Source organism: Pontibacter sp. YIM B11418 (assembly GCF_059278805.1).
Genome location: NZ_JCAEMH010000001.1, coordinates 229,271 through 286,941, shown reverse-complemented (window position 1 = coordinate 286,941; position 57,671 = coordinate 229,271). Strand labels below are relative to the sequence as shown.

Here is a 57,671-nt window from a genome sequence, read left to right as displayed (position 1 = left end):
GGAACTTCGAGGAGCCGAACATAAAGTGGTTTAAGGGCGGCCGGCTGAACATCACGGAAAACTGCCTCGACCGTCACCTGAAAACCCGCGGCAACAAGCTGGCCCTGATCTGGGAACCCAACGATCCGAAAGAAAGATTTATCCGCTATACCTACCGCGAACTCCACGAGAAGGTATGTCAGTTTGCCAACGTGCTCAAGAAAAATGGCGCCAAAAAAGGTGATCGCATCTGTATCTACATGCCGATGATTCCGGAGCTGGCTTTCGCTGTTTTGGCCTGCGCCCGTATTGGGGCCGTCCATTCGGTGGTGTTTGCCGGTTTCTCGGCTGTGGCCATGGCCGACCGCATCAACGACGCGCAGTGCAGCATGGTGCTCACTTCTGACGGTCTGAACCGCGGCGCGAAGCAGATTCCGGTGAAGCGTGTGGTAGACGAGGCCCTGGAGCGTTGCGAATCGGTGCAGAAAGTAATTGTAGTAGAGCGTCTGGGCTGGGCCGTGAACATGGTGGAAGGCCGCGATGTGTGGTACCACGACGAAGTGCAGGGTGTGAGCAAAGACTGCCCTGCCGAAGAAATGGACGCCGAAGACATGCTCTTCATTCTCTATACATCCGGCTCCACGGGCAAACCCAAAGGCGTGGTACATACCTGCGGCGGCTACATGGTATATGCCCAGTATAGCTTCAGCAACGTGTTCCAGGTACAGGAAAATGATATTTACTGGTGTACTGCCGACATCGGCTGGATCACCGGCCATACCTATCTACTCTACGGTCCGCTTTTGTCAGGCTCAACTTCGCTGATGTTCGAAGGCGTGCCGACCTTCCCGGATATGGGCCGCTTCTGGCAGGTGGTCGATAAGTTCGGCGTCAATATTTTCTACACCGCGCCAACTGCCATTCGCTCTCTGATGGGCGGCGATATCGACGATGTGCTTTCCTACAGCCTCGACTCCCTCAAAGTGCTGGGCTCGGTGGGCGAGCCAATTAACGAGGAGGCCTGGCACTGGTACCATACCCACGTCGGCAAGGAACGCTGTCCGCTGGTTGATACCTGGTGGCAAACCGAAACCGGCGGCATCATGATTTCTTCTCTGGCCAACGTGACGCCTATTAAACCCGCCCACGCAGCTTACCCACTGCCAGGTATACAGCCGATTCTGGTGGATGCAGAGGGCAAGGAAATCACTGATAACGAAGTAGAAGGCTATCTATGTATGAAGTTCCCGTGGCCAGGCATCATCCGGACTACCTACGGCGACCACGAGCGTGCACGCCTGAGTTACTTCTCCACCTACAAAGGCCTGTACTTTACCGGCGACGGGGCCAAGCGCGACAAAGATGGTCTGTACCGCATCATCGGCCGTGTGGACGATGTGATTAACGTATCTGGTCACCGCTTCGGCACTGCCGAAATTGAAGATGCCATCAACCACAACGACCACGTGGTGGAGTCTGCGGTGGTAGGCTACCCGCACGACGTGAAAGGGCAAGGCATTTATGCGTTCGTTATCTGCAAAGAAATACCGGAGCGCGAAGATTACCTGCGAGCCGAGATCATCGAAACAGTTGTAGAGAAAATCGGCAAAATCGCCAAACCGGACAAAATCCAGATTGTAAGCGGACTACCCAAAACCCGCTCCGGGAAGATCATGCGTCGCATTCTGCGCAAAGTAGCAGAAGGCGATACGTCTAATTTGGGTGATACTTCTACCTTGCTTGATCCGGATGTAGTAGATGAAATTAAAGCGGGTGCTTTATAAGAGTTTTTAGTTGATAAGTTTAGTTGAATGCGTAAAGTCCTGCGGCGTCTGTTGCAGGACTTTTGCATTTCAGGCTATTTTGGTGATGAAAGGTATAGTGGTTGCTTACGGCGCGAGCGTCCTCTCTCGCGATTGCTATCGTGGGGCCTCTGGCCCGATTATAGGCCCCTCTAGGTATAGGGCTTTGCTTTGTAGCAACTGCAATCACAGGCTTAACAATCTAGCTTGTTTCATAGCTTGGCCTGGCCGGCCGGGCCCTACTTTTTTTCTTGACAAAAAAAGTAGGCAAAAAAGTCAAGACTCCCCAAACTCGCTGAACGCTCAAACAGTGGGTAGTCGTAATGGTGCACTTGGCTGAGGAGATTTGTTTCATAGCTTAAGGGGCAAGTTTGTCTTGCTATACCTGTCAGTGGTAGTTTGCTACGGAGCTATTCCTGTGAGATGGCATCAGCTGAGATTCCCCTCATGGGAGGGGCAGGTATACTCATAAGGAGCAGCAAATCGCGGCAACTACAAAGCTATACCTGTAAGATAATAATGGCGGAAAGTCCCCCTTTGAAGGGGACAGGGGGATGTTAATCGTGCACATGAAACCGTAGCTACAAAGCTATACCTGTGTGATGGCAGCGGCGAACTCATTCCTCTGTTTTGGGGGTAGGGGCCCTCGATAAAAGGGGAAGGCTGGGATAATAGGGGTGTGTTTAAATGTTTGCGATAATCCTGCAAATCCTTATTAATCTTGTGAATCCTGATTCAGACTACTCTTGCAATCCTGTCTCCAAAACCGTACCTTCAACAGGTATAACCCTGCGCTATGAAGCCCTCCAACGTCATACAGGAACGCGTTTACGAATTTCTGAATAACTACCCGCCCTTCAACCTGATTGACCCGGAGAAACTGCGGGCTTTGGCCAGGCAGGTGCGGGTGCTATACCTGGAACCGGAACAGGTTTTGTTTGCGCAGGGCGATACGGCACATCATTTCTTTTACATCGTAAGGCAGGGCTCCGTCAGGTTGGAGCAAAGCACCGAAAATGGCAGCCCGAAACTCCTCGATGTCTGTGATGAGGGCGATGTGTTTGGGGTGAGGGCGCTGATTGCCAAAATGAATTATTCCTCCACCGCTACCGCATCAGAAGAGTCGCTGGTCTACGCTATACCTATCGCTGAGTTCGAACCTGTGCTGACAGAAAATCCGCGGGTGGCACTATACTTTGCAGCGGGTTTTGCGGCGGGACAGCCGGTGCGAAACCCAACCTTACGCGATGCGCAGCGGGCTCGGGTGGGGCTAAGCACCATTGCCCCTTCATCTATACCTTTGCATCTGGAGGATGTCCTCAAAATTGATACGACCAAAAACCTGATTGCTTGTCCGCCTGATACTTCTATCCGACTGGCTGCTCAGATGATGAGCGATAAAGATTCCAGTTTTATGATGGTGGTGGATGGTGAGCAGCGACCTTTGGGTATTCTGACCGATACCGATTTGCGCCGTCAGGTAGTGGCCGGGCACGTTACAATTGATGCACCGGTAGAAGTGATCATGTCGGCCCCCGTCATCACCACTGTTCCCAATCCGCCTATGGCCGATGCGCTGATCAACATGATCCGGCATAAAGTCAAGCACCTATGCGTGACCACCGACGGCACTGTGAATTCAAGCGCTATGGGCGTACTCACTGAGCATGATTTGTTGCTGGCGCAGGGCAATAACCCGGCCGTGCTGATCTCCGAGATTCGCCAGACCCGCGACATTGCCTCCCTGCCAGGTATACGCGACCGTGCCGAGGAACTGCTGCTGAAGTACCTGGAGCAGGAGGTGAGCATTTCTTTTATTGCCAACATTATCACCGAGATAAACGATGCCATTATTGTGCGGGCGCTGCAGCATGCCGAAAAGGAATTGGGCGAGCCGCCGGTGCACTACTGTTGGCTGTCGTTAGGCAGCGAGGGGCGCGAAGAGCAGCTTCTCCGCACCGATCAGGACAATGCTTTGGTGTTCGAAGATAAGAATGCCGCATTGGAAAAAGAACATCAGGCCTACTTCCTGAAACTGGGTGCTATCGTACGCGATATTATGGTGCAATGCGGATTTGAGAAGTGCCCTGCCGACATGATGGCTAGTAACCCGAAGTGGTGCCAGCCGCTCCATACCTGGAAACAGTACTTCTACAACTGGATACACGAACCGACAGAGGAGGCGCTCATGCATACCTCCATTTTCTACGATTACCGCCCCGTGTACGGCGACTTCAGTCTAAGTCGGCAGTTGACAGACTACATCTACAACAACATTCAGCAAGAGCGGATTTTTCTTCCTTTCCTGGCCAAACACGCGCTGCAGAGTCCGCCGCCGCTGAGCTTTTTCCGCAATTTTATTGTAGAGCGGGGAGGGGGACATAAAGACAAGTTCGACATCAAGCTGCGCGCCATGACGCCGCTCGTGGATGCCGCCCGGGTACTTACCCTGGACAATCGCATAGCCGGCGAGAACAACACGCTCAAACGCTTCGAGAAACTGGCCGAGCTGGAGCCGCAGAATGCCGGTCTATACCTTGAGGCGGCCATGGCCTACGAAATTATGATGCGCTTCCGGGCGCTCAACGGTCTCCGGAACAAAAATTCAGGACGTTACCTCAATCCCAATCAACTCAACAAACTCGAGCGGCAGACGCTACGCAGCACTTTTAAGCCGATCAGCGACATACAGGAACTTCTGCAGGTGCGCTTCCAACTTAACTACCTCGGCTGATGGAGTGGCTGAGAGCGCTTTTACACCAACTGAAACCTGTTGATAAGAATGCCCCGGCTTTTTGGCTCAGGTATAGCGATGCGCTAAAAGAGCAGCTCCCGGGCAGCACCCCACTATCCGAGGTAGAGTTTGTAGTATTTGATACCGAAACCACTGGACTGGACCAGCGCACCGACAAAGTGCTTTCCATCGGTGCCATAAAAGTGCGTGGCTTGCAGGTGCTCGTGTCGGATACTTTTGAATGTCTGGTACAGCAGGAGGGAGCTCCGTCCACCAAAAGTGCCGAAGTACATGGATTGTTAGCTAAGCAGTTGGAACAAGGTATAGCCGAGCGGGAAGCAGTAGAGGGTTTCGTCGACTTCATCGGAAACGCGATACTGGTCGGGCAGCATGTGGCCTTCGACATCGCGATGGTCAACCAGATGCTGAAGCGGCAAGGTATAAAAGACAAGCTCCGCAACCGCTCCGTCGACACAGCGCAACTGGCCATCCGGCTCGAGCGCCGCAATGCCGATAGCCATACCTTAAAAACGACCGAGTACAGCCTCGATGCCCTCTGCGAAAGGTATAACCTGCCCACCGACGACCGCCACACCGCATCCGGGGATGCCTTTGCTACGGCTCTGCTATTGCTCAAGCTGCTCTCGCTGGCCAAAAAGCGGGGGATTGAGACGGTGGGGGAGTTGATGAGGTAAAAGATCAGAGAAGCATTAAATCCGACTCAATAGGGAGAGCAGTCACATATCTGACTTAGACATATCCACTTACTAAATGAAAAAGCCACTGCTTTACACATGCTTCCTACTCTTACTGTTAAGCTCCTGTTCGGGAAAACAGGAGCCAGCATCGAGTCTGCTTTGGAAAATTACAACGACCGACGGCAGGGAAGCTTTTCTGTTGGGGACCATGCACGAGTACCCTTCAGACCAGATCGAAATAAGTGATGATGCCATCGCTGCGCTTGAAACGTGTAGTGTGCTGGCCACCGAGCTAAACCTGCGGGACAAAGAGGACCAGGCGCTGTTTAGGAAACACAATAAGTTTCGGACGGGAGCAAAGACCCATCAGGTGCTGCTGAACAAATACGGCGCAAGCCTCAAAAGCATGGAAGGTGCGTTAATGCAGGTAGCTGACAGGCACCAGATCCGAATAACCGGGCTCGAAACGGCTATGGAAGTACTGGGAGTTTTGGAGCAGATTCCATTACCAGTGGAGGGCCTCACGGATGAACAGATATTGGCCCAGGCCGAACGACTGATCGAGCTTTACAAGGGTGGGGAGATAGATGTTGTGGCAAATGAAATGTTAGATAAAGAACTGGGGCCTGACATAAGAAACCTGATGGTAGATCAACGCAACTTGAACTGGCTGGATGATATTGAAAAACTGATCCAGCATGATCGGGCCTTTATAGCCGTAGGTATGGGGCATTTAGGTGGTGAGAAAGGACTGATAAACATGCTCAGGCAGAAAGGCTACACGATAGAGCGGTTCAGGAACTAAACAGCAGAACACTTCCTGACGTTGATGCTAGAATGATTGATGTGCCAGTACGTAACCTAATCAGTATGAAAATACTCCTCTTAAGCCTGCTTCTGAGTCTCGCTCTTGTATCCGGAGCCGTCGCCCAGGAAACGATTCCGCTAAAAGACTACTTCCGGGAATTGAAACAGGTGGAAGTGACCATACAGGGGCAGAGGTATAATTTCCTGTTTGACACCGGCGGAGGTGAAACCTTTATTTCGCCCGAGGTGGCCAGGAAACTGGGCCGTGGGGTATATGGCCGTGGCATCGCCTACCGTATGAGAGGAGATCAGTTCAGCTATCAGAAAATAGACTCTGTTGCATTACAGATAGACAACGTCTCTTTTCCTGCTGCGACGGTGGGTGTTTGGGACGTCATGAGCATTTTGCCGAAGGAGCTTCCTAAGGTAGACGGGGTGCTCTCACTCAAAACCTTTCGGGACAAAGTGCTCACGATTGACTTAGCCGCCAATCAGCTGACTCTGCAGACGCCAGCCTCACTCAAAAGGCAGCGCAGCAAATTTACGCCAATAAAAAGCCGCTTTGCCAGTGGGCTGGACGGAAACGAGCTCACCGTTTTTCTGGAAATTCCGCGCCGGAAACGCACTTACTGGTTCCTGTTCGACACAGGCAACATCAGCGAATTGCTGCTGTCGCACCACACGGCCGCCGAATGGGGACTTCAAAACGACACCACTTCCCAACGCATCGCCCTCAACCCCATTGCTTTACAGCTAGGTAATCGTAAATTGGTAAGCCAGGCAGCAGCTGAAAGCATTCTCTATGACGGGGTGCTTAATTATAGTCTGATCAGCCAGGCCAGTTTTACGATCGACTTTACAACCAGAGAGGTATGGGTGCATTAATACTGCTGTTTTCTGCGTGTATTATGTATATTGCCTGATCGCAGCATCGACCTCATCATTTTTACAAACCATTTAATAACCCTGAACTTATGAAAAAACACCTTCTCGTCTTCGCCCTTGGCGCTTTTCTGCTTGCAGGCTGCAACAGCACGCCCGACACCGAAGAAACAACCGTAACCAAACCCGAAGCCGATACGGCACCCGCCGATACAGCCGGTGCGGAAATAGATAATACCAGAGTTGAAATTGAAGAAGCTGCTGCCGAAGTAGACTCCTTGTTGAACGAAATTTAACGAATAGCATCCCATGAAAAAGCAGATCATCAGAACCATCGGACTGGGCATTGCGCTTGGCCTGACAATAGCCGTTACCGAATCGGCTGTGGCGCAACAAGGCAAAGGCAACGCCAACAAGCAAACGGCTGAATCCAACGAAGAGCAGGAGGCCCGTGAGAAAAATCAGAACACCAAAGGCAACAAGGGTAACCAGAAAGACAACAAGCGTGAGGAAAAGCAGGAGAGAGAGCAGCGCGACCGTGCTCAGAAGCAAGGAAAACAAGGTCAGCAACAAGCCGATGATTCGGACAATGGCAACGCTTACGGCCAGGACAAAGGCGACATGAGTGGCCGTGAATTTGGGCAGAACCGGGCGGCTGAAGCCCGCATGACGGGTGAGCAAAAAAAAGCCCAACTTGTTACGACAGTTGATGAAGGAGACAACAAAGTAAAAGAAGCAAGAGACCGAATTGCGAAGGCAAAAGACGAACTGGAAAAAAACAGGAAATCCGGTAAGATGTCAGATGCTGAACTGGATGGAAGAAGAGCTGCCATTGAGCGGGCTGAAAATGCAGTTCGCGTGCTCGAGGAAAGGGTGAATACCGGCAGAGCTAAACTGCAGCAATAATATAAACACTGCTATACCTGTTCGGCCTGCAACAGCTGCGCTTTCAAAGCCTGGCTGTTGCAGGCTTTTATGTAAAGGGGACTGAATGTTTATAAATTAAATTTTCCTATACCTTATCTTTGTTTAAAATCAGCGTTCAAACAAGCCAAGCATATGTCCAGAAAAGCTTTTAACGCCGAGGGGGCGGTAGCCGTAGGCCCGTATTCCCATGCAGTGGAATCAGGAGAACTGGTTTTTCTGTCCGGCCAGACGCCCATTGACTCCGGCACCGGAAAGCTGGTGCAGGGCGACATCGCCGCGCAAACCGAGCAGTGCTTCCAAAACTTGTTTCAGGTGCTGGCTTCAGCGGGTTTAACGCCCGCTGATGTGGTAAAAGTAAACGTCTTCCTGACCGACATGGCTAATTTTGAAGCGATGAACAAGGTATACGCGACTAAATTTGCCTCGCCATACCCAGCCCGCACCACCATCGGAGTGGCTTCGCTCCCGCTGGGCGCGCAGGTAGAGATAGAGATGATCGCCAGAAGGAAATAGCATGATGATTGACGAAAAACACAACCCCTGGACTACCCTGTCCAGCAAAGAGATTTACCAGAACCCCTGGATAAAAGTGCGCGAAGACCAGGTGCTCAACCCCAATGGTGGCGAAGGCATCTACGGTGTGGTGAGCATGAAGAACAAAGCCATCGGTATTATACCTGTTGATGACGAAGGCTATACCTACTTGGTGGGACAGTACCGCTATCCCCTCAACGTGTACAGCTGGGAAATTCCGATGGGCGGCGGCTTGATCGAGAATGACATACTGGAGTCGGCGAAGCGCGAACTGCAGGAGGAAACCGGTTTTACAGCTGAAAAGTGGACCAATATTGCCCGCTTGCATACCTCTAATTCTGTGACCGATGAAGAGGGCTTCGTTTTCCTGGCGCAGGAACTAAAGCCCGGCGAAACCGCTTTTGAAGAAACAGAGGTGATTCACATTCGGCGCGTGGCCTTTGAAGAGGCCGTGCGCATGGTTATGGACAACGAAATTACTGACGCCATCAGCGTGGCAGGTATACTCAAAGCGGCTATTTTGCTACAACAGGAAAAGTAAACGGATAAAGCATGTCTGACGAGCGCCTCTGATTGATAACTGGTGGATTATTCTTACATTTGAAGGCATGAAAGCGCTTAAATACCTGTCCCATCGCATTTATACAACCTGGTGTGTCACCTGGTTTATGATGCCATTTGTGGTCACGTATCCATTTCAGGCAGTGCTTATCCGCAAGCAGCGCTGGTACCCGCACGTGCATGGCATCAACCGCTTCTGGTCCTCATCGGCCCTGCGCATGTTCCTGACGCCGCTTCAGGTGGAGTGGCGCATGCGCTTCGACCGCAACAAGCAGTATATTTTCACGCCGAACCACAGCTCATACCTCGATATTCCGCTGTTGCTGCATGCCGTCCCGGGCTTTATTAACTTTGTAGGCAAGAGCTCGCTCACCAAAATTCCGCTTTGGGGCAAGGTATACGAAAAGCTATACATTGCCGTAGACCGCAAGAGCGCCATTAGCAGTGCCAAGAGCTACATACAGTCCGTGCGGACGCTGGAGCAGGGTCGCAACCTAGTGATCTTTCCGGAGGGCACTATACCGTCTACGGCCGGCGAGGAGTTGCTGGCTTTTAAAGACGGGCCATTCAGACTAGCCATTGAAAAACAGTTGCCGGTGGTGCCGGTCACTATGCCCTATAACCACAAGTTTCTGCCCGATCTGGATGGCAAACTGAAAGTACGCTGGCACCCGCTCAAGATCATTATACACGAGCCGATTGAGACAAAAGGCATGACGCTGCAGGACCTGCCTGCCCTGAAAGAAAAAGTATTCAATATCATTCAAGAAGAACTTAAGAAACATAACCCAATAGATGTCAACCGATATACAAACCATTAGAAAGATCGCGCACCTGGCCCGACTGGAGTTTAATGAGGAGAAAGAGCAGGAGATGCTGCAGGACCTGAACAAGATCCTGAACTGGGTAGACCAACTCCGCGAACTCGACACCGAAAACGTAGAGCCCCTCATCCACATGTCAGAGGAAGTGAACGTGATGCGCGAAGACCTGGCGCAGAATACCGTATCGCACGACGAAGCGCTGAAAAACGCACCAAGAAAAGACTCCGATTATTTCAGAGTGCCGAAAGTGCTCGAATAGTCTGTCGGTTTGTCTATGAACAAAATCAAGTTTTGGAACAGTTGGGATGCGGACACCAGGTATCCCTTTCTGTTTTTGCTGATCGTGGCTGTGCTGGCACTCATGCTGGGGGTATACCATTACTTCACCGGCGAGAGCAATTTCCTGGCCTGGGATAAGCTGCCCGAACTGCAGGTGGTGCAGGTGCCGGTGCACGAGTTTTCGCGGCTGTTGGAGTCCTTCACCCTATATGCCGACGGCTACCTGCTTACAGAGCAGTACGATGTGGCGATGCCCGTCCTCAATAAACTCGCTGCAGTGGCGCTGATGCTGTTACTGGCCCTTTGCCTGGCCTTCTATGCCGCGGCGATCACCACCATGAAGCGCATCCCTTACTTTGCGGGTATGCTGCTGCTCATGATGCTGCTGGCCTCTTTCAACCTGGATCTGCTCGGCGTGATCGGCAACAGCACCGGTCAGACCACACTGCTCGTATCGATCGTGCTTTTTGCCCTGGCCACCTATGCTTTTCAGGCATTTTACCAGCAGGTACCCTTTACAGTGCGGATCATGGCGATGATTGCGCTGATCAGTTTGCTGGGGGCCTTCATTTACTCGGAATCCGACTTTTCGCCGCTAATAACCACCTTGCATCTGGCCAATTACAGCTCGCTGGCGCTCATGGTGGCTTCCCTGCTTTTTATGACCTGGGTCGGCTACGAAAACATCAACGCCCTGCTCTGGATCAACACACAGGCCGCTAAGCCGGAGCGTCGTTTCAGCGTATGGCAGTTTGCGCTGGTGAGCGTGCTGTACCTGGTGAACCTGGTGCTGCTATACCTGCGCCACGTCGGCTATGTGAAAGGGGATTTCTTTTACATCAATGCCTTCGTTATCCTGCTGTTCTCGGCAATTGCCGGTTTTTGGGGCATGCGCCAGCGCGAAACCCTGTACGGCAGGCTTTTCCCTTTCAAGCCAACTGGTGCCATCGTCTACCTGGTGTTTGCCACCATCACTTTCCTGAGCATTGGCTACGCCTATGCCACCGCCAACGATTCCGCTATTTCCGTCTTCCATAACCTGATCGTCTACACCCACCTGGCCTTTGGAGCCTTCTTTTTCCTGTATGTGATGGTGAACTTCGGGGGATTGATCAAGCAGCGGCTGGCTGTGTACAAGGTAGTATACCAACCCAAGCGGCTGCCGGTGTACACCATCTACACGATGGGAGCCATTCTGCTGGCCATCCTGGTGATGCGCACACAGTTCAGGGTCTATTTCAATGCATACGCCGGCTACTACAGTTACATCGGCGACCTGTACAAGGGTTCTGAAAACGATATACTGGCAGAGCGTTTCTACAGAGAGAGCGATCTGTTTGATAACCACAACACGAAAGCGAGCTTTAGCCTGGCGGCTATGTACCGTGCGCAGAACGAGCGCAACAAAGAGATTTTAACGCTGCAGGAGGCACTGGAGCGGAACCCGAACCCGAAGCTCTATATCCGTTTGGCCAACCTGTACGACCGCAAGCAGTACTTCTTCGAAAAGCTGTATGTGCTGCAGCAGGGAGCGGAGGCCTTTCCGAAAAACGGGGAAATCTACAACAACCTGGCCCTGCTATACGCACAGACCAGCGTGCACGACAGCGTAGCCTACTACTTTGACCTGGCACAGCGGCACGCAGAAAACCAGGACCTGGTTCGCAGCAACCGGATGGCCTACTATACCCGCCAGGCCATGCCCGAAGAGGCCAAGGAACTACTCACCGAAATCCGCTCCACCAAATACAAGCCGCTGCGCAGCAACATGGCGGCCCTTAATCAGTTATTGGGGCGTACTTCCGATATCAAGGAAGATGATTTTGTAACAGACTCGCTGGAGCAGGTAGAGGATCTGACCCTGTTCTACAACAAAACCATTTCCAGTGTAAACAAAGGCGATACCTCGCTGTTGAAACCTATCAACCGCTACCTGGCCTCGCAGGAAAACAGGCTCTTTATGGAAGACCTGCTATACCTGAAAGGACTTGTGCACCATTACGACGGCAGGCCGAAAGAGGCGCGCAGCGTGGTGGAGAACCTGGCACTGGCCGCAGGCGAACGCAGCGGCTACTACTACAATGCCCTGGGGCACTGGATGATGGAGGAGGAAAACTACGGTGCCGCCGCCCATTATTTCAAAGAGGCCAAAGACAGGGGCTTTACGCAGGCTTTCCTGTCGCATGGCTACGCGCTGGCTCTCAATCACCAGTCTGATGAGGCGGTGGTAGCGCTCGGCGATGTAGCCTTTACAGAGCTGGAGTCGGCGGTTGCAGTGGCGCAGTCGCTGGAGGGGGTGCTGGAACAGGCGCCGTCCGCCATCATCACAAAAGCCCCGGACCGCGACAAGGTGCAGTATCTGATCGCCTACCTGCCCGACCTGTTGCCCGCCGATGTGGACCGCATCGTGAAGAGTGTGCGGGAAAAAGACCTACGCCGCGAGGCATTGGTGGCTAAAGTAGATTACTATATGGGAAGAAGGCAGTGGAAACTGGCCAACGAAGCCATAAAGGAGGCTGCCGCTGAACTGCAGCCGGAAGGAGAGCTCCGCTCCAGGCTCAACTTGCAGCAAATGCGCCTGTGGCTCAATACCAAAAACCAGGATGTGCTGGTGAAGCGGATGGACAACCTATACCTGACCCCGAAGGACAAACGGCACAAACTGTACTTCCGGGCCAAAATAGCCGAAATAAAAGGCCGTGACCGTGAAGCCGCCGAAAGGTATAGCCAGGCACTGAAAATGTTGCTGTTCGATGAAAATGTGGTGGAGAATGCCGCCGCATTCTTTGCCAAGTATAGCCCCGGCGAAATGCAGGCCTACGACATCCTGCTGGACGGCATCACCTATAATCCGTACTCTGTCAGCCTGCACAAAGCCTATGCGCTGGAGAGCCTGAACAGGGGGCTTGTCAATTATGCAGACGAGGCGCTTGTTTCGTTACGCAGCTTGCTTCCTGCTTCGGAATATAGTACTTTTAAAGAGAAATTTGATAAACAGCGCCGAGCGAAAGAGGCAGAGGCGGACCAATGGCAACTCTAAAACAGGTTCTATGAGCACCATCATCGAGACACACGATATTTCGAAGGTATACCGCATGGGTAGCGAAACCATTCATGCACTCAAGTCTGTGTCCATCAGGATCGAGCGGGGAGAGTATGTGGCATTTATGGGGCCTTCCGGCTCCGGAAAGTCAACGCTCATGAATATCATCGGCTGTCTGGATACCCCCACAGGAGGCCAGTACGTCCTGAACGGCAACGATGTGAGCAACATGACGGACAATGAACTGGCGGAGGTGCGCAACAAGGAGATCGGCTTCGTGTTCCAGACCTTTAACCTGCTGCCGCGCCAGAGCTCTCTCGAAAACGTGGCCCTGCCGCTGATCTATGCCGGGTATAACAAATCGACGCGTGAAGAAAAAGCGCAGAAAGCGCTCGAGAGTGTAGGCCTGGGTAACCGTGGCAAGCACAAGCCAAACGAACTGTCAGGTGGCCAGCGCCAGCGTGTGGCCATTGCCCGCGCGCTGATCAACAACCCAAGCATTATCCTGGCCGACGAACCGACCGGTAACCTTGATACCAAAACCTCTTACGAGATCATGGAGCTGTTCGAGAACCTGCACGCCAAAGGCAATACCATCATCATGGTAACTCACGAAGAGGACATCGCCAAATACGCCCACCGCATCGTGCGCCTCCGCGACGGATTAGTAGAAACAGACGAGATGAACCAGGACGTTACTTCGCATGCGAACATGAACGCAGCGCAAAGCACATGAAAATATACACCAAGACAGGCGACAAAGGCACCACTTCTCTCATAGGAGGCACCCGTGTAGCTAAGTCACACTTACGCATAGAAGCCTACGGCACCGTAGACGAACTTAATTCTTACATCGGGCTGGTACGTGACCAAGGAGTGAACAAAAGCCGGGCTGAGATCCTGAAAGAGATACAGGACCGCCTCTTCACCATCGGCTCCACGCTGGCCACCGACCCCGACAAGAACACCAAAATGGTGACGCCAGACCTCCATCCCGAGGACGTAACCCTGCTGGAGCAGGAAATTGACAAGATGACAGCCGAAGTGCCTCCATTGCGCTCGTTTGTGCTTCCGGGCGGTCATCAGTCGGTTTCATTCGGGCATCTGGCCCGCTGCGTTTGCCGCCGCGCCGAGCGACTGGCCATCCGCCTCCAGGAAGAATCGCCGGTGGACGATCTGGTTATCGTGTACCTCAACCGACTGTCGGATTATCTGTTCGCTCTTTGCCGGAAAATGACGTATGAGTTACAGGCTGAGGAAATCGTCTGGAGGCCGCGCGTCTGATTGCATTGTCCAACTAATAATTCCCTTTATTTATGTCAGTTGATACCCTAACTATACCTACTCAAACGGTTTCGCAGAGCCGTATCGCGGAGGCAGACTTTAACAATATTGAGTTCGGGAAAATATTTGCCGACCACATGCTGGTAGCCGATTACAAAGACGGCGCCTGGCAGAATCCCGAAATCGTGCCTTACGGCAACATGTCGCTTAGCCCGGCCACCTCAGCCCTCCACTACGGGCAGGCCATCTTTGAAGGGATGAAAGCCTACAGGGACGCTGAAGGTGACATCCTGCTTTTCAGGCCACTCGATAATTTCAAGCGTCTGAACATCTCCGGAGACCGCATGTGCATACCTGAGCTGCCTGAGGAGATCTTCATGCAGGGCCTGGAACAGCTGTTGCGTCTGGATGCCGCCTGGGTACCGCCAACACCGGGTTGCGCCCTGTACATTCGCCCCTTCATCTTTGCCACAGACGACTTTATCGGGGTGCGCCCATCCTCAACTTACCGCTTCATGGTGTTCAGCTGCCCGGTAGGAGCCTATTATGGGCAGCCGCTGCGTGTGGCCATTGAGCCAAGCTATGTGCGCTCTGCCGAAGGCGGTGCCGGTTTTGCCAAGGCCGCCGGAAACTACGGCGCTGCGCTATACCCTGCCCGCAAAATGCAGGAGCGCGGCTACCACCAGCTTATCTGGACCGACGCGCGCGAGCACAAGTACATCGAGGAGTCGGGTACGATGAACGTGATGTTTGTGATCGATGGCAAATTGGTGACGCCTGCCGTGAGCACGACTATTTTGTCTGGCATCACGCGCGGCAGCGTACTGCAAATTGCCCGCGACAAGGGTATACCTGTAGAGGAGCGAAAGGTGACCGTGAGCGAGATTGTAGAGGCGCACAAAGCCGGCAAGCTGCAGGAAGCTTTCGGTACGGGAACAGCCGCTACCATCGCCCAGATCGCCACTATCCATTACAATGGCGAAGACATGGATCTGCCGGCAATAGAAGGTCGCCAGCTATCCAGCAGCATCGCAACCGAACTGGATCGTATCAAGACCGGCCAGGCACCCGATGCGCATAACTGGATCTATAAGATCCGCCTATAGCAATAAAGTATGAGTGAATGCTGGATTGAGAGCGTATAGGGCTTGCAATCCAGCATTTTAGCGTTCAATAAATAACAGAAAGCATGACTTCAGAACAAATGAAGGAATTAAAGGCTCGCGTTGCAGCCTTGAGGAGGTATCTTTGACTACGATGCCAAGAAAGAGCAGATAGCGGAGACCGAGAAACAGACCCTGGCGCCTGACTTTTGGGACGACCCGAAGGGAGCCGAGAAAGTGCTCAAAGAAGTGAAATTGCTGAAGGTATGGACAGACCACTACGAAGAGGTAGAAAAGTCGCTGTCTGACCTGGAAGTGCTCTTTGACTTCCACAAGGAAGGCGATGTGTCGGAAGAAGACATAAAAGAGGAGGCGAAAAAAACGGAGCAGGCCATCGAAGGGCTGGAGTTCAAGCGCATGCTCAGTGGCGAGGAAGACCAGTTGAGCGCTATCCTGGAGATCAACCCGGGCGCGGGCGGTACCGAGAGCCAGGACTGGGCCGAGATGCTGATGCGCATGTACATTATGTGGGCCGAGTCACATAATTTTGGCGTGAGAGAGGTATACTACAACCCCGGCGATGGCGCAGGTATAAAATCAGCCACACTGGAGATTACCGGAGACTTTGCTTACGGTTACTTAAAATCAGAGATTGGAGTACACCGACTGGTTCGTATCTCGCCCTTTGACTCAGGTGGCCGCCGCCATACCTCTTTTGCCTCCGTATTCGCCTACCCGGTGGTGGACGATACCATTCATATCGAGGTGAACCCAAGCGATATTGAGTGGGACACCTTCCGATCAGGTGGAGCCGGTGGTCAGAACGTGAACAAAGTAGAGACGGCCGTGCGATTAAAACACAAGCCAACCGGTATCGTGATCGAGTGCCAGATCGAGCGATCGCAGCTCATGAACAAAGAGCACGCCCTGCGCATGCTCCGCTCACGCCTCTACCAAATAGAGATTGACAAGCGCAATGAGGAGCGTGACCGGGTGGAGAGCACTAAGAAACGCATCGACTTTGGCTCACAGATCCGCAACTACGTGCTGCACCCCTACAAACTCGTGAAAGACATCCGTACGGGCGTAGAGCGGTCGGATGTGCAGAATGTGCTGGACGGTGACCTGGATGAATACATCAAAGCGTTCCTGATGCAAGCCTAGTGCCGCTGCATTTAAAGTAAAAGAGGCTTCCTGAAGAGGAAGCCTCTTTTGTGCCATGAGAAATCGAAAAGCCTACCCCGTAACGATAACACGTACCTCCATGGCACGGTGTTCTATTCCCTCTATCGTTACCCGAAAGAACATCCGGATCACGTCATTCACCTGCAGAGGGCCCAGCGGAGGGCCTGGAGCCAGCGTGCCATCCGGCTGTACAATCGTGGTGTTAGACAGTACGTCAGGTATAGCATTGGCTGGTATTGTAAAGGTAACGGTACTTCCGGGTGTTACCGCCTGGTTGACGGCAACGTTCGGCGCCGTGTTTCTGGTGATGACAACCGACGGAGCCCGTTTCACCCGATCCACATTCGCGGTGCCTGTTGGCAGGGTGGGGCTGAGGTTGGGTTGGGTTGCAGCGCCGTTACGGAACCGCTGGGCGGCCACCGAAACGGCGCTAATCTGCTTGCCTTCCGGCACCCTGACATCCACGGATATACCGCCATTGGCAATCGCATTCTGATAAATGATGAAGGCGCCTTCGTCGAGCAGCGGCTGGCCATTGGGCCCGACGGACTGTGGAAAGGTAATGGCAGCTTCAGGCACCGGATCGGTGTTGAGCAGGCCGTCAAAATCGTCTTTTTCGCAACCGATCAGTGTCAAGCACAGGGTGACCAGAGCCGTGTACTTAACTGTTAAGTTCTTGATTTTCATTTTTAAATCGCTTTAAAGTCAAATACACTATTCACCCATCCACCAAACGGGTACCAGTAAGCCCGCAGGATAATCCTGCAGCGGCACGTTCTCCGCGTTACCCTGAATCTCTCCCAGTGCATAAGGCCAGCGGACAGGGATTCTGTTGATGCCTACCTGTGGGTTCTGGGCAAGTTCGAGTCTCGGGTATCCGGTGCGTCTGTAGTCGTTATAGGCCTCATAGGCGTTTCCGACCGAAGAGGCCCATTTATCCCGGATGAGGATGTTCAGCTTGGCCTCCGTGGAGCCGGCCGCCTCAAAAGCGGCCACCCGCCTGTTGATGTAAGCCGTCGCGTCAGCCTCGAAGTTGGCCGGCAAGCTGCCGCCAGCACTCACAAAGGTTCTGATGTCGTCAAACTGAGCCTGGAGCGCCTGCCTGAAGTACTCAGCCGGATCACCGGGAGTGCCGAGCGTAAGAGCTGCCTCGGCAAGCCAGAAGTTCACCATGGTCAGGGTGATGAGGCGCATAGGGGCAGCCCCCCCATTCTCGATGGTGCCGTTCGCAAGCTGTGTGCCGTTACCGACCACATACACCCCCCAGCGTGACCTGTTGGGGCTCGAAAAGGGTACTGAAGTAAATGCACCATTGTCGTAGGTGACATAGTTGCCATTGGTCTGGGTGAAGAACACGGGCAGCCTTGGGTCGTTCAGGGCAGAGAGTGAGTCGTAGAAGCGCTGGCTCAGAATCATGTCGTTGATGCGCGTCTGGTGCTGGTACATGTAGATCGGGTTGAACGAGCCGGATGTTGAAAAATATCTGATATTGAAATTATCATCGTTGGAAGAGATCAGGTTCCCTTCGTTTACCAGCTGTGTAATGGCGCTTGCCGAATTCGGGTTCGTCTTGCGGCTCTGCAGGTACAGTTTCAGCTTGATCGAATTGGCAGCCTTTCGCCATTTGGCCAGGTCGCCACCATAAATCTGATCCCCGACTGAGGCAGCCGTAACAGTGGTCTTGTCCAGGTCGGCCAGCCCCTCGTCCAGCAACTGCACCACCCCGGCGTATACCTGTTCCTGCGGGTCGTAGACCGGTTTGGGGAATTCCTGGATGTTCAATGCCTGCGAAAAAGGTATATCGCCCCACAGGTCTGTAGCCACAAGGTATACATAGGCCTGTTGGATACGGGCCATACCTGCGTAATGGAAGTTCCCCTCCTCACGCCCCTGCTGCACGATCTGCTCCAGGTCATCCAGCAGCGTGGCATAAATGGCGTTCCACTCATTGTTTTCCGGAGAGACATTATACCGGTCGTATGGGTCTGTCTGGGTGCCCGTGCCAGCCATTTGCTGCATCCAGAGCGAAGTAATGATCTGGACGGTGTTCCCCACAAAGAAGCCCGTGCCTATCTGTGTTCCTGGGAGCAGGCTCTGCACTGAGGCGTTCGGCAGGTTGTTCGGGCTCACGTTCACATCCAGGTAATCGTCGCAGGCGCCGGCGATCGCCATCATAAATGCCAACACCACCCCTTTAATTACAGTTATCTTTTTCATATGTTTTGGTGTCTAGATTTAGAATGTGAAACGAAGGTTTACACCGTAATTCCTAACCGTGGGAGGAGAGTTAAACTCAAAGCCCCTGGTGTTGCCGCCGAGCTGGTTTGACTCTGGGTCGGCATGTGGCAGGTTAGGTGCATAGAAGAAGAGGTTACGGCCGGAGACAGAGATGCTGGCAGCTCCAAACGGGGTACGCTCCAGTATCTCGGAAGGCAGTTCGTATCCCAGGCTTACTTCCCGCACCCTGAACACTGATGCGTCAAACACAGCGAATTCGTTCGCCGCGTTCAGCGCCACCCAGTATTCCTGAGCAGAGATCTGCGTGGTGTTTGGTCTGGAAGTACCGTCTGCATTCAGGACAACGCCCTCAAACAGGTAGGGGCGCTCACGGTCTGTTTGTTCTTCGAGTACACCGCGCAGGCGGGAAATCTGCGTTTGGCGGGAGTAGAAGTCGCCACCATGCACATACTGCAGCAGCACATTCAGGTTAAACCCTTTAAAACTGAACGTGTTGCCCAGGCTTCCCCACCAGTCCGCGTTCGGATCAGCAATAATGCGTGGGTTCTGGTCCACCACCGGCACCCCTGTGTTCTCGTTTATGATAAAACGGCCCTGCTCATCACGCAGGAAGGCAGACGACTGAATTATTCCGAAAGGCTGGCCAGGTATAAGTACCGGGCTGAGGCCGGTGAAGGCGCCCGTTCCGGCACCGGTCAGGAGAGTGAATTGGTTAAGTCCGGGTGCCAGTGATACCACTTTAGACTGAATGTCTGTGAAGTTCACGTTGACATCCCAACGGAAGCCGCCCTCGAAAGTAAACGGTGTACCGGTAGCCGTTACCTCCCAGCCTTTGTTCTGTATCTCACCTGCGTTCTGAGTAAAGGTGGTAAAGCCTGTTGAACCCGGCACGTCCACATTAAAGATCTGTTCGGTGGTCTTGTTGAAGAAGTAGTTCACATCAAACGAAGCTCTTCCGTCAAACAGGCCCAATTCAACGCCTGCCTCATAGGAGGTAGTGAATTCAGGCTTCAAGTCCGGATTACCCCGCCTGTTGCCGCGTGATACTGCCGCCACCGTACCATTGAATGGGAAACTGATCCCTGCCACGTTGTTGCCGAAGGCCTGGTTTACAAACACCGTGTTGGTCAGGTAAATGCCGGCATCGTTACCAACGCGGGCGTAGCTGGCCCTTAGCTTACCATAGCTGAGAATGGGGTTGGCAATATCGAAGGCATCTGTGAACACGAAGCCCACACTGGCGGCAGGATAAAAGTAGCTGTTGTTGTCAAGCGCCAGTGTCGATGACCAGTCATTGCGGCCCTGCAACTCCAGGAACAGCCAGTTTCGGTAGGACAGACCGAGCTGTGAGTAGACGCCAACCAATCTTCGCTGCGTCTCGGTGTTCGTGGTGAAGACTTTGGTATTGATGTGGTTCAGCAGGTTATAAAACTCCGGTGTGATCAGGTCCTCCGCTCTGATGTTCCGGTTATCTGTATTAATGGTGTTGATCTGGTTACCCACCAGGAATCGCAGGCTGATATCCTCGTTCAGGTCTTTGGTATAAACACCGAATATATCCTGGTTAAACTGACGGTAGAAGATGTCATCGTAGATCTGGGAGCCCTGACGGTTGAGGGCCGTATTTCCGTTTGAGTTGATCGAACCATAGGCTATTGCCTCGCGGCGTCTGTCTGAGTACTGGTCCAGACCGATGCGGTAAGTAAAAGTCAGGTCCTGAAAGAACTGAGGCTTCCAGTTGACAGTGGCACTGGTGATGGTTCTGTTCACCTCGCTTTCATAGAAGTTCTCGTTCACGCTCCACCGTGGGTTGTCGCGGGCAAGCTGTGTGAACAGGGTGGGGGCCTGCTGGCCGGGACCTATCTTGTACGGCACATTGTTGACGTCAAAACTTCTGGGTGTGAAAGGCAGCGTAAACCAGGGGCTTGTCCCAGAGTTACCCTGCAAAGAGCCCTCCTGCTCCGTATTAGCATAGATGATAGAGGCATCGAGCGAGATACCATACGATAACTCCGCTGTACCGGCAGCACGAAGCGAGAAGCGGTCAAGGCCGCTGTTCGGAATAATACCGGACTGGTTGGTGCTGTTGGCACTGAAGATATACCTGGTGTTAGCACCCGCACCGGCTAGCTGCAGGCCATTGTCAAAGATGGTGCCTGTCTCGAAAAAGTCTTCAACATTGTCCGGGTATGCTCTGTACTCCAGTGTCTCCTGTGGGTTGCCGGCAACGTTAGGTACAGTGGTTATACCTGGCGTGCCAAACCTTGGACCCCAGCTATCGGTCACGTTCGGGCTGTAGCGGAAGTTAGTGCCCTGGCCATAGTCGTTCTGGTACTCTGGCAAGCCATACACGTTCTGCAGGTTGAACGAGGAAGTAACCGTTACCTCAAACTTCTTGTTGGCATCACCAGCCATCCCTTTCTTGGTAGTGATGATGATGGCTCCGTTTGCCGCTCTGGATCCGTAGAGCGCCGCCGCGGCAGGCCCTTTCAGCACGGTCATCGATTCGATGTCGTTCGGGTTGATGTCAAGGCCGCGGTTAGAATAGGCGGCGCCACCCACAGTAGGGGCGGAAGTAAAGTTGGTAGAGTTATCGATCGGGATACCGTCGACCACAAACAGCGGCTGGTTGTTGCCGGTCGCGGAGGAAATACCCCTGATGAACACCTGTGTACCCGCACCGGGCAGACCGCTCGAGGAGATGATCTCCACACCCGCGACCTTGCCCTGCAGGGCGTTGACCACGTTTGGTTCGGAACGCTGGGATAGCTGATCGCCTTCCACGTTCTGCACGGCATATCCCAGTGATCGCTCGGTTCGCTCTATACCTACAGCAGTTACCACCACTTCCTGCAGCTGCCGGGTGTCCACGCTTAAGGTTACATTGATGGTTGATTCGTTGCCGATTTCACGCGTGACGGTGGTGTAGCCAATAAAGCGGAAAGCAAGCGTGTTAGAGCTTGCCGGTACATTGATGGAGTATTCGCCGTTGGCTCCTGTAGCGGTACCGACGCTGGTGCCTTGCACCAGTACGGCAACGCCGGGCAGTCCCTGCCCTGTTTCCTGATCTGTTACGGTACCCGTAACTGCTCTAGTCTGGGCCATACCCGGCTGAAAAAGGGCTAGAATCAGAATAAAACTTACTAGTAGTAGTTTGTTCATGTTTCCAAAATGTTTTTTGGCTTCATAAAGTGTGTTAAATCAGTTTGGAAAAGTGCCATGCGGTAGAGCACTTACTGGTGGGGTAGTTAGAAGAGCATTTTCGGAGCAGATGCTATTCAGTTAGATCAAAACTTCAGCACTAAATATGTTAATGTATCTATTGTTTAATGCTAAAGTTATATTGCTTAGTTATAACATTATACGTGTTAAATTTCATTTAGAGGTTGATTAATAGTATTTTAACTAAAAAAATATGTTGTTATATAAAGTTATTGGTATTTGTATATTTATATTTTTTAATTATAAATGAGTATAGCTGTGATTGTTGCAAATGGGTGGGACTCAATAATAGCGGGACAGCTCTGGAAGGCAGAAGAAATTATAGTGCACATACTTTTCACTTATAGAATAACATGCTGCACCCTTATGAGAAGGTATAGTTGGGTGAGATTTCTGGTCGCGCGCTTTGAAAGGTCAGATGTATAGAATAGGCTTATTGGTGACCTAAAGAAATACAGCCTGGCGCGTCCGATGCATGTAAATTGCACTCTGCTTGTCTGAATCAAAGTCTCCCTGGCAGGAGAGGGTCTCTTTAGTAGAATAACTGGTGTGTGTTATAACATTGGGTTAGAGTAACTTATGAAAACTGAGATTTAAGATGCTTTAATGGTTTTGGTACTATACTGGCGAGTGTTTTAATCACTTTATCTTAAGTATTTTGATTTTCAGATGTTTACGACTTGAAAAAAGTAGTTTGAGGTATGGCTGAATTTGTAATAACACAAGATAAAGGTGTAAATACCTGAAAAATACGAAGATAGCTACGAAGAATTTTAATTTGCAGTTTTGTATATATTGGAAAAATATGCTTAGTTTGGAGCAATCAAATAGTGTAAAAAGTTTATTTAAATGCTAAATAGGCTTCTTTTATTCCTATTCACTTGCTGGCATGGATACTGTGATTCGGTTATAAGAAGGCCGTATAGAAGCTCTCTTTATACTTGCTGGCATTCCAACTGAGCTTATTGTAAATCTTATTTCTTAAACCTTAAATCTTAACTACTATTTATCTTTCAACTCAATTAACAAACCAATGAAAAAACTACTACTATTGAGTTTTGCGCTGGTGTTCGCCCTGCTTCAGCAGGCAGTGGCGCAGGGCAGAACTGTTACGGGTACTGTGACAGACCAGTCGACTGGCCAAGGCCTTCCTGGTGTGGCAGTGCTTGTAAAGGGCACTAGCTCCGGCACAGCGACCGGTGCAGACGGTACTTATTCTATTAGTGTGCCGGCAGACGGAAACACGCTTGTGTTCCGTTTCCTCGGTTACAAAACGGCTGAGCGTTCGATAGGAACTTCTGCTTCTATCAATGTGACGTTAGAGATCGACCAGAGACAACTTGATGAAGTTGTAGTGGTTGGTTACGGTACACAGCTTAAGAAGGACGTTACGAGTTCCATTGCGCAGGTGAAAGGTGAAGAGATTGCCAATCTGGCAACTCCAAGCTTTGACCAGCAATTGGCAGGTCGTGCGTCTGGTGTTGTTGTACAGCAGCCATCAGGTATTCTGGGAGCTCCTCCTGTGATCCGTATCCGCGGTACAAACTCTATCTCTGGTAGCAATTCACCGCTTGTTGTAATCGACGGTATTCCCGTGCTGACAGGCAACGTAGGTGCTTATGCCTCTTCTAATGCGCTTGCTGACATCAACCCGAACGATATCGAGTCATTCGAAATCCTGAAGGATGGTGCCGCTACAGCGATTTATGGCTCACGTGCCTCTAACGGTGTTATTTTGGTGACAACCAAAAAAGGAAAGCAGGGCCAAATGAAGGTGAACTATGATATGTACACTGGCTGGTCCAACCCTATCAAGGTACATGACCTTCTGAATGCTGAGCAGTTTGTTGAGATTGCCAATGAGAAGTATACCAATGCGGGCAACAAACCGCAGGCATTTATGGATGCTAATGGCACCAACACGGACTGGAACGACCTTGTTTACAGAACAGGTTTCCAACAGAGCCATACTATTTCTGCCTCTGCAGGCACAGAGAAAAGTAAGTACTACTTCTCTTTGGGTTACACAGATCAGGAAGGTATAGCTGTAGCGAACGATTTGAAACGCTATACCTTACGTGCCAACCTGGATCAGAAAATATCTGACCGACTCACATTTGGCTTGAATTCCGGTTTTTCTTATCAGCGAAACAATGGTGTGTCAACAGGTTCTAATAGCTTGAGTGGTAATACTTTTGCAGTGATCCGTATGTTGCCGAACGTAGGAGCATATGATCCAAATGACCCTACAGGGTATAACCTGGATGATAACAACCCGGCTGCTTTGGGAAGAGGAGCAAACCTTATCCACATCAATAACAATACGCCGAACATCCTTTTTAGCTTGGACAACAATATTCGTAGGTCTACGACTTACCGTGCTAGCGGTAACGCCTTCCTGGACTTCAAGATTTTGACTGGCCTTAACTTCAGAACTGCTTTAGGTGTTGACCTTTCGCTGCAGGATGACTATGGTTATATGGACCCACGCCATGGCGATGGTAGAGGCTTAAATGGTTACATTGACCAAATTTATTCTCCTTACACTACCTGGAACTGGCAGAACATTCTGTCTTATAACAAGTCATTCAATGATGTACACAACATTGATGTGACAGCCGTAGCAGAATACAACAAAACAAATACCTCTTTCTTCAACGCCTTCGGCTCAGGTATTTCTGATCGCCTTTTCAGAGAGAACCTTGTGACTGGAACAATGGCTAACCAGGAAATTGCTGGTGGTATCGGTGGAAGTGGTCTTTCTTCTTACCTTGGACGTGTGAACTATAACTACAAAGGAAAATACTATGTGGGTGGTTCACTTAGAGCAGACGGTCTTTCTAAGCTTTCTCCTGACAACCGTTGGGGTTACTTCCCAGGTGTTTCTGCCGCATGGCGTGTGTCTGAAGAAGAATTCTTCAAAAACTCTAGCGCTCTGAGCGTTATTACTGACTTCAGAATAAGAGGTAGCTATGCAGAGGTAGGTAACTCTGGTATAGTAGGTGGTGACTATCCTTATCTTGGCTCTTTCGCTCCTCGCCCTTACGGTGGCCTGAGTGGTATAGCATTCAGCAACACTGGTAATGGTGACCTGAAGTGGGAAACACAAGAAATCATCGATTTCGGTGCTGACTTCGGTCTGTTCAACGGCCGCCTAAACATGGAAGTTGCTTACTGGCAGAAGAATAATAAGGACATGGTGCTAGGTGCTCCAACACCTCCTTCACTGGGTCTGCCAGGAAACCTGATCTACAGAAACATCGGTACAATGAAGAACGATGGTATCGAAGTGTCTTTGAGCGGTGCAGTACTTGAGAAATCCAATTTCTCTTGGAATGCCAACGTGAACTTCTCTACCCAGAACAACAAGATAACAGCTCTTGTAGATAACCAGGATCAGATATTTGACTATACCATCCACAGAGAAGGTGAGTCTTTCAACTCTCTCTTTGGTTACATCTATGAAGGTGTGAACGTTGCAAACGGTAACCCAATCTACAGAAAAGCTGATGGTAGCTTGGTTCAGGCAAGCCTTCAGATAGGACAATCTGGCTACAAGGTATACGACCCAGCTAACCCAACCGATATCTCAAAGGCTTCAACGCTGGGTACTGCTGACAAAGTGGTGTTAGGAAGCGCTCTGCCTAAGTGGTTCGGCGGTTTCGACAACAACTTCAAGTATGGCAACTTTGACATGAACGTGTTCTTCCGCTTCTCTGGTGGTAACAAGATCATGAACCGTACACGTCAGGACCTGTTGAACCAAACATTTGAGAACAACGGTACTGAGATCCTTGGAAGATGGCAGAGCCCGGATAAGCCAGGTGATGGCGTAACTCCGAAGCTATACCAAGGTAGAGGCACAGCCGCAAACAACGATGGTCAGACTTCCACCCGTTTTGTTGAGGATGGCGACTTCTTGAAACTGAGCAACGTAGCCATCGGTTACACACTGCCTTCATCTCTCTCTGGCAAAATTAATGTTCAGCGCCTGAGAATGTATGCACAGCTTCAGAATGCATTCACAATCACTGGTTACAAAGGTCTAGACCCAGAGGTATTTACTTCTACTGGTGTTGACTTTAATGGTAACCCGCAGCAGCGAGTTGTTTCTGTAGGCCTGAACCTAGGATTTTAATTAATATTAAATTATTGATACAATGGAAAATAAAAATTTTCTTAAAAATAGATTGAGGCTGGCATTAATGGCTCCTGCACTTGCGCTGGCAGTTATGATGACCTCCTGCGAAAAGGAAACAATAGAATTGCTTCCAAAAGACCGGATTACAGAAGAAAGCGCATTCCAAGACCCTGAGAGAATTCAGCTTGCTATGCTGGGTGTGTATGATGCTGCACAGACAGGTTTCTATCCAGGTGGCCAACGCGGGTATCCATTTGGAGCCGCATCAACTGCCCAGGGAGACATGCGAGGTGAGGATATGCTGAACGTTGCTGCTTTCTATGCCTTTACATATGAGGGTACCTTCAACGCAACCACCACACTTAACAATGTGGCTATGTGGGAATCATTATACGGCCTTATTAACAAAGCCAACATAATGATAGATGGTGTGAAGACGGCTGCTGAAGCAGGCGTAATCACACAGGAACAGGCGAATTCTTATGAAGGAGAGTCAAGATTCCTGCGTGCATTGGCACACCACGAACTGCTGGTGAACTTTGCAAGACCTTATAACGAGACAGGAGATGCTTCTCATTTAGGTGTGCCTTACCGCAGAATGGCTATCAACGACCCGGCAAGTGTGGACGAAGCCAAAGCTCAGGGAAGAAACACCGTGAAAGAAAGCTATGCCATGCTGTTAGAAGATCTTGACTTCGCTGAGCAGAACATAACTGTTTCACAACTCACCAGAGCCTCAAAAGGTGCGGCTATTGCTCTTAAGACAAGGGTGAAACTGCACATGAGAGACTGGAATGGTGTAAAAACAGAAGCAGAAAAGATTGTTTCAGGTTCCGGTCCATTCACTAGCCCAATCGGCGGTTTTGCGCTGACGGCTGCACCGGAAGGTCCATTTGCGGGTAACAAAGGAAACAGTGAATCCATATTCTCTATCCTGAACTCCACAGATGACAACCCAGGTACAAACGCTGCTTTGCCTGTAATGTACTCTGGAGCAAATCGTGGACTAGTTGCCATTAGCCCTGTTATCTGGAACAAGCCTTTCTGGCCTGTAGAAGACCTAAGAAGAACTACGCTGGCTGGTGACTTCTATGATGGCGAGAAGTATACTACCAAGTATAGGGACTTATCTGGCTGGTCCGATAACACGCCTATTATCCGGTATGCAGAAGTACTCTTGAATCTGTCAGAAGCAATTGCGCGGACAGAAGGAGTTACTGACAAGGCTCTGGCACTTTTGAATAGCGTAAGAGGCAGAGCAACGTCTGAGACGTACGTGACAGGTGGTGCACCCGCTGCTTATCTGAATATCAGCAACGCCAATGATCTGCTTCAGGCCATTATGAATGAGCGCAGAATTGAGTTCTTGGCAGAAGGTCTACGCTGGAAGGATATTCACAGAACTGCGAAGGAGGGTGAGTTCGGTGTAACGGGTGTACCTGCTAAAGTAGCTTACGGCGCTGTAACTACAGAAGACTGGAAAGCAGCTAGCAATGAACTAAGACCTGATTTGTTCAAGAGCATCCCTGCTATACCTTATGCGGACGACCGCTTCTTGTGGCCAATACCAACCTCTGAGACTACTACTAACCCTGTGTTAGCTGATCAGCAGAACCCTGGATACTAAGCCTACCGGCTAGTCTAAATTTAAAAAGCCCTGTCAGCGTAAGTTGACAGGGCTTTTTATTTTATTTTTGCACCACAATCATCTCTATACACCATGGCTCTTCTACCTAACTACAGTGGCTATACCTTTGAGGCAGGTATAGACGAGGCCGGCCGCGGCTGCCTGGCGGGCCCCGTGGTAGCTGCTGCTGTTATATTGCCGCCAGACTATAGCCACACCCTGCTGAACGACTCAAAGCAACTGAGTCACAAGCAACGGCTGCAGCTACGTGTGGATATAGTGCGTGATGCGATCGCTTGGGCCATTGGAGAGGCTAGTCCCATTGAAATTGACCAGATCAACATCCTGCAGGCAACTTACCTGGCGATGCATCGGGCTATACAGGGGCTGGGGCTGGAACCAGAGTACCTTGTGGTGGACGGGAACAGATTTAAGGTATACGAAGGCCTGCGCCATACCTGTATTGTAAAGGGGGATGGGAAATACCTGTCTATTGCGGCGGCTTCGGTGCTGGCCAAAACGCACCGCGACGAGCTGATGTGTGCGCTTGCAAAAGAACACAGCGCATATGGCTGGGAGCGAAACGCGGGATACCCCACCAAAGAGCACCGCAATGGCATTGCGCAGTTTGGAACTACGCAACATCACCGTCTGTCTTTCAGGTTGCTGTCAGAAGAGCAATTGCTGTTGTTCCCCGATAAAGAGCTTTAAGGCTTATTTAAGCTTTATCAGGTCGAGGAACAGGGTAAAGTTGTCTAGAGAGGACTGGCTGGTCTCAAAGTTGTCGAAGCTCATCGGCTTGACGATGTAGCCTGCCACATTCAGCTTTTGGGCAGCCATACGATCCGTCTCTTCGTTTGAGGTAGTCATAATGAAAACCGGGATGTGACTGAACTCCGGCTCATGGCGCAGTTCGGCCAGGAATTCCAGCCCGTTCATGCGTGGCATGTTGATATCGAGCAAGATGACACTAGGGGCAGGGGATATTTTGGGCACACCAGTCCCGCGCAGCATATCTAGTGCCTCACGGCCATTGCGGGCTACATGGGTCGGGTGTGTAATGCCTATTTTCTTAAGTTCGCGTTCTACATTCATAATATCCAGGTAGTCATCTTCTACTAAAAGGATATTAACGTCTTTATTTATCATAGCACTTTTGGAAATTCAATGATCAAAGCTAATATAATTATTTCAATTATGCCTGATTTTTAGGCCAGGTAAAACTGAATGTTGCTCCTTGGCCGGGGCTGGAGGCCACCCAAATGTTGCCTCCGTGGTGCTCTACGATCTTTTTCACGATAGCCAGACCTACACCCGTACTTTCTACTGCATCGCGCTCCTGCAGGGTCTGGAAAATCACGAATATGCGCTCGTGGTACTGCGGCTCTATACCTGGCCCATCGTCTGACACCGAGAAGGTATAGAAGTTCTCTGACTCCTGGCAGGTGACGTCAACACGCCCGTCTTCACGGTGGTGGTATTTGATGGCGTTTGAAATCAAGTTGAGGAAAACCTGATGCAAATGCACCCGCTGTGTGTAAATGTGCGGCATACCAGATCCAATTTCAACGGTAAAACTCCTCGGCGGTGAGGTCATGTCCGTTACCTCGGCCAGTAATTGCTGCACGTCCACCATCTCCTGCGCATAACTGTTGCGGTCCACGCGGGCAAAGGCCAGAATGCCATTGATCAGGTTTTCCATGCGGTGTACCCGCACACGCATCATCACCAGATACTCCTTTATATTGTCAGGCAGGTTCTGCCCCATGTCTTCCTCCACCCAACGCGATGCCACTTCTATACCTCTCAGAGGCGCCTTCAAGTCATGCGATACCACATAGGCGAACTGATCCAGTTCCTTGTTCTTGCGGTCCAGTTCCGAGAATGTCTCGTCAATCGTGGCCGACATCTTGTTCAAGGAGTACGACAGCTGGCTGAGTTCGTCATTGGAGGTGTCCACAATCTGGGTCTGGTATTCTCCCTTCGAAATCTTTTCGGCCAGTACCACCATTATCATGATGCGGTTTGAGATGATGCGGGTGATGTATAGTGCCCAGCCTATGCCTAATAGTACCGACAGTACGGTAAGAACGATGGATACCTGCTTTGTAGTATTGATACTGGTGTTGAGGCGGTCACTTCTTTCTCCCCGCAAGGTATACTCATGGGAGTTAAATACACGGAAGTCGTTTCGGATGGTATCCATCAATACTTTCTCGCCCAGCACCAGGGTATCGAGTTTCATGTCGAAAGCTCGGGACGAGTAGTCGAGCGTGTCGCTCCTTTTCATCTGGATGAGGGGCTCCGCATACTGCGCTATCCAGTTATCATGCGTAACAATGATTTTATCGAGTCTCTGCTTTTGGTGCTCAGAAGCGGTATAATCTCTTACATCTTTCCGCAGCCTGGAGAGAATACCTTTAGCCTCGTGGTAAGGCTCCAGGAATACTTCGTTTCCGTTGAGCAGATAGCCACGCAAGCCCGATTCCATGTCGATGATGTTACGCTGCAGGGAGGCGGAGTTGCGGACCACGATCTGAGAGCGCGTTACCCAGCGCATGTTCTCGATCACGTCATCCGACAATCTGTAGTTTACGATGGCGACAATGGTGAAAAGCAGCGATATCAGGACGAACCCGATAAACACTTTGGTTGATAGCTTCATGGAATATTATCTGATGAACGCCAGACTGAGCTTTTGATAAGGCAGACGAAATGCTGCTAAGTTAGTAAAAATGGTGCTAAGCAAACCAATATGCCCGGCAAAAGGTGTGACGTATAACGACTTGGGCAAATAAGAGGCAAGCACACTTGCCCTGTGTGCTGAACGGTGTCGAGAAGTAAATGGCATTCCTTTTGGCTAAAAAAGTGTCGGGTGCATGTACGCACCGGCCTTTGCAAGGTTATGCACAAAAGGGTGTGGATAATTGCCTGCGGGACGACGGGATAGGAAGTTTCCCTGAAAAATAGCGTTTAAGCTATGCTAATCTTGTTCCAGCATAAAATTCCGGAAGCGGTTTTATTTACTTAATTTTGGGCATCTACTTTATTAGCAATCAAATCTGATATGGAACTCAAGAAAATAGCTTTGAATGATGTGCACGAGTCGCTGGGAGCGAAGATGGTGCCTTTTGCAGGATACAACATGCCGGTGCGCTACTCATCTGATCTGGAGGAGCACAACACGGTGCGCAACGCGGTCGGTATATTCGACGTGTCGCACATGGGCGAATTTATGGTGAAAGGGCCGCACGCACTCGACCTGATCCAGCGCATCACCACAAACGACGCCTCTAAGCTAACGCCTGGCAAGATCCAGTACTCCTGCTTCCCGAACGAAGACGGCGGCATTGTAGACGACCTGCTGGTATACTGCATGGCCGAAAACGAATACATGCTGGTAGTGAATGCCTCTAACATCGACAAAGACTGGGCCTGGGTGAACAAATTCAATACCAAAGGCGCTGAGCTTCAGAATATTTCAGATGAGATGTCGCTGTTTGCCGTGCAGGGGCCGAAAACAGTAGAGGCGCTTTCTTCGCTTACTTCTGTAGATCTGGGCAGCATGGTTTACTATACCTTCGAGAAGGGTGATTTTGCCGGTGTGCCCGATGTTATACTCTCTGCCACAGGCTATACCGGTTCCGGCGGATTTGAGATTTATGTAAAGAACGAAGATGCCAAAAAGGTATTCGACGCGATCATGGAAGCTGGCAAGGAGCAAGGTATAAAGCCAATTGGTCTGGGTGCCCGCGATACGCTGCGCCTCGAGATGGGCTTCTGCCTCTACGGCAACGACATCAGCGACACAACTTCTCCACTGGAGGCTGGTCTGGGCTGGATCACCAAGTTTGACAAGGAGTTCACCAACTCTGAAAACCTGAAAGAGCAGAAAGCAGCCGGTGTGCAGCGCAAGCTGGTTGGTTTCGAAATGCTGGAGAAAGCTATACCTAGAGCTCACTATGAGATTGTAAACGCCGAAGGCGAGAAGATAGGCGAGGTTACTTCAGGCACCATGTCACCATCGTTGGGCAAAGGCATCGGTATGGGCTACGTGCAGACCGAGTATAGCAAGCCGGGCACTGAAGTATTTGTACGCGTGCGCAACAAAGACATGAAGGGCCAGATCGTAAAGCCACCGTTTGTAAAGAAGTAATTTTTTTTGACACTTTGATAAAGGACTAAGTGACAAAGGACCAAGGTGGCTATACCTTGTTATTTTGTTTCTAGTCCTTTGTCTTTTGTCACATAGTCTAAAATTCAAGAATATATGCCGAGTATAGATGTGTGCTACAGCCCCGAGCTGTTGCACTTGTATGAACTGGAGGGGAAGGCAGTGGTGGCTGTGGATATTCTGCGTGCTACTTCTACGATGGTAACGGCTTTTGCGCATGGTGCCACGGATATTATACCTGTGATGCAGTTGGAGGAGTGCCGCGCCTACGCCGGGCAGGGCTGCCTGACCGCAGCGGAGCGTAACGGCATCAAGGCTGAAGGCTTCGATCTGGGCAATTCTCCATTCGCTTACATAAACGGACAGGTACAAGGCCGTACCGTGGCCATCACGACCACCAACGGCACCCGCGCTATCCGTTTGTCGGAGGCCGCCGACGAGATTGTAGTAGGGGCATTCCTGAACCTGGAAGCTGTAGCAAAGCATCTACGGGAGCTGCAACTCGATGTGCTGGTGGTTTGCGCCGGCTGGAAGGGCAAATTTAACCTCGAAGACACGCTTTTTGCCGGTGCATTGGCCGAGCGTCTGCAGGATGAATTTGAATTCGAGAATGATGCCACACTGGCTTCGCTATACCTATACCACGCTGCCAAGAGCGATTTGGTCGCTTTCCTGCGCCAATCCTCCCACGTGCGCCGCCTCGAAAACCTTGAGATTCACAAAGACATTGAGTTCTGCCTTCAACACGACACTTACAACGTGCTCCCTGTTTGGAAAGGAGACAGGCTGGTAAATCTGAAGGAGTTAAAGAGTTTGGGAGTTTAAAAATATAGAAGTCTAAGAGTTGGGGAATCAGAAGGTATAATTTTTTTCGCTCTTAATAACCACTAAACAGAACAGGGCCGGTCTCTCAAAACCGGCCCTGTTCTGTTTTTAAACATCATTCTTAAATCTCACTTCCTAAACTCTCAAACTCCTAAACTTATTTCAGTTTCTCGTTCTGCTTATGCCTTTCGCTGTCGCGGGAGGTTTTCTTTTCCAGGTTTTTGCGGAGGGCTTCGGTCAGGTCTATACCTGTCTGGTTAGCGATGCAGATGAGAACGAAGAGCACATCAGCCAGCTCGTCAGATAGTTGCTTGCCCTCATCGCTTTTCTTAAACGACTGCTCGCCATATTGCCGGGACATGATGCGGGCGACTTCGCCCACCTCTTCTGTGAGGATGGCCATGTTGGTCAGTTCGTTGAAGTAGCGGACACCGTTTTCTTTGATCCAGTTGTCAACAATGGTTTGGGCTTCGGCGATGGTCATAGGTATAGGGGCTTTAGTTATTTGCCAAATTTAATGACAAAGTCCACATAAGGCACACCGATGGCGATAGATTCGGCAATATCACCGTTGTTGATAAAAGCCAGGTCGACGGTCAGCCGCTCGCCCATAAACCGGACGCCATACGAAATCAAACCATAGTAGCCGTCGCTGGGCACCAGCCAGTTCTCCGAAACCAAGCCCACACGGCGACTGATCCGCTTCATGCCACTCAGGTTAAGCACAGGCATTTTCGATAACTCATCGTCGACAAAGCCATAGCCCACCCCCAGCGTCACGTTGTCGTCCGTGTTGCCATAGGTCACAATGCCGTAGCTTATACCTAAGCCTGAGAAGTCTTCCTCCAAGCCGATCACATTCATGTAAAGCAGGCCGCCGCCAGCCCGCCATTTGTTGTTGATCTCGAAGGTAGCCTTTGGTGTGAGGTAAAAAGCAGGTGTGCCCGAGAAGGTAGAGATCAGCTCGAAACCACCGCCCATGGTGATGTTGTCAGTAATGCCGATACTGACCGAGTTGAGCACCAAGTAGGTGTTCTGGTAGTAGGCTTCGCCCTTTTTGAGGCTGAAAGCGGACGGAGAGAATAGGTAGCGCGTTGAGTTAGGGTTTTCGAACCAGTACTCGCCGTTGCGCATACGGCTGTCGTCAACGATTTTAGTGCTTTTGATCTGGGTATGCGGAATCAGGATTTCACCGGCGCTATCAGTTTGCAGGCGTATACCACCATCTGTTTGCCCCAGAAAAGTACCCTGTATCACAGAACCATCACGGGTTTCGACGATCCAGCGCTTGCCCACCACGCTTTTGATGCGCGTGGTATCGGTCTGGGCCTGAGCGCCGGTTGCTATACCTGTTATGAATAAGGCGCACAGCAGTAGCCGGCCCAAGAGCTGCGGCAGCCAGGCCGCCTGTTGAGGTAGGGTATTCATATAAACCGTCCGGTAAGGTATAGCTGATTCAGGTAGAAATATATAGATAATTCCTTTTACTTTTTCAGCCTGACTCAGAATTATTCGGAGCGGTTTATTCCCGGTTTTTAGAGTCGATGGTGATGGTCACGGGCCCGTCGTTGAGGAGGGCTACTTTCATGTCGGCGCCAAATTCACCGGTCTGCACTTTCTTATCCAAGGCCTCTTCCAAGAGCGCTACAAAACGCTCATACAAAGGTATAGCCACAGCTGGCGGGGCCGCCTGAATGTAAGAGGGACGGTTGCCTTTTTTGGTAAGGGCATAGAGCGTAAACTGGCTGATCACCAGCATGTCGCCCTTTACGTCCTGCACACTCAGGTTCATTTTGTCATCAGCATCGCTGAAGATGCGAAGCTGCACGACTTTGTTGGCAATCCATTTGAGATCTTCTTCGGTATCGTCGTTGGTGAAGCCGGCAAGTAGTAGCAGCCCGAGGTCGATCTCGCCTTTCACCTGGTTGTTAATGGTAACAGAAGCTTGGGTAACGCGTTGGACAACGATGCGCATGTGGTATACCTTTGGTTCAATTACAAAGGTATGATTTCTGGCCTATTTATACCTGGCCTCGTTTTCTCTTAATCAACATAGCCCTCATATCGGATCCGGTTCACTTTGCCGTTTTTCAGGAAAAAGCGCAGCGAGATGGGAGCCCCCTCTACAGTAGTCGCCACAACCTCAGAGTTGGTTTGCAGGATGCGCACGTCGTAGTTCTTGAGTTTGGTCATCAGCTCGGGCTGGCTCATACCTACCTTCATGTTGTTGCGAAGCGCTATACCTGCGTTGCGGATGTCGGCCACCTGCAGCAACAGCTCGCCGGTTTGGGTAGGGGCATAGAGCTCGATCACCGACTCACCAAACCGGATGGTATAGATCGTATCCGTGATGGCCGGGCGGTGCATATTCTCCACCGGGTCGGCATCAAGCGTGAAGTCGGTACCTATGCGGGCAAAGTAGGCCTCCAGCTTTTTGCTCTGACGATAATCCGACAGGAAGGGGTTACCCAGGAAATCGATGGTGGCAGGTGGACCCGCTGGCTGGCGTCGGGCCAACAGGGTGTCGGGCTCAGCGTGTTGTTGGTTGCGTTCCAGCGGTTCTTCTTTTTGCTCATCAAGCGTGTCTTCTGGCCGGCAGGCGCCTGCGGTGGTACTGATCAGCAACAGCAGTACCAGCAGGCGTACAGAGAGGCTGTACCTGTGTCGTAGGCTGAGGCTGAAAAGATGTAACATGGTGGTAGTTAAAAAGCGGGAAAGCAACTTATACTTTTCATACGAGAACAGACGTTCTTAAAGTTTTGTTTAATTGAAAATTTATTCTGTAGATTCTGCGGAGGAGAAAGTATAATTTTGCGGCAAATATCCACATTTATGTCATTACAGCAAATAGCTATAGTCACTTGCCGGAGCCTGGGCGATTATACTACCAACGCCGATAGCGAAGATGAGCGCCTATACCGTTTTTTGGCCGAAAAAGGCCACAAAATTTCTTTTCAGGTATGGGACGATGAGCAGGTGGACTGGACCGCCTTTGATACCCTCATTATCAAATCGCCCTGGGATTACTTCGATAAAATAAACGCCTTCTATACCTGGCTCGACAAGGTAGAGGCACTGGGCTGCCGGGTGCTTAACCCGGTGAGAACGCTGCGCTGGAATGCTGATAAGCAGTACTTTAAAGATATGCAGACGCAAGGTGTTACGATTGTGCCCACCGTGTGGCTGGAGCAGGGCAGCACGTTCGATGCTGACAGCGTGTTCGATGCGATAGGGCGGGAGAAGATCATTGTGAAACCCCGTGTAAGCGGAGCTGCCAAGAACACACTGGCCATCAGCAGAGCCGAGGCAGGCGACTACACAGCCCGCATCAACGCGCTGCTGCAGGACGAGCCGTTTCTGGCGCAGCCTTTCCTCGAGGAGATCAAAACACAGGGCGAGTGGTCTTTTATTTTCTTTAACGGCAGGTATAGCCACGCCGTGCTCAAAAAAGCCAGGCCGGGCGACTTCCGGGTGCAGCATTTCTTCGGAGGGAGCGTGCATACGCCAACGCCTCCTGCCAGTATGCTGCAAACCGCCTCTGAAATTGTAGAGCAGTTTGCACAGGGCTGCCTGTACGCCCGCGTGGACGGGGTAGAGCTTGACGGCGAACTGGTGCTGATGGAGCTCGAACTCATCGAGCCCTTCCTGTTTCTGAGCACAAGCGAGGGAGCCCTGGAGCGTTACTACCAGGCACTGCTGGATTTGACAGCGTAGCCTGCCGCCAGGGTAGAGCCTATTCCTTGCCCTGGAACACGAGCACCGGCAGTGGCGCGTGCAGCACCATCTTCTTGGCCAGGCTGGGGTTGAAGAGCGAGTCAAACGTGCCGCGCCCCTGGGTAGTCAGGGCCAGCAGGTCGATATTTTCGCTACGGGCAAAGTCTTGGAGGGCCTCGGCTACATCGTCGCCTTCGAGCAGGGCATAGCGGATGTCGTTTTCGGTAGCACCGTGCTGCAGGTTTTGCTGCAGCACCAGCAGTTTTTCCCGGTCCTCCTCCGGATCGTTCGAAATATGTACACAGTAGATCATGGGCTGCAGATGGCCGAACAATTGCCGGATGCGATCGATGTCGGCCACGTCCGTTTTGCCGAAGTCAGTGGCGTAGAGGATGCGGCCAGGTATAGCGCCATCGTATTGATTCGGCACTGTCAGCACAGGCACGCGCGCCTCGTCGATCACCTTGGTCGAAACGGTGCCGAACACTGCCCGTCCGAAGCTCGACTCGCCTTTGGTGTTCATGATGACCAGGGCAGGGCGAAAGCGCTCTGCCTGTTCGGGTATCTCCTCTTCTGGCAGGCCATGGGTAAAGGTACGATCAATATGCAGACTGCTGCCCATGCCGCGGGCTTCCCGCTTCAACTTTTCGTAGAGCACCTCAAGTTGCTCCAGTGCTTCGGTTTCGTTGCGGTGCAGCACACGATCCGCCAATTCTTCCGAATGGTTCAGGTGGGCAGCGCTGGCCGGTGCAGCATCAGCCAGGTAGTCCTGAAAGCAGTGGAGGAGGAGCAGTTTGGCACCGGGAACGCCCGCTGCCAACTGCAGCGCGTAGTGGCAGGCCTTGGCCGAACCTTCCGAGAAATCAACAGGTGTGAGTATCCGATACATGGTTAGCAGGTTTGAGTTGGCACCTTTATACGCAGCCAGACTCGTGCAGGTGTAGCCTCTGGCCGCTAAATAGGTATAGAATCTGGATATTTACGACATGAATTGGGACTGTAGCCACTATACCCGGGGGATTTCTAATTTTTTCGGTTAATTTGTAGCTTCATACATCCCCACTATGCCGAAACGCATTGTCTTTTTCTTCATCGCATTTGTAGTGCTGGCCTCCCTGGTCTATTATGGCTTTAGCAGGTGGCAGGACTCCCAGCAGAAGGTAGACCTCTGGACGCTGGTGCCCGAAACGGCAGCTTTTGTGGTGGAGACCAATAACCACAGCGACCTGAAAAAGCACCTGGAGCAGACTGATTTGTGGGAGAGCTTCTCGGTGCTTCCGGTGGCGCAGCGCTTTCAGGAGAACATGGCCATGCTCGACAGCGTGGCGCCCGGCAACCAGCGCCTCGAACGCTTCCTGGACAAGAAACATATCCTCACCTCCGTCCACGTGCTGGGCAAAACCGATGTGGAGTTCGTGTACTACATCCCCGTGGTATCGGTAGGTGAGCACCGTTTTCTGCGCACGCTCAGTGAGAACGTTAACAAAAACCCGCTCTTTAAAGAAGAGATCCGCGAGTACCAGGGCGTGCTGCTCACCGATGTGACCAATACCCAGTTGGGTAACGGTTTTACCTACTTTTCTTTCCATAACAACATCATCCTGAGTGCCTCACCCGTGTTAGTGGAGGAGATCGTACGCCGCATCAACCGTGGCAAGCTTAACTCCATTGCCGCTGACTATAAAAAGGTGAATTACCTGAGCCAGGAGGATGTGTACGCCAACGTGTTTGTGAACTACCGCGCCCTGCCTGACCTGTTTGGCCTTTTCCTGCAGGAAGATCTGATGCCGCAGGTGCGCTACCTGAGCAGCTTTTGCCGCAACGCCATGCTGGAGCTCAAGCTCGACCAGAACAAGGTCTTCCTGAACGGCTTTTCGAATCCGGAAACGCTGAAAGGCTCTTTTCAGGCGCAGCTGCAGCCCTCCAGGCCCCGTCCGCTCGACATCAAGCTATTGCTGCCTACACGCACAGCCATCCTGATGCACTTTGGGGTGGGAGAGGTGGCCCGCCTGCGCGATGGTAAAGCTCCCAATGATGCCTTCAGTCCCGCCATCGACAGCCTGGCCCGGTCTTTTAGTCAGGAAATAGCGCTCGCTTACATGGAGTCGTACAACATGAACACGAGCCCTGACAAGATGGTGATTGCCCGCATGGAAAACAGTGGTAAAACCGGTATCCGCTTTCAGGCCTTGGCAGAACAGGTGAGCAAAGCGCAGAACGAAAAGATCTATACCGAAAAGTACGGCAACCATACCTTGCAACTACTGGAATTGGAAGAGCTGCCTGCCCGTTTGTTTGGCAGTTTGTTCGCCGGTTTTGAGCAGAGCTACGTGTTGCAGCTTGAAAACTACATGATTTTCTCCCCGGACATAGCCAGCCTGCGCGCCCTCATCGACGATATCAATGCAGGCGAGGTATGGGGGCGTTCCGTGGCGCAGAAGGCCTTTTTGGAGGAAACCCTGCAGGAGGGCAATTTCAGTCTGTACCTGAACACCGTGAACGCCTGGTATATTCTGAACCGCTATTTACAGGAAGAAGACCGCGAAGATCTGTTGCAGAACTCCAGCCTGGTCCGGAGATTTAACCAGGTGAGCGTACAGTTTGCCCGTGCTGAAAACCAGTATTACACCAGCGTGCTGTTCAGAAGGCAGGAGCGCCATACCGACGGTGTGCAGGGAGGTTTTGAAGAAGAGCTGACCATTCCGTTTGCGAGCCGCCTCATATCGCCGCCCTGCCCGATCCAGAATGCCATAGACCGCAGCCGTGAAGTAGTGGTACAGGACTCGATGCTGGTGCTGCATAACATCACCTCCACGGGCAGCCGTGGCTGGACCGATTCAGTTCAGGCCCAGGTAATCGGCAGCCTGCAGCAAGTTGAGTTGGGTAGCGAAAAGCGCTTGCGCTATGTATTTGCCACGGGCACCCGCATCCATGCCATTGATCACTTGGGCCGCGATCTGGAGCACTTTCCGTTTAACGTGAGCGATACCCTGCGCCTGCAACGCCTGGCCGTCTTTGACTTCGCGAAAAACCGTGACTACCGCTTTTTGGTGGATGACGCCCTGGGCAACCTGTACATGTTCGACACACGCGGCAATGCTATACCTGGCTGGCAGCCCCGCCGCATGGACTACCGCCTGGCAGCCACCCCGCAGCACGTGCGGGTGGGCGGCCGCGACGTCATCCTGGTGCTGCTCGAAAACGGCTACGTATACGCCCTCAACACCAAAGGCGAAACCTACCCGGGCTTCCCATTCAGTCTGCGGGTGCCGATCACATCCGAAGGCGTCATCCGGCCGGGTGCCGACTTGCGCCGCTCTGTTGTGACGGTGGTGTCGCGCTACGGTGAGGTGGTGGAGTTTAACCTGCAGGGCCAGGTAAAGGCGCGTGAGCAGCTTCCGCGGCCAAGCAAAAGCGCCATGTTCGACCTCGTGGCTGACGACGGTGGCCGCTCCTACATTATTGTGCGGCAGGACCAGGGCAAAGTAGCCGCCTTCGACCAGGACTTCAAAGAGCTGTTTGAGAAGCGTTACGTTACCTCAGCGCCCAAGATTGTGCAGTACTTTAACTTCGGGGGCGGCAACCAGGTATACGCCATCACTGAAAACGGCCCTCAAAAGACCTACCTCTACGGTCCGGACGCCCGCCTGATTGGAGGCAGATCGCTGGAGAGCAACAAGCCTGTAAGCATTCACTACAATGAGGTGGGCAACAATTACTCCGTCTACAAAGTGTTCCGCAACGAGCTGCAGAAACTCAACTTCAAACTGCCTAATTAAAAACTTTTAAACCAGCCTTTCTTGTAGAACAGGTATAGCTGCACCATGACCAGGGTGGTCATCAGGATGATCAGGGTGGGGTAACTGTAGGGCAGGTATAGCTCGGGCATACTCAATCGGAACACCTCGCCTGTTTCGGGGTCCTGGCGTGAGAAGTTCATGCCGTACAATCCGGCAATAAAGCTCAACGGGATAAATATACTCGAGATGATGGTGAGCACTTTCATGATCTCGTTCATGCGGTTGTTCACCGTAGACATGTATAATTCCACCAAACTGGTCGACATTTCCTTGTGGCTGTCGATCAGGTCGATGAGTTGGACGGAGTGGTCGTAGGCGTCGCGAAAGTATACTTTCAGTTTGTCAGGTATAATGTCTTCGTCCATGCGCAGCAGTTCGTTCATTTTGTCGCGCTCCGGCCAGGCAATGCGCCGTAGCTTGATTAGCTCGTTTTTGAGGTCCAGTATTTCCCGCAACGCCTGCTTCGACGGATTGTCCAGAATCTTCTGTTCCAACTCCTCAATGTAAGTCCCGATAGCCCCCATCACCGGGAAATAATAATCCAGTACCACGTCCAGAATAGCATACACCAGGTACATCGGAGGTCGTTGCCGAATGATGCCTTTGCCTATCCGGATGCGCTCGCGGAGCGGGTCCAGGCAGTCTTCGTAATCACTTTGTAGGGTAAGTACATAGTTGGGACCCGAGAAAACAGAGAGTTGGACATCGTCCAGGGTATGATGCTCTTCTTTCCAGCGCAGCATGCGGGTGATGATGAAAAGCCGGTCGTCGAGTTCGTCGACTTTTGGTCGCTGGTAATCGTTGATCACATCTTCCATCTGCAGCGAGTGTATGTCGAAGTCCTGCTTCAGCAGCTCGAGCATGGTCAGATCAGCGTATCCCCGGATGTCGATCCAGTGCGTTGCCTCAGGCTTCGACTTTACCTGCTGCACCAGTTCGGCGTAAGAAACCAGCTCCTGCTCTTCAAACATTTGTTCGTTGAATGACATCAGCAAGTAACGTGGGGCATGCGCCTCAAAAGGTATAAAAAGGGAGCCCGGACTGATGCCGATCTTACGGTCCAGGATTTTGTGTCGGGAGCGGTGTCGTTTCTTTTTAGCCATGGTGGTATTAGTGCGTGCTGCAGCCGTGTAAGTTAGTGAAAATTAGGTTTTGCCCTATGATTGTGCAAGCAAGCTTTGTAGTGGCGGCTGTTGCAGGTATAGCGGAATGCGTTGCTCTGTAGCTTGCCCTGGCCGGGCGGGCCTTACTTTTTGTGTCAAGACAAAAAGTAAGCAAAAAAGTCAAGACGATACAAACTCGCTGAACGCTCAAATAGTGGAGTGTCGTAATGGTGCACCTGGCTGATGCTATACCTTCGTTGTGAACGTGCAAGTTACACTTGCTATACCTGCCTAGGGATTGCAACAGATTCTACAGCGATTATACCCAGAAATGGCAGTGACGGAAACTCCCCTCCTTGGATAAGGAGGGGTAGGGGTGGTTGGACCCGGAATAGTAATAGGACTGCTGTTACTACAATGCTACACCTGTAAATCGGCAATGTCATAAGTCCCCCTTTAAAGGGGGCAGGGGGATGTTAATCGTGCACGAGAATCGTGTTAATCTATCCTGATTCAGGCAACCGTGACTCCCTCAATCCCCTCCAACTTACCCCGCACTTCCTCCTCCAGCTTTCGCCGAACCTCGAGTGTCATGCGGCAGTCGAGTTCGAATTGCTGATCTTTTACGCCGAGCTCATACTCTTTCACCAAACTCATCACGTCATTCATCTGCGGGTAGGCGAAGTATACCTGTAGCAAAGTTGTTTCGTGCTTCTCGACGATAGTGGCATTAGTGAGAGCTTCGGCAGTTGAGGTTTTGTAGGCGTTGATCAGGCCGCTGACGCCCAGCTTGGTACCGCCGAAATAGCGTACCACCACAACCAGCAAATTGCTCAGGTCGAAGGAGCGGATCTGGCCCAGGATGGGGTCACCGGCGGAATGGTTGGGCTCGCCGTCGTCGTTGGCACGGTAGCGGCTTTTGTCAGCACCCAGGCTGTAGGCGTAACAATGGTGGCGGGCATCGTAATACTGCTTGCGCAGGTCGGTGAGGATCTCTTTCACTTCCTCCTCCGTGTATACCGGGTAGGCCAAAGCAATGAATTTACTCCCTTTTTCTTTGTAGAGGCCTTCGGAGGGCGCTTCGATGGTACGGTAGGTGTCTTCCATAATATAAAACAGATGGGCGGCAATTTCCTGCTATGTAGGCAGCACTTTCGCTGCAGCACAACGGCCATTCCCGTGCAGGCTACTCCGACTGCTATCTTGGTAATGTGATAATAAACTACTATCTGTAAGTATACGCTTTGGGGTATTGGTAATGTCTGAGGCTATACTCAAGCAGACCCCCGACAACACAGGTATAGCATAGGTATAAAAGCAGGAGCAGGCAGCGCGCCCTGCATTGCAAAAGTAACAGAAGCGTCCGCAAGGGCAAAGCCGGGAACAGATGTATAGGCACATTTGCCGAAATTGTTTTAATTTGTGGCTCTACTAAAATTTTTCTTTTGTCTGCCACACCATACCTGCTCCACTTTACCGAAACCGGTAGCCAAGAAATAGGCTTCATTGCCTCCACCCAACTGGCCCAAAACATACCCTTTGCGATCAAACGGGTGTTCTGGACTTACGGCACACCAGCGGGTGTACTGCGCGGGCAGCATGCCAACAAAGCCACAGAAGAGGTGCTGGTAGCCGTAACCGGAAGAATTAAAGTGGAAACAGATAACGGTAAAAAAAAGGAGACCTTTGTGCTGGATGATCCGGCCACGGGGCTATACCTGCCGGCCATGTGCTGGACCGATCTGTATTTTGCACCCGGCACCATAGCCGTTTGCCTGACTTCCACCGATTTCGAGGAGTCCGATTACATCCGCGATTACCCAACTTTTCAGCGCCTGGTAGCACACCTGGCCCTGTAAATACCGTCTATACCTATGCCCGCAATTCAGGTCCCATACTTCGCTTTCCGTGACTACCCCGCAGGTATAAACCAGCAGGTAGAGGCAGCGTTGCTCCGTGCCTTTCGCGGTCAGCAATACATTTTGGGTGAAGAGGTGCGTGCTTTCGAAAATGAATTTGCTGCGTATGTGCAGGCAGGTATAGCCATCGGGGTGGGCAATGGTTATGATGCTTTGGTAGTGGCGCTGAAAGCTGCAGGTATAGGAACTGGTAATGAGGTTATTGTACCGGCGAATACCTTCATCGCGACCGTGAATGCTGTGGTGCAGGTTGGAGCTATACCTGTGCTGGCCGAGCCGGATCGCTATACCTGTAACCTGACTGCCGCTGAAGCCGCTGCGCACATCACACCTCGCACCAAAGCCATCATACCTGTGCATCTCTATGGCCAAGCTTGCGAAATGACAGGTTTTCTAAGACTAGCTGAACAACACAACCTGACGATCATCGAAGATTTTGCACAGGCACAGGGCGCGAGTTACAAAGGCCGTCCGGTTGGTAGTTTCGGTCGTATGAGTGCCACCAGTTTTTACCCGACCAAAAACCTGGGTGCGCTTGGTGATGGCGGTGCTGTCGTTACTTCAGACCCGGAACGGGCCGCCTATGCCCACATGTATCACAACTACGGGCAGCAACAGAAATACCACAATCAACTAATAGGCATCAACTCCCGCCTCGATACCCTGCAGGCCGCCGCACTGCGCGTTAAGCTGCAACACCTCTATGCACTGAACAGCGAACGTCAACGGCTAGCTCAGGTATACCTGACCGCGCTGCAAGGTATAGGCGACCTCGTAATGCCTGTCACAGCGCCGGATTGCACGCACGTATACCACATCTTTAACCTCCGCACAAAGCAGCGCGATGCCTTGCAGCTACACCTGACTGAGCAAGGTATACAGACGGCCATACACTACCCGGTTCCTGTGCATCTGCAGGAGGCTTATACTTATTTGGGATATGAAAAAGGGAGCTTTCCGGTAGCCGAGGAACTGGCCGACACAAGCCTGAGTCTGCCGCTTTTTCCGGGTATGACGGAGGCAGAACAGGAAGCAGTTATCTCTTGCATTCACACTTTTTTTGAGCGAAATGGTTGATGCTGCACGGCCGCTGGTGTCGGTCATCTGTCTCTGCTACAATCACGAGCGTTTCATCGCCGAAGCCTTGGACTCGGTGCTGGCCCAGACTTATGCCAATCTGGAGATCATCATCATGGACGATTGCAGCACTGACAATAGTGTAGGCATCATCCAGGAATACGTCCGAAAATATCCCCAAATCACCTTCCTGAGCACAGGCACCAACCAAGGCAATACCAAAGCTTTTAACATGGCCTGGCGGGCTTCCAGAGGCGCTTATATCATCGATTTCGCTACCGACGATGTGCTCTTGCCAGAACGGGTGGCACAGCAGGTGGCGGCCTTCGAGAAGCTGGACGATACTTATGGCGTTGTCTATTCGGATGCGGAGTACATTGATGATAATGGCCGGCATGTTCGCTTTCACTGCCAGCGCAACAAGGCAGGCGAGATGATTTCTTTTGCTCCTTCCGGCGATGTTTTTCACCATTTGCTGGGGCACTATTTTATTTGTCCGCCCACTATGATGATGAAACGACAAGTGTTCGAGGAGCTGCAGGGTTATGACGAAACGCTTGCCTACGAGGACTTTGACTTTTGGCTGCGCTCCTCCCGTAGGTATAAGTACTTTTTCCTGGATGCCATCACTACCAAACGGCGCCTGCACGCCAATTCGCTTTCGCAACAATTGTACAAGCCCGGCGACAGACAGCTAAACTCAACAATATTGGTCTGCGAAAAAGCAGCGAAACTGGTGCATAGTCCGGAAGAAAAAAGTGCCCTGACCCGCCGTTTGCAGTACGAAGCACGGCACGCTTTCCTGACTGGCCACTATCAGCAAGCCGAACAATTTCTGAACCTGCTACGGCAGTACGCCGGACTTGGACCGGTCTACCGCACAATCCATCTCCTGAACAAACTTAAAGTAGACCTGCGCATCCTCAGAGTGCTGTATCAGAGGCTTTTAAATCGCTGAAATTGCACTCTGTCAGGGACTTACTACACATTGGGGGTAAACACGTAAACTGTTTTCTGTTTCTGCGTAAGTATAAGTTAACCCGGTGGTGCTTTATGGTTTGTGCTTTTGAGAATGAGCAAGTTAAAGTTTAAACACGACACTAAACCCGAACACCTTTTTTTAGCAGAGAGTTAACTTAATATTACGCTGCGGACAAATATTTTAGTATAAATACCTATATTTGAAGTTCAATCGCCTAAAACAATACCATGATCACAGCCATTGCATCCCGTGTAGAAGTCATGAAGTGGATGGAAGACTTTGTCCACGAAAAAATGACAGAGTTCCTAAAGTCCGTTGAGGACAGTTGGCAGCCAGCCGACTTGCTGCCCGACGCCCGCATGGAAAACTTTTTTGAAGAAGTAAAAAACCTGCAGGAACGTGCCCGCGACCTTAGCTACGACCTGCTTGCCGTGTTGGTAGGCGATACCATTACCGAAGAAGCACTGCCAACTTACGAAAGCTGGCTGATGTCTATTAAAGATGTGCCAAGCAACGAAGATAGCCCCTGGATGAGGTGGAACCGTGCCTGGACAGCCGAAGAGAACCGCCACGGTGACCTGCTGAACAAGTACCTATACCTGACCGGCCGCATCAACATGCGCGAAATGGAGGCTTCTACGCAGTACCTGATCGCTGATGGTTTTGACCTGCAGACTGACAATGACCCGTATCGCGCTTTCGTGTATACCTCTTTCCAGGAAACAGCCACCAACCTGTCGCACCGCCGTGTAGCCCAGATCGCCAAAAAGCAAGGCGATGGTATGCTGGCAAAGCTTTGCGGCTACGTAGCTTCTGACGAGGCCCGTCACGCCAAAGCGTACAAGGCTTTTGTAGGCAAAATATTTGAGGCCGATCCGAACGAAATGATGCTGGCCTTTGAAGATATGATGCGTAAGAAAATTGTAATGCCCGCACACTATATGCGTGAGTTAGGTGTGGACATGGGCAAAACATTTGGCCACTTTACCGATGCTGCCCAGCGCATTAACGTGTACACCGCCCTCGACTATACCGACATCTTGAGTGACCTCGTGAAAGAGTGGAAGCTGGAAACCGTAACTGGCTTGAATGATGCCGGCGAGCGCGCCCGCGATTATATAACAGCGCTGCCAGACCGCCTTAAAAGAGTAGCGGAGCGTATGAGAGCGCCACAACTGGAGTATAAATTCCGTTGGATTGATTAAGTAGCGAGAGCTATAATTTATATTGATAGAGGGCAGGTTGCGAAAGCAGTCTGCCCTCTGCTGTATATGGCGCGAGTGTCCACGCTCGTGACTGCTATCGTGGGGCCTCTGGCCCAGGTGTAGGTATAGCTCACTGTTGTTTTCTAGCAACTTCTGTTGCAGGTATAGCAACTTTTGTTGTTTCATAGCTTCGCCTGTGCGGCGGGCACTCACTTTTTGTCTTGACACAAATCGAGGGCCCCTTCCCCCAAAGTAAGCAAAAAAGTCAAGACTCCCCAAACTCGCTGAACGCTCAAACAGTGGGTAGTCGTAATGGTGCACATGGCTCATGTGATCTTTTTCATAGCCAAAGGGGCAAGTTACTCTTGCTATACCTGTCAGTGGCAATGACAATTCCAATAAGACTTATACCTACAAACTAGCAGTAGCAGAAGTCCCCCTTTGAAGGGGGCAGGGGGATGTCAATCATGCACGCGAATCCTGTCAATTCTTTAATCCTGAAAATCCTGATTCAGACAAAAGATATAACTGTATTAACTCCTTTCTTTAGATAGATTACGATCTACACAAGCAGGCAAAGCAGTTGGGGCTAGACAGGGGATTTTACGTATAAGGACCGGTGCGCACGAACATTCGGCTGTGTAGCGTTGTTAAGGTATAGATTAGGAGAAAGCATATGAGCATAGGATATAGATTTGGAGAGTACATACCACCACAGGACGATAAGCAGGGCTTCGAGTCGCTGCTGAAGATCTTCCTGCAACTGGTCATGATCACTTCCGGCGATGTGGCAGAGGCCCTGGCGTGGCTTAGTTCGCTGGACAAGCAGTACGGCCTCACCGGCGATGATTATGGGATAGGCGACTTTATTGAAGACCTCAAAAAGAATGGCTACATCGATGAGAATCCGCAGGAGGAAGGGGTGCTGAAACTGACTGCCAAGAGTGAGCAGAACATCCGGAAAAGTGCGCTCGAGGAGATTTTTGGTAAGCTGAAGAAAGGCGGCAAAGGGAGCCACGCGACACCACAGACAGGTATAGGCGACGAGGCCAGCACCGACCGCCGCGAGTACCGCTTCGGAGACGCGATCGAGCAGATTTCCATGACCGACTCCATCCGAAATGCACAAATCAACCACGGCCTTTCCGACTTCCGACTGACCGAGCAGGACCTCGAAATTATGGAGACAGAGCACAAAACGCAATCGTCTACGGTGCTGATGATCGATATTTCGCACTCCATGATTCTGTATGGTGAAGACCGCATCACACCGGCCAAAAAAGTGGCGATGGCACTGGCCGAACTTGTGAAGCAGAAGTACCCGAAAGATACGCTGGATGTGATCGTGTTCGGCAACGACGCCTGGCAGATCGAAATCAAAGACCTGCCATACCTGGAAGTTGGTCCCTACCATACCAACACGGTGGCCGGGCTCGAACTGGCGATGGATATTCTGCGGAAGCGCAAAACGCCTAACAAGCAGATCTTTATGATCACGGATGGCAAACCAACCTGCCTGAAGGAAGGGCTGCATTACTACAAAAACAGCTTTGGCCTGGACCGCAAAGTAGTGAACAAGACCCTGAACCTGGCAGCTCAGTGCCGTCGCATTAAGATTCCGATCACCACCTTTATGATTGCATCGGACCCATACCTGCAGCAATTCGTAGACGAGTTTACCAAAGTGAACAACGGGCAGGCATATTACAGCTCGCTGAAAGGCTTAGGTCACCTGGTGTTCCGCGATTACGGGCGCAATCGGAAGAAGAGCTTTTAGAAGTTGAGAGATTAACCTGTAGGGACAGGTCGCGACCTGTCCGAATCGTTCACTCAAGAAAATCAACCTATTAAGAATGCTTTTTCTTGAGCTGGTTCGCATATAAAAACAACAGCACCAGTGCACCAAGTATACCATAGTAAACAAGGCTGTTCATATGAAAATAGATTCTTGAGACGAGAGCGATGATAAAGATCAACAAGCCAATCAACTCCAAAATTTTATAACGCGGAATTCTTTTCATGTAATGAAGATACACTTTATTCTGTGAAGTGGAATCTGATAAATGTTTATAACTGATAAAGCTACATGCAATACAAAGACATAAAAGCAGAGAATTTACTGAAGATAAAAACCCTTGGCCAGCTTCGTGCCGCCGGGTATGAGCCGCAAACCGTAAAACAGGAGCTGCGTCGTAATTTAATCAGCAAGCTGCAGCGCAAAGAGGAGGTGTTTCCAGGCATCTGGGGCTACGAAGAAACCGTGGTACCGGACTTGCAACGGGCTATTCTTTCCATGCACCACATTAACCTGCTCGGTCTGCGCGGCCAGGCCAAAACACGCATTGCCCGCCTGATGGTGGACCTGCTCGACGAATACATACCTGTTGTGCAAGGCTCCGAGCTGAATGACGATCCGCTGCAGCCGCTTTCGCGTTATGCCAAAGACCAGGTGCAGGAGCACGGCGACGATACGCCCATTGGCTGGATGCACCGCTCCGACAGGTATACCGAAAAGCTCGCCACGCCCGACGTGTCAGTAGCCGACCTGATCGGTGATGCAGACCCTATCAAGGCGGCGACGCTGAAGTTGCCTTACTCGGATGAACGGGTAATCCATTTCGGTCTGATTCCGCGTTCACATCGTGGTATTTTCGTGATCAACGAGCTGCCTGATTTGCAGGCCCGCATCCAGGTTGCCTTGTTTAACATTCTGCAGGAAGGCGATATCCAGATTCGCGGCTTTAAAGTGCGGTTGCCACTCGACATCCAGTTTGTGTTCACGGCCAACCCCGAGGATTATACCAACCGTGGCTCCATCGTGACACCGCTCAAAGACCGCATCGACTCGCAGATCATCACGCACTATCCGAAGTCTATTGAGATTGGTAAAAAAATCACGCAGCAGGAAGCCCATATCAAAGAAGAACAGGACCAACTGGTCACCACCAACGACATCATCAGTGATTTGATAGAGCAGGTGGCGTTTGAGGCACGTGAAAGTGAATACGTTGATGCCAAAAGTGGCGTGTCGGCCCGTCTGACTATTTCGGCTTTTGAGAGTTTACTGAGTGCTGCCGAGCGGCGTGCGCTGCTGAATGGCGAGAGCAAAACCTATGTGCGCTTGTCTGATTTTCTGAACACTATACCTGCCGTGACTGGTAAAGTGGAATTGGTATACGAAGGCGAGCAGGAAGGTGCGGGGCACGTGGCGCAGGTGCTCATGGGCAAGGCCATCCGCACGCAATTCCTCCAGTATTTCCCTGACCCGGATAAGGCCAAGAAGTCAAAAGAAGGAAATCCTTACAAGAAAATAACCGATTGGTTTGGCGACGGCAATACAGTTGATATTCTGAATGATGCCACTGCCTCGGAATATAAGAAATCACTGCAAGCTATACCTGGCCTGAGCGAGCTGGTAGAGAAATACCGCTCCGATGCAAAAGGGGACGAGAAGCTTTTCATGATGGAATTTGCCCTGCACGGCTTGGCTGAGCACAGCCAGCTCAGCAAAAACCGACTCAGCACCGGCCTGCAGTTCAAGGACCTGCTCAGCGGTATGTTCACCATGCCAAGCTTCGGAGAGGAAGAAGATGAGGATGACTTTTAGGAGTTTAGAAATTTAAGAGTTAAAGAGTTGAAAAAGGCAGAAGTGGTAACCGTACTACTTCTGCCTTTTTTAATGATTTGTATTGAGTTGTCTTATTCAGACTTCCAGAGAAGAATACCTATACCTGAAGCAAGGCAGTAGCGATGCTTTCCCACTCTTCCTGAAGCGAGATGGAAGGTCTTTTGCGGCCAGCCCGGCTATACCAATAGTCCGCGTTCCAGGTGTCGCCCTCTTTGCGGTGCAGGTAAGCGTGAATCCAGGCAGCGGTTTTATCGGGCAGGTCTTGAATCAGAACATGTGCTTTGTCCCAATCACCTCTCGCATCATGCCACAACGCCTGCAGGTATACCGACACTTCTGAAGGAGGCGTGGGAGCGGAGAGGCTGGCTTTGAAGGTGGAGAGGGTCATAGGAAAAGTTAATTACATAGAAACGTATCAACATTAGAAATGTAGGCTTCCTGCAATTTTGTCGAAAAGTATTCTGTAAGTTTCAAAGTTAGGAGAAATAGTCACCATGGTTAAGATAAGTATGGCTCCGTCCTTATTTGCAAACAGAACATAGTTGTGCATGTCCTCTTTACTGTATTTATTTTTATGCGATTCTATCAGGTATTTATACTTTCTATCATTGATCACGGTGTCACCCTCTTCAATAATTGTGAACCCTTCAACCGTTCCAATGCTCTTTAAGAATTCACTATAAGTTGCATCCAGCCTTGTTTCGTCACGATGCAAAATGTTAATATTAAAATTTTCTCTAGGAACATCTTCCTCACTCTGTTTCTGTCTGAATGCGATAAAATCTAACGATTTGTCAGCAGGTACACCGTACTTCCAGCCAACAGGAACTCCAATCTGGTAATTTTTTACAGTATCCTGAATAATAGCAAGTTCCTGTCCGAAACTTATAGTCTTAACAGATATCAGGATAAGGAGGGTGAGTAAAAAGTGTTTCATGTTTGGTATATCAGTTTCTAAGAAGTTTGTATGTCGTGTGTTTACTAATCAGTGCCGGATTTGTACAGCTGAAGCACAGGTGAATAACTGTTATAGTTTAGTATCCCTGCGTATCGCTCTTATTTAGGATTGGCTTTTCTGCCTTAGTTCTGTAAAGCTCCAGGGAACCTGTAATAAATTGGTAAAGTAAGGGGTGCGTATCATTTCGAGGTGAGGACGCATAAAGTTCATAGGCTGGTCCGTTTTCATGACGTACTTTTATGGTTGCTCGAGTGCCATCTAAGACTATTTTTCTGTCACTTTCATCTATTTTAAGGGTTCTTTCTTTCGATAATGAATCGCTGATGCGAAGCAAGGGGTGATTTGATGAAATTATTAAACTATCTTTTTCATAGCTCTTGTACTTCTCAAAAATTTGGGTGAGTCGCTTTCGAGCTTCCAGATCATTCTCAAAGGTTTTTACTAATTCCTGAATTTCTAAACTGTCTTGCTTCGTGGGTTTTAAATCCTCCTGCTTTCTTTTAAGATAAATAACTTTCGTTTTGTCTCCATTTTTTAAGAGATGAATCTTAAACTCTGAATGACTGGCTGATGCAGTAGATGTGATTTCTATCTGGTAATTGCCTGTGGTTTGGGAATAAGGAAAAAATGTAGAAAGGGTTAGAAGGAGAACTAGTAGTATTTTCATGTTTCGAAAGTAGTTAATATGCGAGTTAGAAGCGTGTTGCAAATGATGATGTTACCCAAACAAAGCCGGCAGCTGCTTCACCAAGGTATAGCCGCCCATCCAGGCCATCACCAGCACCACCAGAACGCCGAAAACCGTCAGCCACAGCGGGTGCTTATACCTGCCGATGATCTCGGTTTTGTGGGCAGCGATGAGAATAGTGCCGAGTGTGATGGGTAAGATAAGCCCGTTTAAAGCACCCGCCAGAATGAGCAGATGCACCGGACGGCCGATGGTGACGAAAATAGCGGTGGAAACCACAATGAAACCAATGATGAACCAGTTCTCGTAGCGCTCGATGTTCCTGTGGAAAGACTTGATAAAAGAAACTGAGGTATAAGCCGATCCGATCACAGAAGTAATAGCCGCTGACACCATCACGATCCCGAAAAGCTTATACCCTACATTGCCGGCAGCCAGTTGAAACACCGAGGCCGGCGGATTGCTCTCGTCCAGGATTAATCCTTTGCTCACGACTCCCAACGCAGCCAGGAAAAGAAAAATGCGGATGATGGATGCGACCGTTATACCTGACACAGCGCTGGTGTTTACCTCAGGCAAAGCCGCTTCGCCTTTCACGCCGGCATCGAGCAGACGGTGGCCACCTGCAAAAGTAATGTAGCCGCCCACCGTGCCGCCCACCAATGTGATGATGGCAATATAGTCGATCTGGTCAGGTAGAAAAGTTTTGACGGCCGCCTCGGCTAGGGGGGGAGAGGACGTGATAGCCACATATACGATCAGCAGGATCATCAGTAGGCCCATGACCTGGGCAAAGCGGTCCATCACCTTTTTGGCTTCCCGCACCAGAAAGATGCCAATGGCAACAGCAGCGGTAATAATGGCCCCTAACTCCGGCGAAATACCAAAGAGCACGTTAAAGCCCAGTCCGGCACCGCCCACGTTGCCAATGTTAAAAGCAAAGCCACCCAGCACAATCAGCACCGCCACAAACAGGCCGAGGCCCGGTAAAAGCATGTTCGCAATATCCTGCGCCCGTTTCTCTGACACAGCAATCACCCGCCATACATTGAGCTGCACCCCGATATCGAGTATGATGGAGACCAGAATGACAAAGCCAAAGCTGGCGGCAAGCGATTGGGTGAAAACGGTGGTTTGGGTGAGGAAGCCAGGTCCTACGGCAGAAGTAGCCATCAGGAAAGCGGCACCGAGCAGGACGCTCCAGTTGCGTTTCTGCTTCATGGACGCTGCACTTTTGGACTGGCAAGCGCTATACCTTCGCGCTGCAGAGTTTCATGAACATGGCGCGCAAATTCCAACGCATGCGGACCATCGCCGTGTATGCAAACTGTATCGGCCTGTATACCTATATCCACCCCCTGCTGCGACTGCACTTTGCCTTCCTGTACCATACGCAGTACCTGACTGGCTGCTTTGTCGGGGTCAGTGATCAGAGCATCGGCCTGACGGCGGGAGGTAAGCGTGCCATCTTGTTGATAAGTGCGGTCGGCGAATACTTCGTTGGCCGCTTGCAAACTCAGCCTCATTCCTGCGTTGATCAATTCACTTCCGGCCAGGCCATATAGTAATGCTTCCGGGTTCACCTTATACACAGCTTCGGCAATGGCTTCGGCCAGTTTGGTGTCGGTAGCGGCCATGTTGTAGAGGGCACCGTGCGGTTTCACGTGGTGCAGCTTGCCGCTCTCAGCCTGAACAAAGGCCTGCAGCGCTCCCATCTGGTACACTACCATGTCGTATACCTCCTCCGCCGAAACGGCCATGTTGCGCCGGCCAAAGCCCACCAGGTCAGGCAGGCCGGGGTGAGCACCGATGGCGACGTTATGCTGCAGACAAAGCTGTACGGTCTTGCGCATCACACCCGGGTCTCCGGCATGGAAGCCGCAGGCAATGTTGGCCGAAGTGACGAAGGGTAGAATCTGTTCGTCGTTGCCGATACGGTAGGCGCCAAAACTCTCGCCTAAGTCGCAGTTCAGGTCAACGGAGAGGGGTTTGTTCATAAGTTGTGCTTTAGTTGGATGGCGCGTGCCAGTTGGGTCAGGTTTTGCTCCCGCCGGATGTAAAGCTGCTGGGCTTCTTCCAAAGATACTTCCTCAAACGTGATGGTCTGACCCGGCACGACCTGTGCTAATATAGGCAAATCGACGCGAACAACCTGCAGGATACGCGGGTAACCGCCTGTGGTCTGGTGGTCGGCCATCAGCACGATCGGATTGCCATCGGGTGGCACCTGCACCGTGCCGAACGTAACGGCAGTAGAGATAAGCTCCGCTTCCTCGCTCAGGTATAGCGAAGCGCCCTGCAACCGGTAGCCCATCCGGTCCGACTGTGCCGAAACCTGGAAGCGCTCCGTCCAGATCTGCTCCTGGCTGTTTCCGGAAAAGAGTTCGTACTCAGGACCTTTGATGACCCGAAGCGTAGGGTTTGGGGTATAGTCAGGGTAGAACTGCGGGTCAGGTGTCCAGCTGGCGGCTGCGTAATCCGCGCCTGCCACCTGCGGGAACAGGGCTATACCTGCCGGAGTAGGGCTGTTGCAAGGTATAAGGTCTCCGGCCTGCAGTGCCCGTCCCTGGTAGCCGCCTATACCTGCCTGCAGGTAGGTCGCGTAACTGCCCATCAGCTTAGGTATAGCAAAGCCACCCGACACGGCCAGGTAAGCTCTGCAGCCGGATACAGGCGCTCCAAAAGATAAAATGCTATCCTTCTTCACCAAAAGTGGCCGCCACATCGCAACACGTTCCCCATTGAGCTCAGGAGAGAGGTTGCCACCGGTCAAAGCGATCAGTTGGTCTTCGGTGAAGCGGATGGTAGGTCCGATGAGGGTAATCTCCAGCACGGCTTCGTCATCTGCATTGCCGGCCAGCATGTTGGCTACTCTGCAGGCAAACGTATCCATGGCGCCACTTGTAATGATGCCCTCTCTTTGATGTCCATACCTGCCCTTGTCCTGCAGGGTGGTGAGCATGCCTGGTTTTAGGATCTCAAGCCCCATGTGCCCGCTCCTTTCGCTGCCAGAACTCGTCTTCTGAAATAGCTACAAACTTTACCTCGTCACCGGCCTGCAGCAGACTGGGCTGCTCCCGGTTTGGGTCAAAAAGCAGGAGCGGTGTGCGGCCGATCAGTTGCCAGCCACCCGGCGTCTCGATGGGATAGATGCCCGTCTGGCTGCCTGCTATACCTACCGATCCGGCAGGGATATGTGGTCTGGGATTTTGCTTGCGGGGTGTGGTCAGTTTTTTTGCCATACCCCCCAGGTATGGGAAGCCGGGTGCAAAACCGATCATGTATACCCGGTACTTGCAGCGTATGTGGCTGGCTATTACTTCTTGCGGGGTGAGTTTGGTATGGCGGGCCACATACTCCAGATCAGGTCCGAATGAGCCATTGTAGCACACCGGAATCTCCACTACACGGGGCGCTGCGGCCTTGTCGTTTTCACGGGCTACTTTGAGAATATACTGCAGTTGCTCGGTTACGCGGGTATAAGGGTTGTGGAATCCATGCTCGCTCGCTTCCCAGGAATTGTAGTATACCGTAACGGTAGTATAGGCAGGTACCTGTTCTACAAAGCCAATAAAAGGGTGGCGTTCCAGATAGGAGCTGAAAGCGCGTACTTTGGTATGGGTCGCTTTGTCGATGGTATCGCCGAACTGCACCGTAATGGCGCTGTCGCCAAGCGGGTATAGCCGGAACAGCTGCATGTCTTTTTGCTTCATACCTGGGCTAAGTTGTGTGCCTCTGTATACCCTTTGAGGTGAGGTATAGTTAACCAAGGTACATAAAAAAACACAAGACCGCAGGGGCAGTCTTGTGTTTGTGCTAAATGGTCAGGATTGTTTAGTCTTTCAGGCCAACGTCTTCGAGAACAGGGGGATGCAACTGCCCTTCAGAGTGGGCTACGATCATGGCTACGGAGGCATCGCCGGTCACGTTCACGGTAGTCCGCAACATATCGAGCAAGCGGTCAGGAGCCAGGATCAGGGCAATGCCTTCGATCGGTATGCCTGCCTGTTGCAGCACGATCACGAGCATCACTACGCCTGCACCGGGCACGGCTGCCGCTCCTATGGAGGCCAGTGTGGCTGTGAGCACAATGCCTGCCTGCGTCGCCAGCGACAGGTCCATGCCATAAGCCTGCGCGATAAACACCGCCGCCACCGATTGGTAAAGACTCGTGCCGTCCATGTTGATGGTAGCGCCAAGTGGCAACACAAAGCTGGTGATTTCGCGGTTAATGCCCAGTCGTTCTTCGCAGCGCTCCATGGTCACCGGAAGCGTCGCCGCGCTCGAGGAAGTGGACAAAGCCAGCATCTGGGCCGGGAAGATGCCCTTGAAAAAATCGACGTAACTGCTCTTGCCTAAGAATTTGATGAGGAGCGGGTAAACTACGAACATCATGATGGCCAGACCAATTATAACGACGATACAGTAGTAGCCCAGCACGAGCAGCAACTCAGCCGCGGCCGAAGGATCATCGCCGGCGAACTCCACCACCAGTCCTGCCAACAGGGCGAACACACCATAGGGGGCTGCCATCATGATGATGTCCACCATTTTGAGGATGACGAGGTTAACGCCGTCGAAGAAAGCGTTGACAGGGCTCGCCTTGTCTCTTGGTATGAGGATGAGGGCAATGCCGAACAGCAGGGCGAAGAAGATGACCTGCAACATGCTCGCGTTGTTTGTCATAGCCCCAAAGATATTGTCGGGTACGATGTCGATGAGTGCCTGCAGTGGTCCTTGCTGCTCTACAGCGGCGGCATCAGAAGAGCGCTGGGTGGTAGCGGCGGCATACTGGGATTTGAATTCCTCACGTTTCTCAGGAGAAAACGCTTTGCCGGGCTCCGCTACGTTTACGATCACAAGCCCCAGCACCACCGCAAACAGTGTCGTCATCAGGTATAAGCCGATCGTTTTGGTGCCGATGCGGGAAAGTTTGCTGATGTCGCTCAGGCTGGCCACACCCGTAATCAGGGACACGAGCACAAGCGGCACGGCGATTAGTTTGAGCAGGTTGATAAAGATGGTGCCGAAAGGCTTGATCCAGTCAGAGGTGAACTCGATGAGGCCGAAGGAGCTGGCAGAGATACCCCAGGCTACTCCTAGCGCCATGCCGATCAGAATCTGCCAGTGTAAAGCTAATTTCTTCATAAACAGGGTAGTGACAGGGCGGTGGTGGGTGCCTGCCGGTTACAGGTATAGGGTTCAGGAAATCACAGGAAAGGGCAAACACTGAGTAAGTGGCTGCATTTTCTGTCAGGAACGAAGTGTCCCTTTCAGGTAAAATTAAGAATTAATCCTTAAGAATAAGGTTTAATATATAGAAATGGATGATATTAATCCGTTGAAATGAGGCGCTTTTAAACAGGAAAGGCCGCATCTGTGCGGCCTTTCCTGTTATCTGTATCCGGGCTGGATTTCTACTCTTCGTTTACCACGATTTTCTCAATCCTGTCGTTGGCGCGGATCTGATCGATTACGTCCACGCCTTCTACCACCTTGCCGAAGCAGGTATGGTTACGGTCGAGGTGCGCGGTGTTTTTGCGGCTGTGCACGATGAAGAACTGCGATCCGCCTGTGTTGCGGCCGGCATGCGCCATGCTCAGCACGCCACGGTCATGGTACTGGTTCTCACCGGTCAGTTCGCAGTCGATCTTGTAGCCAGGACCACCTGTGCCCGGCACGCCCTTCGCACCTTCGCGTGAGTTTGGGCAACCGCCCTGTATCACGA

The 57,671-nt window shown here is 51.4% G+C and carries 50 protein-coding genes (2 of these 50 running past the window's edge); 29 read left to right on the top strand and 21 right to left on the bottom strand.

Translation table 11 applies throughout. The features are described from left to right. From acs to prfB, 16 genes are all read left to right on the top strand, one after another. On the top strand, window positions 1-1,763 hold the 3' portion of the coding sequence (acs, locus tag AC4QZR_RS01215) for an acetate--CoA ligase (RefSeq protein WP_494479294.1). 136 nt of this gene lie to the left of the window's left edge; only the last 1,763 of its 1,899 coding nucleotides appear in the window; the start codon falls outside the window, past its left edge; its stop codon occupies window positions 1,761-1,763. Between the two features lie 814 nt (window positions 1,764-2,577). After that, window positions 2,578-4,515, top strand: a complete 1,938-nt coding sequence (locus AC4QZR_RS01210; protein ID WP_494479293.1) for a DUF294 nucleotidyltransferase-like domain-containing protein — start codon at window positions 2,578-2,580, stop codon at window positions 4,513-4,515. Then, window positions 4,515-5,210, top strand: coding sequence for a 3'-5' exonuclease (locus tag AC4QZR_RS01205; RefSeq protein ID WP_494479292.1), 696 nt, complete (start codon window positions 4,515-4,517; stop codon window positions 5,208-5,210). The genes AC4QZR_RS01210 and AC4QZR_RS01205 overlap by 1 nt, the downstream gene beginning before the upstream one ends. A 76-nt stretch (window positions 5,211-5,286) precedes the next feature. Next, window positions 5,287-6,018, top strand: a complete 732-nt coding sequence (locus tag AC4QZR_RS01200; RefSeq protein WP_494479291.1) for a TraB/GumN family protein — start codon at window positions 5,287-5,289, stop codon at window positions 6,016-6,018. 65 nt (window positions 6,019-6,083) lie between these two features. After that, on the top strand, window positions 6,084-6,905 hold the full coding sequence (locus tag AC4QZR_RS01195) for an aspartyl protease family protein (protein ID WP_494479290.1): 822 nt from the start codon (window positions 6,084-6,086) through the stop codon (window positions 6,903-6,905). Between the two features lie 89 nt (window positions 6,906-6,994). Continuing rightward, window positions 6,995-7,198 carry a hypothetical protein gene (locus AC4QZR_RS01190; protein WP_494479289.1) on the top strand — a complete coding sequence of 68 codons (204 nt, stop codon included), beginning with the start codon at window positions 6,995-6,997 and terminating at the stop codon, window positions 7,196-7,198. 13 nt (window positions 7,199-7,211) lie between these two features. Continuing rightward, window positions 7,212-7,808 (top strand): hypothetical protein, encoded by a 597-nt coding sequence (locus AC4QZR_RS01185; protein ID WP_494479288.1) that lies wholly within the window; start codon window positions 7,212-7,214, stop codon window positions 7,806-7,808. Window positions 7,809-7,961: 153 nt separating this feature from the next. Beyond that, window positions 7,962-8,342 (top strand): RidA family protein, encoded by a 381-nt coding sequence (locus AC4QZR_RS01180; RefSeq protein ID WP_494479287.1) that lies wholly within the window; start codon window positions 7,962-7,964, stop codon window positions 8,340-8,342. A 4-nt stretch (window positions 8,343-8,346) separates the two neighbouring features. Next, window positions 8,347-8,904: an NUDIX domain-containing protein gene (locus AC4QZR_RS01175; RefSeq protein WP_494479785.1), complete on the top strand. Its 558-nt coding sequence runs from the start codon at window positions 8,347-8,349 to the stop codon at window positions 8,902-8,904. Window positions 8,905-8,971: 67 nt separating this feature from the next. Beyond that, entirely contained in the window at window positions 8,972-9,745 is a 774-nt protein-coding gene (locus AC4QZR_RS01170) for a lysophospholipid acyltransferase family protein (RefSeq protein ID WP_494479286.1), read from the top strand. Further along, window positions 9,720-10,007, top strand: a complete 288-nt coding sequence (gene gatC / locus AC4QZR_RS01165; protein ID WP_188501840.1) for an Asp-tRNA(Asn)/Glu-tRNA(Gln) amidotransferase subunit GatC — start codon at window positions 9,720-9,722, stop codon at window positions 10,005-10,007. Before AC4QZR_RS01170 ends, gatC begins: the two co-directional genes overlap by 26 nt. Before the next feature lie 15 nt (window positions 10,008-10,022). Then, on the top strand, window positions 10,023-13,067 hold the full coding sequence (locus tag AC4QZR_RS01160; protein WP_494479285.1) for a tetratricopeptide repeat protein: 3,045 nt from the start codon (window positions 10,023-10,025) through the stop codon (window positions 13,065-13,067). A gap of 10 nt (window positions 13,068-13,077) precedes the next feature. Further along, on the top strand, window positions 13,078-13,806 hold the full coding sequence (locus AC4QZR_RS01155; RefSeq protein WP_494479284.1) for an ABC transporter ATP-binding protein: 729 nt from the start codon (window positions 13,078-13,080) through the stop codon (window positions 13,804-13,806). Next, window positions 13,803-14,354: a cob(I)yrinic acid a,c-diamide adenosyltransferase gene (locus AC4QZR_RS01150; protein ID WP_494479283.1), complete on the top strand. Its 552-nt coding sequence runs from the start codon at window positions 13,803-13,805 to the stop codon at window positions 14,352-14,354. Before AC4QZR_RS01155 ends, AC4QZR_RS01150 begins: the two co-directional genes overlap by 4 nt. Window positions 14,355-14,386: 32 nt before the next feature. After that, complete coding sequence (locus tag AC4QZR_RS01145) at window positions 14,387-15,460, top strand: branched-chain amino acid aminotransferase (RefSeq protein WP_494479282.1); 1,074 nt, start codon at window positions 14,387-14,389, stop codon at window positions 15,458-15,460. Window positions 15,461-15,543: 83 nt separating this feature from the next. Then, a protein-coding gene (gene prfB, locus AC4QZR_RS01140; RefSeq protein ID WP_494479281.1) for a peptide chain release factor 2 occupies window positions 15,544-16,621 on the top strand; the annotation gives its coding sequence in 2 pieces (ribosomal slippage) (window positions 15,544-15,603 and window positions 15,605-16,621; 1,077 coding nt in all). 72 nt (window positions 16,622-16,693) lie between these two features. On the opposite strand, the gene AC4QZR_RS01135 is transcribed toward prfB, so the two are convergent. Genes AC4QZR_RS01135 through AC4QZR_RS01125 form a run of 3 tightly spaced genes read right to left on the bottom strand, consistent with a single transcriptional unit; the run spans window position 16,694 to window position 22,042 of the window. Continuing rightward, window positions 16,694-17,329 (bottom strand): hypothetical protein, encoded by a 636-nt coding sequence (locus AC4QZR_RS01135; protein ID WP_494479280.1) that lies wholly within the window; start codon window positions 17,327-17,329, stop codon window positions 16,694-16,696. 27 nt (window positions 17,330-17,356) lie between these two features. Further along, complete coding sequence (locus AC4QZR_RS01130) at window positions 17,357-18,859, bottom strand: SusD/RagB family nutrient-binding outer membrane lipoprotein (RefSeq protein ID WP_494479279.1); 1,503 nt, start codon at window positions 18,857-18,859, stop codon at window positions 17,357-17,359. Window positions 18,860-18,877: 18 nt separating this feature from the next. Further along, entirely contained in the window at window positions 18,878-22,042 is a 3,165-nt protein-coding gene (locus AC4QZR_RS01125) for a SusC/RagA family TonB-linked outer membrane protein (protein WP_494479278.1), read from the bottom strand. Between the two features lie 1,093 nt (window positions 22,043-23,135). Between AC4QZR_RS01125 and AC4QZR_RS01120 the strand changes: the two genes are divergently transcribed. The 3 genes from AC4QZR_RS01120 to rnhB all read left to right on the top strand — a co-directional run bounded on the left by AC4QZR_RS01120 (window position 23,136) and on the right by rnhB (window position 28,581). Then, on the top strand, window positions 23,136-26,240 hold the full coding sequence (locus AC4QZR_RS01120; RefSeq protein WP_494479277.1) for a SusC/RagA family TonB-linked outer membrane protein: 3,105 nt from the start codon (window positions 23,136-23,138) through the stop codon (window positions 26,238-26,240). 22 nt (window positions 26,241-26,262) lie between these two features. Further along, window positions 26,263-27,870: a RagB/SusD family nutrient uptake outer membrane protein gene (locus AC4QZR_RS01115; protein WP_494479276.1), complete on the top strand. Its 1,608-nt coding sequence runs from the start codon at window positions 26,263-26,265 to the stop codon at window positions 27,868-27,870. 93 nt (window positions 27,871-27,963) lie between these two features. Then, window positions 27,964-28,581: a ribonuclease HII gene (gene rnhB, locus AC4QZR_RS01110; protein ID WP_494479275.1), complete on the top strand. Its 618-nt coding sequence runs from the start codon at window positions 27,964-27,966 to the stop codon at window positions 28,579-28,581. A gap of 3 nt (window positions 28,582-28,584) precedes the next feature. Here rnhB and AC4QZR_RS01105 read toward each other — a convergent pair whose 3' ends face one another. Beyond that, complete coding sequence (locus AC4QZR_RS01105; protein WP_253400664.1) at window positions 28,585-29,019, bottom strand: response regulator; 435 nt, start codon at window positions 29,017-29,019, stop codon at window positions 28,585-28,587. A gap of 46 nt (window positions 29,020-29,065) precedes the next feature. Further along, window positions 29,066-30,535 carry a sensor histidine kinase gene (locus AC4QZR_RS01100; RefSeq protein ID WP_494479274.1) on the bottom strand — a complete coding sequence of 490 codons (1,470 nt, stop codon included), beginning with the start codon at window positions 30,533-30,535 and terminating at the stop codon, window positions 29,066-29,068. Between the two features lie 402 nt (window positions 30,536-30,937). On the opposite strand from AC4QZR_RS01100, the gene gcvT reads away from it, so the two are divergent. After that, window positions 30,938-32,026 carry a glycine cleavage system aminomethyltransferase GcvT gene (gcvT, locus tag AC4QZR_RS01095; protein WP_494479273.1) on the top strand — a complete coding sequence of 363 codons (1,089 nt, stop codon included), beginning with the start codon at window positions 30,938-30,940 and terminating at the stop codon, window positions 32,024-32,026. A gap of 114 nt (window positions 32,027-32,140) precedes the next feature. Then, on the top strand, window positions 32,141-32,869 hold the full coding sequence (locus tag AC4QZR_RS01090; RefSeq protein WP_494479272.1) for a 2-phosphosulfolactate phosphatase: 729 nt from the start codon (window positions 32,141-32,143) through the stop codon (window positions 32,867-32,869). A gap of 157 nt (window positions 32,870-33,026) precedes the next feature. Here the strand turns inward: AC4QZR_RS01090 and AC4QZR_RS01085 are convergent, their stop codons facing one another. From AC4QZR_RS01085 to AC4QZR_RS01070, 4 genes are all read right to left on the bottom strand, one after another. Further along, the gene (locus AC4QZR_RS01085) at window positions 33,027-33,353 is read right to left on the bottom strand and encodes a nucleotide pyrophosphohydrolase (RefSeq protein WP_007657023.1); all 327 of its coding nucleotides are present in this window, start codon (window positions 33,351-33,353) and stop codon (window positions 33,027-33,029) included. A 17-nt stretch (window positions 33,354-33,370) separates the two neighbouring features. Beyond that, a complete protein-coding gene (locus AC4QZR_RS01080) occupies window positions 33,371-34,297 on the bottom strand; it encodes a hypothetical protein (RefSeq protein ID WP_494479271.1) in 927 nt (308 codons plus the stop codon). Between the two features lie 94 nt (window positions 34,298-34,391). Then, window positions 34,392-34,844 (bottom strand): D-aminoacyl-tRNA deacylase, encoded by a 453-nt coding sequence (dtd, locus tag AC4QZR_RS01075; protein WP_494479270.1) that lies wholly within the window; start codon window positions 34,842-34,844, stop codon window positions 34,392-34,394. A 68-nt stretch (window positions 34,845-34,912) separates the two neighbouring features. Next, window positions 34,913-35,563 (bottom strand): hypothetical protein, encoded by a 651-nt coding sequence (locus AC4QZR_RS01070; protein ID WP_494479269.1) that lies wholly within the window; start codon window positions 35,561-35,563, stop codon window positions 34,913-34,915. 138 nt (window positions 35,564-35,701) lie between these two features. Between AC4QZR_RS01070 and AC4QZR_RS01065 the strand changes: the two genes are divergently transcribed. Continuing rightward, window positions 35,702-36,583, top strand: a complete 882-nt coding sequence (locus tag AC4QZR_RS01065) for an ATP-grasp domain-containing protein (protein ID WP_494479268.1) — start codon at window positions 35,702-35,704, stop codon at window positions 36,581-36,583. Between the two features lie 19 nt (window positions 36,584-36,602). Here the strand turns inward: AC4QZR_RS01065 and AC4QZR_RS01060 are convergent, their stop codons facing one another. After that, window positions 36,603-37,472, bottom strand: a complete 870-nt coding sequence (locus AC4QZR_RS01060; protein ID WP_494479267.1) for a universal stress protein — start codon at window positions 37,470-37,472, stop codon at window positions 36,603-36,605. A 175-nt stretch (window positions 37,473-37,647) separates the two neighbouring features. On the opposite strand from AC4QZR_RS01060, the gene AC4QZR_RS01055 reads away from it, so the two are divergent. Further along, a complete protein-coding gene (locus AC4QZR_RS01055; RefSeq protein ID WP_494479266.1) occupies window positions 37,648-40,362 on the top strand; it encodes a hypothetical protein in 2,715 nt (904 codons plus the stop codon). Here the strand turns inward: AC4QZR_RS01055 and corA are convergent. Both corA and AC4QZR_RS01045 read right to left on the bottom strand, forming a co-directional pair. After that, a complete protein-coding gene (gene corA, locus AC4QZR_RS01050; RefSeq protein ID WP_494479265.1) occupies window positions 40,359-41,486 on the bottom strand; it encodes a magnesium/cobalt transporter CorA in 1,128 nt (375 codons plus the stop codon). The genes AC4QZR_RS01055 and corA overlap by 4 nt on opposite strands. Before the next feature lie 513 nt (window positions 41,487-41,999). Further along, on the bottom strand, window positions 42,000-42,593 hold the full coding sequence (locus AC4QZR_RS01045; protein ID WP_494479264.1) for an IMPACT family protein: 594 nt from the start codon (window positions 42,591-42,593) through the stop codon (window positions 42,000-42,002). Window positions 42,594-42,931: 338 nt separating this feature from the next. On the opposite strand from AC4QZR_RS01045, the gene AC4QZR_RS01040 reads away from it, so the two are divergent. From AC4QZR_RS01040 to AC4QZR_RS01015, 6 genes are all read left to right on the top strand, one after another. After that, window positions 42,932-43,345 carry a sugar 3,4-ketoisomerase gene (locus AC4QZR_RS01040; protein ID WP_494479263.1) on the top strand — a complete coding sequence of 138 codons (414 nt, stop codon included), beginning with the start codon at window positions 42,932-42,934 and terminating at the stop codon, window positions 43,343-43,345. Window positions 43,346-43,360: 15 nt separating this feature from the next. After that, entirely contained in the window at window positions 43,361-44,482 is a 1,122-nt protein-coding gene (locus AC4QZR_RS01035; protein ID WP_494479262.1) for a DegT/DnrJ/EryC1/StrS family aminotransferase, read from the top strand. After that, window positions 44,475-45,440, top strand: a complete 966-nt coding sequence (locus AC4QZR_RS01030) for a glycosyltransferase (RefSeq protein WP_494479261.1) — start codon at window positions 44,475-44,477, stop codon at window positions 45,438-45,440. The genes AC4QZR_RS01035 and AC4QZR_RS01030 overlap by 8 nt, the downstream gene beginning before the upstream one ends. 251 nt (window positions 45,441-45,691) lie before the next feature. Further along, entirely contained in the window at window positions 45,692-46,669 is a 978-nt protein-coding gene (locus AC4QZR_RS01025; protein ID WP_253400647.1) for an acyl-ACP desaturase, read from the top strand. Between the two features lie 676 nt (window positions 46,670-47,345). Further along, window positions 47,346-48,446, top strand: coding sequence for a vWA domain-containing protein (locus AC4QZR_RS01020; protein WP_494479260.1), 1,101 nt, complete (start codon window positions 47,346-47,348; stop codon window positions 48,444-48,446). Window positions 48,447-48,755: 309 nt separating this feature from the next. Further along, window positions 48,756-50,276, top strand: a complete 1,521-nt coding sequence (locus tag AC4QZR_RS01015; RefSeq protein ID WP_494479259.1) for a sigma 54-interacting transcriptional regulator — start codon at window positions 48,756-48,758, stop codon at window positions 50,274-50,276. Between the two features lie 118 nt (window positions 50,277-50,394). Here AC4QZR_RS01015 and AC4QZR_RS01010 read toward each other — a convergent pair whose 3' ends face one another. The 9 genes from AC4QZR_RS01010 to AC4QZR_RS00970 all read right to left on the bottom strand — a co-directional run. Next, window positions 50,395-50,685 (bottom strand): hypothetical protein, encoded by a 291-nt coding sequence (locus tag AC4QZR_RS01010; protein WP_494479258.1) that lies wholly within the window; start codon window positions 50,683-50,685, stop codon window positions 50,395-50,397. Between the two features lie 33 nt (window positions 50,686-50,718). Further along, window positions 50,719-51,234, bottom strand: coding sequence for a hypothetical protein (locus AC4QZR_RS01005; protein WP_494479257.1), 516 nt, complete (start codon window positions 51,232-51,234; stop codon window positions 50,719-50,721). 97 nt (window positions 51,235-51,331) lie between these two features. Then, window positions 51,332-51,922: a hypothetical protein gene (locus tag AC4QZR_RS01000; RefSeq protein ID WP_494479256.1), complete on the bottom strand. Its 591-nt coding sequence runs from the start codon at window positions 51,920-51,922 to the stop codon at window positions 51,332-51,334. 51 nt (window positions 51,923-51,973) lie between these two features. Further along, window positions 51,974-53,164, bottom strand: a complete 1,191-nt coding sequence (locus tag AC4QZR_RS00995; RefSeq protein ID WP_494479255.1) for an NRAMP family divalent metal transporter — start codon at window positions 53,162-53,164, stop codon at window positions 51,974-51,976. Continuing rightward, the gene (gene pxpA, locus AC4QZR_RS00990; RefSeq protein ID WP_494479254.1) at window positions 53,161-53,940 is read right to left on the bottom strand and encodes a 5-oxoprolinase subunit PxpA; all 780 of its coding nucleotides are present in this window, start codon (window positions 53,938-53,940) and stop codon (window positions 53,161-53,163) included. The genes AC4QZR_RS00995 and pxpA overlap by 4 nt, the downstream gene beginning before the upstream one ends. Beyond that, window positions 53,937-54,932, bottom strand: a complete 996-nt coding sequence (locus AC4QZR_RS00985; RefSeq protein ID WP_494479253.1) for a 5-oxoprolinase subunit C family protein — start codon at window positions 54,930-54,932, stop codon at window positions 53,937-53,939. The genes pxpA and AC4QZR_RS00985 overlap by 4 nt, the downstream gene beginning before the upstream one ends. After that, a complete protein-coding gene (gene pxpB, locus AC4QZR_RS00980; RefSeq protein ID WP_494479252.1) occupies window positions 54,922-55,656 on the bottom strand; it encodes a 5-oxoprolinase subunit PxpB in 735 nt (244 codons plus the stop codon). Before pxpB ends, AC4QZR_RS00985 begins: the two co-directional genes overlap by 11 nt. 121 nt (window positions 55,657-55,777) lie before the next feature. Next, the gene (locus AC4QZR_RS00975; protein ID WP_253400637.1) at window positions 55,778-57,091 is read right to left on the bottom strand and encodes a dicarboxylate/amino acid:cation symporter; all 1,314 of its coding nucleotides are present in this window, start codon (window positions 57,089-57,091) and stop codon (window positions 55,778-55,780) included. Window positions 57,092-57,360: 269 nt separating this feature from the next. Continuing rightward, window positions 57,361-57,671: the 3' portion of a peptidylprolyl isomerase gene (locus AC4QZR_RS00970; protein WP_494479251.1), read on the bottom strand. It continues 148 nt past the right edge of the window; 311 of the gene's 459 nt are visible here — the last part of the coding sequence; the start codon falls outside the window, past its right edge — the gene reads right to left on this strand; its stop codon occupies window positions 57,361-57,363.

What these genes read in the sequence shown, in the direction of transcription:
- AC4QZR_RS01210 (WP_494479293.1), top strand. Translation starts at nt 2,578, where the DNA reads ATGAAGCCCTCCAACGTCATACAGGAACGCGTTTACGAATTTCTGAAT.
- AC4QZR_RS01205 (WP_494479292.1), top strand. Translation starts at nt 4,515, where the DNA reads ATGGAGTGGCTGAGAGCGCTTTTACACCAACTGAAACCTGTTGATAAG.
- AC4QZR_RS01200 (WP_494479291.1), top strand. Translation starts at nt 5,287, where the DNA reads ATGAAAAAGCCACTGCTTTACACATGCTTCCTACTCTTACTGTTAAGC.
- AC4QZR_RS01195 (WP_494479290.1), top strand. Translation starts at nt 6,084, where the DNA reads ATGAAAATACTCCTCTTAAGCCTGCTTCTGAGTCTCGCTCTTGTATCC.
- AC4QZR_RS01190 (WP_494479289.1), top strand. Translation starts at nt 6,995, where the DNA reads ATGAAAAAACACCTTCTCGTCTTCGCCCTTGGCGCTTTTCTGCTTGCA.
- AC4QZR_RS01185 (WP_494479288.1), top strand. Translation starts at nt 7,212, where the DNA reads ATGAAAAAGCAGATCATCAGAACCATCGGACTGGGCATTGCGCTTGGC.
- AC4QZR_RS01180 (WP_494479287.1), top strand. Translation starts at nt 7,962, where the DNA reads ATGTCCAGAAAAGCTTTTAACGCCGAGGGGGCGGTAGCCGTAGGCCCG.
- AC4QZR_RS01175 (WP_494479785.1), top strand. Translation starts at nt 8,347, where the DNA reads ATGATTGACGAAAAACACAACCCCTGGACTACCCTGTCCAGCAAAGAG.
- AC4QZR_RS01170 (WP_494479286.1), top strand. Translation starts at nt 8,972, where the DNA reads ATGAAAGCGCTTAAATACCTGTCCCATCGCATTTATACAACCTGGTGT.
- gatC (WP_188501840.1), top strand. Translation starts at nt 9,720, where the DNA reads ATGTCAACCGATATACAAACCATTAGAAAGATCGCGCACCTGGCCCGA.
- AC4QZR_RS01160 (WP_494479285.1), top strand. Translation starts at nt 10,023, where the DNA reads ATGAACAAAATCAAGTTTTGGAACAGTTGGGATGCGGACACCAGGTAT.
- AC4QZR_RS01155 (WP_494479284.1), top strand. Translation starts at nt 13,078, where the DNA reads ATGAGCACCATCATCGAGACACACGATATTTCGAAGGTATACCGCATG.
- AC4QZR_RS01150 (WP_494479283.1), top strand. Translation starts at nt 13,803, where the DNA reads ATGAAAATATACACCAAGACAGGCGACAAAGGCACCACTTCTCTCATA.
- AC4QZR_RS01145 (WP_494479282.1), top strand. Translation starts at nt 14,387, where the DNA reads ATGTCAGTTGATACCCTAACTATACCTACTCAAACGGTTTCGCAGAGC.
- AC4QZR_RS01135 (WP_494479280.1), bottom strand. Translation starts at nt 17,329, where the DNA reads ATGAAAATCAAGAACTTAACAGTTAAGTACACGGCTCTGGTCACCCTG.
- AC4QZR_RS01130 (WP_494479279.1), bottom strand. Translation starts at nt 18,859, where the DNA reads ATGAAAAAGATAACTGTAATTAAAGGGGTGGTGTTGGCATTTATGATG.
- AC4QZR_RS01125 (WP_494479278.1), bottom strand. Translation starts at nt 22,042, where the DNA reads ATGAACAAACTACTACTAGTAAGTTTTATTCTGATTCTAGCCCTTTTT.
- AC4QZR_RS01120 (WP_494479277.1), top strand. Translation starts at nt 23,136, where the DNA reads ATGAAAAAACTACTACTATTGAGTTTTGCGCTGGTGTTCGCCCTGCTT.
- AC4QZR_RS01115 (WP_494479276.1), top strand. Translation starts at nt 26,263, where the DNA reads ATGGAAAATAAAAATTTTCTTAAAAATAGATTGAGGCTGGCATTAATG.
- rnhB (WP_494479275.1), top strand. Translation starts at nt 27,964, where the DNA reads ATGGCTCTTCTACCTAACTACAGTGGCTATACCTTTGAGGCAGGTATA.
- AC4QZR_RS01105 (WP_253400664.1), bottom strand. Translation starts at nt 29,019, where the DNA reads ATGATAAATAAAGACGTTAATATCCTTTTAGTAGAAGATGACTACCTG.
- AC4QZR_RS01100 (WP_494479274.1), bottom strand. Translation starts at nt 30,535, where the DNA reads ATGAAGCTATCAACCAAAGTGTTTATCGGGTTCGTCCTGATATCGCTG.
- gcvT (WP_494479273.1), top strand. Translation starts at nt 30,938, where the DNA reads ATGGAACTCAAGAAAATAGCTTTGAATGATGTGCACGAGTCGCTGGGA.
- AC4QZR_RS01090 (WP_494479272.1), top strand. Translation starts at nt 32,141, where the DNA reads ATGCCGAGTATAGATGTGTGCTACAGCCCCGAGCTGTTGCACTTGTAT.
- AC4QZR_RS01085 (WP_007657023.1), bottom strand. Translation starts at nt 33,353, where the DNA reads ATGACCATCGCCGAAGCCCAAACCATTGTTGACAACTGGATCAAAGAA.
- AC4QZR_RS01080 (WP_494479271.1), bottom strand. Translation starts at nt 34,297, where the DNA reads ATGAATACCCTACCTCAACAGGCGGCCTGGCTGCCGCAGCTCTTGGGC.
- dtd (WP_494479270.1), bottom strand. Translation starts at nt 34,844, where the DNA reads ATGCGCATCGTTGTCCAACGCGTTACCCAAGCTTCTGTTACCATTAAC.
- AC4QZR_RS01070 (WP_494479269.1), bottom strand. Translation starts at nt 35,563, where the DNA reads ATGTTACATCTTTTCAGCCTCAGCCTACGACACAGGTACAGCCTCTCT.
- AC4QZR_RS01065 (WP_494479268.1), top strand. Translation starts at nt 35,702, where the DNA reads ATGTCATTACAGCAAATAGCTATAGTCACTTGCCGGAGCCTGGGCGAT.
- AC4QZR_RS01060 (WP_494479267.1), bottom strand. Translation starts at nt 37,472, where the DNA reads ATGTATCGGATACTCACACCTGTTGATTTCTCGGAAGGTTCGGCCAAG.
- AC4QZR_RS01055 (WP_494479266.1), top strand. Translation starts at nt 37,648, where the DNA reads ATGCCGAAACGCATTGTCTTTTTCTTCATCGCATTTGTAGTGCTGGCC.
- corA (WP_494479265.1), bottom strand. Translation starts at nt 41,486, where the DNA reads ATGGCTAAAAAGAAACGACACCGCTCCCGACACAAAATCCTGGACCGT.
- AC4QZR_RS01045 (WP_494479264.1), bottom strand. Translation starts at nt 42,593, where the DNA reads ATGGAAGACACCTACCGTACCATCGAAGCGCCCTCCGAAGGCCTCTAC.
- AC4QZR_RS01035 (WP_494479262.1), top strand. Translation starts at nt 43,361, where the DNA reads ATGCCCGCAATTCAGGTCCCATACTTCGCTTTCCGTGACTACCCCGCA.
- AC4QZR_RS01030 (WP_494479261.1), top strand. Translation starts at nt 44,475, where the DNA reads ATGGTTGATGCTGCACGGCCGCTGGTGTCGGTCATCTGTCTCTGCTAC.
- AC4QZR_RS01025 (WP_253400647.1), top strand. Translation starts at nt 45,692, where the DNA reads ATGATCACAGCCATTGCATCCCGTGTAGAAGTCATGAAGTGGATGGAA.
- AC4QZR_RS01020 (WP_494479260.1), top strand. Translation starts at nt 47,346, where the DNA reads ATGAGCATAGGATATAGATTTGGAGAGTACATACCACCACAGGACGAT.
- AC4QZR_RS01015 (WP_494479259.1), top strand. Translation starts at nt 48,756, where the DNA reads ATGCAATACAAAGACATAAAAGCAGAGAATTTACTGAAGATAAAAACC.
- AC4QZR_RS01010 (WP_494479258.1), bottom strand. Translation starts at nt 50,685, where the DNA reads ATGACCCTCTCCACCTTCAAAGCCAGCCTCTCCGCTCCCACGCCTCCT.
- AC4QZR_RS01005 (WP_494479257.1), bottom strand. Translation starts at nt 51,234, where the DNA reads ATGAAACACTTTTTACTCACCCTCCTTATCCTGATATCTGTTAAGACT.
- AC4QZR_RS01000 (WP_494479256.1), bottom strand. Translation starts at nt 51,922, where the DNA reads ATGAAAATACTACTAGTTCTCCTTCTAACCCTTTCTACATTTTTTCCT.
- AC4QZR_RS00995 (WP_494479255.1), bottom strand. Translation starts at nt 53,164, where the DNA reads ATGAAGCAGAAACGCAACTGGAGCGTCCTGCTCGGTGCCGCTTTCCTG.
- pxpA (WP_494479254.1), bottom strand. Translation starts at nt 53,940, where the DNA reads ATGAACAAACCCCTCTCCGTTGACCTGAACTGCGACTTAGGCGAGAGT.
- AC4QZR_RS00985 (WP_494479253.1), bottom strand. Translation starts at nt 54,932, where the DNA reads ATGGGGCTTGAGATCCTAAAACCAGGCATGCTCACCACCCTGCAGGAC.
- pxpB (WP_494479252.1), bottom strand. Translation starts at nt 55,656, where the DNA reads ATGAAGCAAAAAGACATGCAGCTGTTCCGGCTATACCCGCTTGGCGAC.
- AC4QZR_RS00975 (WP_253400637.1), bottom strand. Translation starts at nt 57,091, where the DNA reads ATGAAGAAATTAGCTTTACACTGGCAGATTCTGATCGGCATGGCGCTA.